Annotated in this window: 60 protein-coding genes, 1 tRNA gene and 1 pseudogene (2 of these 62 running past the window's edge); 5 read left to right on the top strand and 57 right to left on the bottom strand. The window is 46.1% G+C overall.

Translation table 11 applies throughout. The features are described from left to right. The 17 genes from VSQ62_RS27130 to VSQ62_RS27210 all read right to left on the bottom strand — a co-directional run. Window positions 1-320, bottom strand: partial view of an rRNA biogenesis protein rrp5 gene (locus VSQ62_RS27130; RefSeq protein ID WP_334638135.1) — the 5' portion only. 58 nt of this gene lie to the left of the window's left edge; the window shows 320 of its 378 coding nt (coding positions 1-320); the start codon lies at window positions 318-320; its stop codon lies beyond the left edge, outside the window. Next, window positions 295-513 (bottom strand): hypothetical protein, encoded by a 219-nt coding sequence (locus VSQ62_RS27135; RefSeq protein WP_334638136.1) that lies wholly within the window; start codon window positions 511-513, stop codon window positions 295-297. The genes VSQ62_RS27130 and VSQ62_RS27135 overlap by 26 nt, the downstream gene beginning before the upstream one ends. Window positions 514-590: 77 nt before the next feature. After that, entirely contained in the window at window positions 591-983 is a 393-nt protein-coding gene (locus tag VSQ62_RS27140) for an RNA polymerase sigma factor (RefSeq protein ID WP_334638137.1), read from the bottom strand. An 831-nt stretch (window positions 984-1,814) separates the two neighbouring features. Continuing rightward, on the bottom strand, window positions 1,815-2,816 hold the full coding sequence (locus VSQ62_RS27145) for a hypothetical protein (protein ID WP_016302844.1): 1,002 nt from the start codon (window positions 2,814-2,816) through the stop codon (window positions 1,815-1,817). 226 nt (window positions 2,817-3,042) lie between these two features. Beyond that, entirely contained in the window at window positions 3,043-3,177 is a 135-nt protein-coding gene (locus VSQ62_RS27150) for a hypothetical protein (RefSeq protein WP_277935591.1), read from the bottom strand. A gap of 92 nt (window positions 3,178-3,269) precedes the next feature. Continuing rightward, the gene (locus VSQ62_RS27155; protein ID WP_155886931.1) at window positions 3,270-3,668 is read right to left on the bottom strand and encodes an HTH domain-containing protein; all 399 of its coding nucleotides are present in this window, start codon (window positions 3,666-3,668) and stop codon (window positions 3,270-3,272) included. A gap of 301 nt (window positions 3,669-3,969) precedes the next feature. Next, entirely contained in the window at window positions 3,970-4,515 is a 546-nt protein-coding gene (locus tag VSQ62_RS27160; protein ID WP_016302847.1) for a hypothetical protein, read from the bottom strand. Between the two features lie 125 nt (window positions 4,516-4,640). Further along, on the bottom strand, window positions 4,641-5,270 hold the full coding sequence (locus VSQ62_RS27165; RefSeq protein WP_016302848.1) for a DUF6033 family protein: 630 nt from the start codon (window positions 5,268-5,270) through the stop codon (window positions 4,641-4,643). Between the two features lie 107 nt (window positions 5,271-5,377). Next, window positions 5,378-5,551 carry a hypothetical protein gene (locus VSQ62_RS27170; protein ID WP_016302849.1) on the bottom strand — a complete coding sequence of 58 codons (174 nt, stop codon included), beginning with the start codon at window positions 5,549-5,551 and terminating at the stop codon, window positions 5,378-5,380. Between the two features lie 157 nt (window positions 5,552-5,708). Beyond that, window positions 5,709-6,383 carry a hypothetical protein gene (locus VSQ62_RS27175; protein ID WP_004058656.1) on the bottom strand — a complete coding sequence of 225 codons (675 nt, stop codon included), beginning with the start codon at window positions 6,381-6,383 and terminating at the stop codon, window positions 5,709-5,711. Window positions 6,384-6,435: 52 nt separating this feature from the next. Beyond that, window positions 6,436-7,845, bottom strand: coding sequence for a sensor histidine kinase (locus VSQ62_RS27180; protein WP_334638138.1), 1,410 nt, complete (start codon window positions 7,843-7,845; stop codon window positions 6,436-6,438). Continuing rightward, the gene (locus VSQ62_RS27185; protein ID WP_334638139.1) at window positions 7,842-8,573 is read right to left on the bottom strand and encodes a LytR/AlgR family response regulator transcription factor; all 732 of its coding nucleotides are present in this window, start codon (window positions 8,571-8,573) and stop codon (window positions 7,842-7,844) included. Before VSQ62_RS27185 ends, VSQ62_RS27180 begins: the two co-directional genes overlap by 4 nt. A gap of 465 nt (window positions 8,574-9,038) precedes the next feature. Next, the gene (locus VSQ62_RS27190; protein WP_334638140.1) at window positions 9,039-9,395 is read right to left on the bottom strand and encodes a phage holin family protein; all 357 of its coding nucleotides are present in this window, start codon (window positions 9,393-9,395) and stop codon (window positions 9,039-9,041) included. 186 nt (window positions 9,396-9,581) lie between these two features. Continuing rightward, entirely contained in the window at window positions 9,582-9,782 is a 201-nt protein-coding gene (locus VSQ62_RS27195) for a zinc finger domain-containing protein (protein ID WP_120479762.1), read from the bottom strand. 13 nt (window positions 9,783-9,795) lie between these two features. Beyond that, window positions 9,796-10,818, bottom strand: coding sequence for a helix-turn-helix domain-containing protein (locus tag VSQ62_RS27200; RefSeq protein ID WP_334638141.1), 1,023 nt, complete (start codon window positions 10,816-10,818; stop codon window positions 9,796-9,798). A gap of 882 nt (window positions 10,819-11,700) precedes the next feature. Next, window positions 11,701-11,868, bottom strand: a complete 168-nt coding sequence (locus VSQ62_RS27205) for a recombinase family protein (protein WP_334638142.1) — start codon at window positions 11,866-11,868, stop codon at window positions 11,701-11,703. 96 nt (window positions 11,869-11,964) lie between these two features. After that, on the bottom strand, window positions 11,965-12,144 hold the full coding sequence (locus VSQ62_RS27210) for a hypothetical protein (RefSeq protein WP_334638143.1): 180 nt from the start codon (window positions 12,142-12,144) through the stop codon (window positions 11,965-11,967). A gap of 267 nt (window positions 12,145-12,411) precedes the next feature. Here VSQ62_RS27210 and VSQ62_RS27215 point away from each other — a divergent pair, with 267 nt between their 5' ends. Together VSQ62_RS27215 and VSQ62_RS27220 are read left to right on the top strand one after the other, a co-directional pair. Next, window positions 12,412-12,792 carry a hypothetical protein gene (locus tag VSQ62_RS27215; RefSeq protein ID WP_120397166.1) on the top strand — a complete coding sequence of 127 codons (381 nt, stop codon included), beginning with the start codon at window positions 12,412-12,414 and terminating at the stop codon, window positions 12,790-12,792. Continuing rightward, window positions 12,785-14,281, top strand: a complete 1,497-nt coding sequence (locus VSQ62_RS27220) for an IS66 family transposase (protein WP_334638144.1) — start codon at window positions 12,785-12,787, stop codon at window positions 14,279-14,281. Before VSQ62_RS27215 ends, VSQ62_RS27220 begins: the two co-directional genes overlap by 8 nt. Window positions 14,282-14,412: 131 nt before the next feature. Here the strand turns inward: VSQ62_RS27220 and VSQ62_RS27225 are convergent, their stop codons facing one another. The 18 genes from VSQ62_RS27225 to VSQ62_RS27310 form a co-directional block, all read right to left on the bottom strand. Continuing rightward, window positions 14,413-14,727: a hypothetical protein gene (locus VSQ62_RS27225; RefSeq protein WP_334638145.1), complete on the bottom strand. Its 315-nt coding sequence runs from the start codon at window positions 14,725-14,727 to the stop codon at window positions 14,413-14,415. Next, window positions 14,717-15,490: a sigma factor gene (locus VSQ62_RS27230; protein ID WP_334638146.1), complete on the bottom strand. Its 774-nt coding sequence runs from the start codon at window positions 15,488-15,490 to the stop codon at window positions 14,717-14,719. Before VSQ62_RS27230 ends, VSQ62_RS27225 begins: the two co-directional genes overlap by 11 nt. A 22-nt stretch (window positions 15,491-15,512) precedes the next feature. Further along, window positions 15,513-15,857 carry a phage head closure protein gene (locus tag VSQ62_RS27235; protein WP_334638147.1) on the bottom strand — a complete coding sequence of 115 codons (345 nt, stop codon included), beginning with the start codon at window positions 15,855-15,857 and terminating at the stop codon, window positions 15,513-15,515. 20 nt (window positions 15,858-15,877) lie between these two features. Beyond that, entirely contained in the window at window positions 15,878-17,524 is a 1,647-nt protein-coding gene (locus VSQ62_RS27240; protein ID WP_334638148.1) for a terminase large subunit, read from the bottom strand. 7 nt (window positions 17,525-17,531) lie between these two features. Continuing rightward, a complete protein-coding gene (locus VSQ62_RS27245; protein WP_334638149.1) occupies window positions 17,532-17,885 on the bottom strand; it encodes a hypothetical protein in 354 nt (117 codons plus the stop codon). 39 nt (window positions 17,886-17,924) lie between these two features. After that, window positions 17,925-18,755 carry an AAA family ATPase gene (locus tag VSQ62_RS27250; RefSeq protein ID WP_334638150.1) on the bottom strand — a complete coding sequence of 277 codons (831 nt, stop codon included), beginning with the start codon at window positions 18,753-18,755 and terminating at the stop codon, window positions 17,925-17,927. Window positions 18,756-18,762: 7 nt separating this feature from the next. Further along, entirely contained in the window at window positions 18,763-19,038 is a 276-nt protein-coding gene (locus VSQ62_RS27255; RefSeq protein ID WP_334638151.1) for a head-tail connector protein, read from the bottom strand. A gap of 14 nt (window positions 19,039-19,052) precedes the next feature. Continuing rightward, on the bottom strand, window positions 19,053-20,288 hold the full coding sequence (locus tag VSQ62_RS27260; protein WP_334638152.1) for a phage major capsid protein: 1,236 nt from the start codon (window positions 20,286-20,288) through the stop codon (window positions 19,053-19,055). 55 nt (window positions 20,289-20,343) lie between these two features. Continuing rightward, on the bottom strand, window positions 20,344-20,919 hold the full coding sequence (locus tag VSQ62_RS27265; protein ID WP_334638153.1) for an HK97 family phage prohead protease: 576 nt from the start codon (window positions 20,917-20,919) through the stop codon (window positions 20,344-20,346). Beyond that, entirely contained in the window at window positions 20,906-22,132 is a 1,227-nt protein-coding gene (locus VSQ62_RS27270; protein WP_334638154.1) for a phage portal protein, read from the bottom strand. The genes VSQ62_RS27265 and VSQ62_RS27270 overlap by 14 nt, the downstream gene beginning before the upstream one ends. Window positions 22,133-22,385: 253 nt before the next feature. Beyond that, window positions 22,386-22,457 (bottom strand) — tRNA-OTHER (locus VSQ62_RS27275). Beyond that, entirely contained in the window at window positions 22,448-23,239 is a 792-nt protein-coding gene (locus tag VSQ62_RS27280) for a rolling circle replication-associated protein (protein WP_334638155.1), read from the bottom strand. The genes VSQ62_RS27275 and VSQ62_RS27280 overlap by 10 nt, the downstream gene beginning before the upstream one ends. A gap of 155 nt (window positions 23,240-23,394) precedes the next feature. Then, window positions 23,395-23,841 carry a hypothetical protein gene (locus VSQ62_RS27285; RefSeq protein WP_334638156.1) on the bottom strand — a complete coding sequence of 149 codons (447 nt, stop codon included), beginning with the start codon at window positions 23,839-23,841 and terminating at the stop codon, window positions 23,395-23,397. A 17-nt stretch (window positions 23,842-23,858) separates the two neighbouring features. Then, window positions 23,859-24,017, bottom strand: coding sequence for a hypothetical protein (locus tag VSQ62_RS27290; RefSeq protein ID WP_334638157.1), 159 nt, complete (start codon window positions 24,015-24,017; stop codon window positions 23,859-23,861). Window positions 24,018-24,037: 20 nt separating this feature from the next. Next, entirely contained in the window at window positions 24,038-24,799 is a 762-nt protein-coding gene (locus VSQ62_RS27295; protein ID WP_334638158.1) for a helix-turn-helix domain-containing protein, read from the bottom strand. Then, on the bottom strand, window positions 24,792-25,055 hold the full coding sequence (locus tag VSQ62_RS27300; RefSeq protein ID WP_334638159.1) for a hypothetical protein: 264 nt from the start codon (window positions 25,053-25,055) through the stop codon (window positions 24,792-24,794). The genes VSQ62_RS27295 and VSQ62_RS27300 overlap by 8 nt, the downstream gene beginning before the upstream one ends. A 3-nt stretch (window positions 25,056-25,058) precedes the next feature. Continuing rightward, window positions 25,059-25,292, bottom strand: a complete 234-nt coding sequence (locus VSQ62_RS27305) for a hypothetical protein (RefSeq protein ID WP_334638160.1) — start codon at window positions 25,290-25,292, stop codon at window positions 25,059-25,061. Window positions 25,293-25,294: 2 nt separating this feature from the next. Next, window positions 25,295-25,537, bottom strand: a complete 243-nt coding sequence (locus VSQ62_RS27310; protein ID WP_334638161.1) for a helix-turn-helix domain-containing protein — start codon at window positions 25,535-25,537, stop codon at window positions 25,295-25,297. Window positions 25,538-25,695: 158 nt separating this feature from the next. Between VSQ62_RS27310 and VSQ62_RS27315 the strand changes: the two genes are divergently transcribed. From VSQ62_RS27315 to VSQ62_RS27325, 3 genes are all read left to right on the top strand, one after another. Further along, the gene (locus VSQ62_RS27315; protein ID WP_334638162.1) at window positions 25,696-26,094 is read left to right on the top strand and encodes a helix-turn-helix domain-containing protein; all 399 of its coding nucleotides are present in this window, start codon (window positions 25,696-25,698) and stop codon (window positions 26,092-26,094) included. Further along, window positions 26,094-27,647 carry a recombinase family protein gene (locus VSQ62_RS27320; RefSeq protein WP_334638163.1) on the top strand — a complete coding sequence of 518 codons (1,554 nt, stop codon included), beginning with the start codon at window positions 26,094-26,096 and terminating at the stop codon, window positions 27,645-27,647. Before VSQ62_RS27315 ends, VSQ62_RS27320 begins: the two co-directional genes overlap by 1 nt. Window positions 27,648-27,921: 274 nt before the next feature. Beyond that, window positions 27,922-29,409 carry a hypothetical protein gene (locus VSQ62_RS27325; protein ID WP_334638164.1) on the top strand — a complete coding sequence of 496 codons (1,488 nt, stop codon included), beginning with the start codon at window positions 27,922-27,924 and terminating at the stop codon, window positions 29,407-29,409. 233 nt (window positions 29,410-29,642) lie between these two features. On the opposite strand, the gene VSQ62_RS27330 is transcribed toward VSQ62_RS27325, so the two are convergent. The 22 genes and pseudogenes from VSQ62_RS27330 to VSQ62_RS27435 form a co-directional block, all read right to left on the bottom strand. Next, window positions 29,643-30,164: a DUF5720 family protein gene (locus tag VSQ62_RS27330; RefSeq protein WP_160220077.1), complete on the bottom strand. Its 522-nt coding sequence runs from the start codon at window positions 30,162-30,164 to the stop codon at window positions 29,643-29,645. Between the two features lie 528 nt (window positions 30,165-30,692). Further along, a complete protein-coding gene (locus VSQ62_RS27335; RefSeq protein ID WP_502957860.1) occupies window positions 30,693-30,956 on the bottom strand; it encodes a helix-turn-helix domain-containing protein in 264 nt (87 codons plus the stop codon). Then, window positions 30,896-31,057 (bottom strand): RNA polymerase sigma factor, encoded by a 162-nt coding sequence (locus VSQ62_RS32550; RefSeq protein WP_350339936.1) that lies wholly within the window; start codon window positions 31,055-31,057, stop codon window positions 30,896-30,898. Before VSQ62_RS32550 ends, VSQ62_RS27335 begins: the two co-directional genes overlap by 61 nt. A 48-nt stretch (window positions 31,058-31,105) precedes the next feature. Beyond that, window positions 31,106-31,330: a hypothetical protein gene (locus VSQ62_RS27340; protein ID WP_334638165.1), complete on the bottom strand. Its 225-nt coding sequence runs from the start codon at window positions 31,328-31,330 to the stop codon at window positions 31,106-31,108. Between the two features lie 79 nt (window positions 31,331-31,409). After that, window positions 31,410-32,276 carry a DUF4097 family beta strand repeat-containing protein gene (locus tag VSQ62_RS27345; RefSeq protein WP_160220079.1) on the bottom strand — a complete coding sequence of 289 codons (867 nt, stop codon included), beginning with the start codon at window positions 32,274-32,276 and terminating at the stop codon, window positions 31,410-31,412. A 103-nt stretch (window positions 32,277-32,379) separates the two neighbouring features. Beyond that, window positions 32,380-33,120: an ABC transporter ATP-binding protein gene (locus VSQ62_RS27350; protein ID WP_160220080.1), complete on the bottom strand. Its 741-nt coding sequence runs from the start codon at window positions 33,118-33,120 to the stop codon at window positions 32,380-32,382. 1 nt (window position 33,121) lies between these two features. Continuing rightward, window positions 33,122-35,020, bottom strand: a complete 1,899-nt coding sequence (locus VSQ62_RS27355) for an FtsX-like permease family protein (protein WP_004070225.1) — start codon at window positions 35,018-35,020, stop codon at window positions 33,122-33,124. 179 nt (window positions 35,021-35,199) lie between these two features. Then, complete coding sequence (locus tag VSQ62_RS27360; protein ID WP_334638166.1) at window positions 35,200-35,913, bottom strand: ATP-binding protein; 714 nt, start codon at window positions 35,911-35,913, stop codon at window positions 35,200-35,202. Between the two features lie 299 nt (window positions 35,914-36,212). Beyond that, a complete protein-coding gene (locus VSQ62_RS27365) occupies window positions 36,213-36,899 on the bottom strand; it encodes a response regulator transcription factor (RefSeq protein WP_004070228.1) in 687 nt (228 codons plus the stop codon). A gap of 174 nt (window positions 36,900-37,073) precedes the next feature. After that, a pseudogene (locus VSQ62_RS32735) lies at window positions 37,074-44,512 on the bottom strand (helicase-like domain-containing protein); the annotation flags it as partial. A gap of 99 nt (window positions 44,513-44,611) precedes the next feature. Next, window positions 44,612-46,738: a DNA topoisomerase III gene (gene topB / locus VSQ62_RS27380; protein ID WP_334638168.1), complete on the bottom strand. Its 2,127-nt coding sequence runs from the start codon at window positions 46,736-46,738 to the stop codon at window positions 44,612-44,614. Then, a complete protein-coding gene (locus VSQ62_RS27385; RefSeq protein WP_334638169.1) occupies window positions 46,738-47,484 on the bottom strand; it encodes a CD1107 family mobile element protein in 747 nt (248 codons plus the stop codon). The genes topB and VSQ62_RS27385 overlap by 1 nt, the downstream gene beginning before the upstream one ends. Window position 47,485: 1 nt before the next feature. Then, on the bottom strand, window positions 47,486-47,884 hold the full coding sequence (locus tag VSQ62_RS27390) for a DUF4315 family protein (RefSeq protein ID WP_172537935.1): 399 nt from the start codon (window positions 47,882-47,884) through the stop codon (window positions 47,486-47,488). A 31-nt stretch (window positions 47,885-47,915) separates the two neighbouring features. Next, window positions 47,916-48,431, bottom strand: a complete 516-nt coding sequence (locus VSQ62_RS27395) for a sugar-phospahte nucleotidyltransferase (RefSeq protein WP_172537934.1) — start codon at window positions 48,429-48,431, stop codon at window positions 47,916-47,918. A 557-nt stretch (window positions 48,432-48,988) separates the two neighbouring features. Beyond that, complete coding sequence (locus tag VSQ62_RS27400; protein WP_334638170.1) at window positions 48,989-51,580, bottom strand: C40 family peptidase; 2,592 nt, start codon at window positions 51,578-51,580, stop codon at window positions 48,989-48,991. A 71-nt stretch (window positions 51,581-51,651) separates the two neighbouring features. Continuing rightward, window positions 51,652-52,251, bottom strand: a complete 600-nt coding sequence (locus tag VSQ62_RS27405; RefSeq protein WP_334638171.1) for a class B sortase — start codon at window positions 52,249-52,251, stop codon at window positions 51,652-51,654. Between the two features lie 70 nt (window positions 52,252-52,321). Next, entirely contained in the window at window positions 52,322-52,567 is a 246-nt protein-coding gene (locus tag VSQ62_RS27410) for a hypothetical protein (RefSeq protein ID WP_334638172.1), read from the bottom strand. A 66-nt stretch (window positions 52,568-52,633) separates the two neighbouring features. Beyond that, the gene (locus tag VSQ62_RS27415) at window positions 52,634-53,389 is read right to left on the bottom strand and encodes a DNA-methyltransferase (RefSeq protein ID WP_172539539.1); all 756 of its coding nucleotides are present in this window, start codon (window positions 53,387-53,389) and stop codon (window positions 52,634-52,636) included. Between the two features lie 67 nt (window positions 53,390-53,456). Next, a complete protein-coding gene (locus VSQ62_RS27420; RefSeq protein ID WP_334638173.1) occupies window positions 53,457-56,216 on the bottom strand; it encodes a VirB4-like conjugal transfer ATPase, CD1110 family in 2,760 nt (919 codons plus the stop codon). Next, window positions 56,194-56,574 (bottom strand): PrgI family protein, encoded by a 381-nt coding sequence (locus tag VSQ62_RS27425; protein WP_135976558.1) that lies wholly within the window; start codon window positions 56,572-56,574, stop codon window positions 56,194-56,196. Before VSQ62_RS27425 ends, VSQ62_RS27420 begins: the two co-directional genes overlap by 23 nt. Then, window positions 56,575-57,474, bottom strand: coding sequence for a radical SAM protein (locus tag VSQ62_RS27430; protein ID WP_168354821.1), 900 nt, complete (start codon window positions 57,472-57,474; stop codon window positions 56,575-56,577). Window positions 57,475-57,494: 20 nt separating this feature from the next. Continuing rightward, window positions 57,495-57,671, bottom strand: the 3' portion of a protein-coding gene (locus VSQ62_RS27435; protein ID WP_004083199.1) for a VirB6/TrbL-like conjugal transfer protein, CD1112 family. Its footprint extends 696 nt past the window's final position; the window shows 177 of its 873 coding nt (coding positions 697-873); its start codon lies beyond the right edge, outside the window; it ends in the stop codon at window positions 57,495-57,497.

The following is a 57,671-nucleotide window of genomic DNA, read 5'->3' on the forward strand; positions in this document are numbered from 1 at the left end:
AGCTTATCTGCGCCATGCTTTGCAAGCAGTTCTCTCACTTCCTCCGTGTGTCCGGAGCGCGACTTCTCCGCCAGCACCGCGCGGACTTCCTCCAGCGTCAGCGGCTTCTCCTCCGGCTGCTTTGCCGCCTTTGCGTCCTTCTTTGCCGTGTTCTTTGCAGCCGCCTTCCCATTCTTTCCTGTTTTCTCCTGCTCCTTCGTGGCCATCAGCTCTGCATTGGCCTCCCCATTGTCTGCCACTGCATCCGCAACGGCCTGCAGGCTGTCCGCAAGGGAACGCAGATCCCCGATGACATCAAGCAGTAACTTCACTTTTCCCATGTACGTTTCCTCCTTCCATGATCTCACTGACTGCCAGCTCCCGGACGGAATCTCCCGGAACGATGATGGTCAGCCTCCGCTTCTCCCCAAGGAGGAAGCGCAGGAAACGCTCCCTCACGGAGATATGGCGGCAGCTCACGATCCCGCAGGATGCCGGCTCCTTTGAAACACTGATCCTCAATGTGTGTTCCATGCCCATGACCTCCATTTCCGAAGGGCTGTATTTTCGCCCCTCACATATAAGCCACGGGAAACGGAAAACTGAACCCCCTAATCCATAAATTTTTTTAAGGCCGCATAGATTTTCTTCATCCTGCCGGTTATGGCGCGCTCCGACACCCCATCCTCGGCGGCAATGTCCTTCTGTTTCTCACCATTCCAGTAGATGCGGCGCAGAAGCTCCCTCTGCTGCGGCTGCAGCCTGCCTATGGCCGCTGTAAGCCTCTCAAGCTCGTCCTTCCTGGCAAACTCCTCCGGCGTGTCCCGCCCCGAATCAAAATAACGGTCTTCCGGGTCAACCGCTGACAGCAGGACATGGCGGCGTGTTTCCTTCCGTTCTACCTTTTCCCCTTCATTTTTCATCTCCAGCATAAATTCGGCGAGGCTACCGTCCACTTCAATTTCCGTCACAGTCCCATCCACAAACTTGTATTCAATTTTCATTCAGATTCCCTCCAGTCTTGAAATTTGGTTAAACAGTTTCAAGACCGGAGCGGCGGCGCACGCGCCCTGTAAGGCGGCTGATGCCTGCGTTTCAGGACGCAAAAAAAGCGCACCGGCAGAGCGTCCGGTACGCCCGTAATTAAAACTAAGTGTCTTTTTGTATTCTTATTGGGAAAGAGATAGAAATGTGTCGAATAAAAAAATTCCGCAGTCCCCCTGGAGGCTGCGGTATGTACAGAAAAAATATGATGTCTGGCCGTGGGTATCGGGAGCCAGTTCCCCGCTCGTGCCATGCCCATGGTATCCCCTTTCCTGGGGACAGCATTTCGTTCCGGCTTCCCCGGCGCCTGCCGGTGCCGCCCTCCGGAACCATCCCTCGGTATGGCCTGTCCTTTCCTTGAACAGCAGAAAACACCCGGCAAAGAGCAGCCGTCCCGGCTGCTTTTATCGGGTGTCCATATCGTCTGCCTCCTCCTGGGTGGTTTTATACTGCCTGCCCTGCAGGCAGCATTTCCTTAAAATAAGCTGTGTTTTTCTGCTTTTAAAGACAAAAAGGGCGTGCTGCAATCCACATCTATTGTGAAACGCAGCACGCCCTCCAATATGTATCGCATTCCTTTTACCGTTTTTATATGTATTGCGGGATTTCCAGCACCGTCCTGCCCGGCGGCATTTCCTCAATGTCAAGGATGTGCCGCCCGCACTTCGGGTTCGGGCATCTGATCCTCTCCACTGAAACCGCCTCCCCGCACTGATATGGAACAAGGGAACCAAACATGAAGTGTTCCTGCTTGGTTCCCTTTTATCGTTTGTGCATTATTGGTTTTCTTCTTATTGCATAAATCGATAGCCATTCCTGTCGCCATTCATACTGTAATGGTTCAATTGCTCCGTATCTATGTCAAGCAGTCTTGCACTATTGAACTTGCTAAGCCATGCCTGGTAGTTTGAGGCTTCAATCCCCATTGCAAGGTATTTCCGTGCTACACTATAATCCGAACTTGGGATTTCAATTTCCCATGCCTTATCCTTATCGCCATCATAAGGGATATAAGTAATGCCATTCGGTGTCAGGAACGTCATCCCTTCCCCTTCCCGTTTCAGGTTGCCGGATATTTCAAGCAGTGCATACAGCCCTGCTGTAGAACGCTGTGAACTGACTGAATACTTGGTAAATTCATCAGCCAGCTTTTCAATAATCTCCAAGTCCTCTTTCGATGTCGCAACAACAGACATCCCCTTTGCCTCATTGCCCTGTATAGATAAATAGCGCAGTCCGGTTTTAGGGTCTCGGTTCACTGTCAGCCCGCCCTGCAACGGCACTTCTTTCAGATCAATTCCTCTTTTCCCGGCTATCTCATTCAAAAGCCCTTTAAGCTCTCCCGTCATTGGCACATTACAGGAAAACGGCTGATCCATATTGATGACAAATTCCAGTCCGGTCTTTTCATCCTTCTGTATCATCAACTGGTCTTCCCTTATGTACAGCCCTCTTCCTGTTTCCTTATCCATGATCTCATATGCTGGAACCCCGTCCACATAGCTGGCATCCTCAATCTTATACCGTTCCGTTTCGATTGGCAGATTTAGGTTCTGTGATACCGATATATCTTTCCTTGAATACACGCCCATGTCATAAACACTGGCTGCATCCCCTCCTACATAATTGTCGCGCCCAGAAACGGCATTCGTTTTCCTTCCACTTTCGGAAGTATTCGCACCAACTATATCTGCCATCCTGCTTGCAAATCCTACTCCCGAATTATTCTTTTGTCCCCTTCCCGCTTCCTGCCATGCAGGATAGTGTGAAGTTCCAATTCCACTAATGCTCATTATCTTTAATCCTCCACAATTTTAATATTGCGGCCCCTCTGTCGATCAGAGCCGCATCTGCTCCCTTGTAATAAGTCCGAGCAGTTCACTGTCTCCATGCAAATATGCCTGTTAACCTCCCCGGCCAAATTCCATACCGGCCTTCACCTCCTCTCACTGATCTGCCGGAATGCCTGCCCTGTCCGGCGCGACTTTGGCGACCTCGCTTTTCCGCAGGGCGAGGAACTTATTCCCCATATAGACGCCCTGTGCCGCATCCTGTTATCTTCTCCCGGAGGGAATCAGACAGCTTCCATTCCTTCCCGGATGACGCTTTTGGGATGCCCGCATAATGGCTTTTTGCTATTCTTGCTATACCCATGTTCAATCCTCCTGTTCGATTGGAAACCGAAGATGCCTGCCTCTGCCTTGTAGGGCTTGTAGGGCTGTGGCTTAGCGAGAATATTTCCTTTACTACACCGAATAACTCGAATCACGGATAAAGGTAGTAAACAGATGCGCTATGCACTTTTCAATCCTGTCTTTATCACTGTTGCTTTCAAAATTCAATAACTCATCAATATCCACTCCTATATAATTTGCCATTGCTTCCAGTGGTATCTTGAAGTATTGTGCAAGGTTCTCAAGCAATGCCTTGTAATATTTATCATTGTTCGGTTTTTCACAGCAAATCTGTAGCAAAAATGCCATAAGATACTTCTCTTTATCCTTATCTCTTAATCTATAATTTTCATTACTGTATAACTGCCGTAATTCTTCTTCTGGTATTTGTGTTGCTATGCTGATGGAAGCAAAATCAAATCCCCAATCCAAATATTGTTTTATCAATTCCTGCAAAGAATATAACCTCATACTGACTTTCACCTCCTCTCGCTGATCTGCCAAAATGCCCGCCCTGTCCTGTGCGACTTTGGTGACCTCGCTTTTCCGCAGATTGAGGAACTTATTCCCCATATAGACATTCTGTTATCTTCTCCCGGAGGGAATCCGACAGCTTGGATGAGCCTTTCCTGCCTTGTGGATGTCCGCCTGATGGCTTTTTGCTATTCCTGTTATATCCATTTCAATCGCCTCTCTGCTTTGACGGAACGCTGGGGATACCTGCCCCGCCTTGTCAGGCTGTGGATTATCGGGGATATACAGCCGATGGAATTTATTTCTTGTTCATGAAATCCCAATATGCCTGCATACTGTACTGGTAATATGCCGCAGCTTTTTTCTGGCTCAACAGCTTCATGTCACTGATTTGTTTCTGGAACATATCCATGAAATCCATTCTGTCATTTAACCCCATAGCCCCTGTTTCTAGCGGAAGAGAGGTAAATCCGCCTAATTTTTTAACACCCATATGCGCTTCCAAAGCACGCATTTCCACAACAGTCGCTGACTTGGGATTTACTTTGTTGATATGTATGGTTTTTTCAAATTCATCCCCATTCTCATCAACACCTTTTGCAATCACGGTCGGATTATCCTCTGTTGAACCATCCGCATATTTGATATAGAAAGACAGCCCTGTCCCGTTACCGCCAGAGTACAGCATGTCATCCGTTTTCATGTATATAGTAGTCGTATGCGGTTGTGTGCTTGCTACATTGTTCACCTGCGCCGTAAAACTTTTTCCTGCCGTATTCTGCTGTGCCTTTCTCGCTCCCTGCCATGCCGGGTATCCCGTTGCTCCTATTCCATTTACATTCATTTTTCAAATCCTCCATTATTTTTATTATTACGACCCCTCTGTCATTCAGAGCCGCATCCGCTCCCTCGTAATAAGTCCGAGCGGTTCATTACCTATCCCTTTGCCCTTTGTTCCTTTTCCGTTAATCAGAAACCAGCATCATTACTTTTCCTTTTATAACTAAAATCCGCTCCCATCAAAGAAATAAGAATATCTGCCTGCAATCCAATATTGTTTCGTTCATCCAATATCGGAATATCTAATTCCTTTACACCCGAACTGTCAGAGTACAGCACCTTACTTTTCTTTGATTTTGTTTTTTCAACATCATCCCCCCAATCAAACTCCAAATAGTAACCTCCCGTTCCATCTTCATGGATAAATACTCCATTGCCTTTTACCTCGCCTCCCGTCAATTTACTTGTCCACGGTATATCTTCAATTGACTTATACACTTTCTGTCTAAAGGAACCATCCTTTTTCATCCTTAATAAGGTTTTCTTTGAAATAATCACATTTCTCCCACCATGCATATTATATTTCTCCAGCATTGCGGTGTCATACATTTCTGCCTCTGTATCTGTTTTTTCACAACTGTAATCTACAACAACCGTATTTACATTAAACTTTTCGTCCAGAAATTTCTTCATTTCCGCAATATCTGTTTCCTCATTCACCTGCTGTAAAAGTTTTTCAAATTCATCTCCGCATTTGATGCCGTTACTTGATAAATTTACAGCATTATTGATTTGCGGCAAAATTGCTTGAATATCCATATTACCAACCTTTCTACATATGTTATCAAATTTAATCCATTGACCTCTCTGTCATTCAAAGCCGTCCATGCCCCCTTGTGGTAAGTCCGGGCATGATCTTCCTTACTTCAAGATGTCAGAATGCTTTCATCCGCTATCGGGTCATCATCATAGACCGCCGGACCGCCATCCTCAATCTGATGCACGGCATCCGGGGCGGGGGTTCCCTGTGTGGTGCATCCGCTGATTGCGGGAATCATCATTGCCGTAATAAGTAATGCCGTTATTCTGCTGACACGCATTTTTCATGTCCTCCTCCATAAATTGAAGGAACCGGCCATCTGCTGATAATACGAACCGGCCCTCAAAAAAGTTTCATTTCTCTTATCTGCTGCGGCCCCTCTGTCATTCGGAGCCGCCCATGCCCCCTTGCGGTAAGTCCGGGCATGATGCCCTTCATTAACCAAGCAGCGAATCACCGCCTGCCGCTGTCTCCGTCATGACATTTGCATCATAAGCATTGGATGCCGCCTCCATCTGCCTTTCACCAGCCCACGCCTTTGCCAGCCTGCTTCTCTCCTGCTCCGCCTTTGCAATCTTTTCATCCAAAAGTTCCTGCTGAATTTGTTTTGCCGCTTGACGCTTTTGTAAATATTCCTCCAATAATTCTTTCTGTCTCTCTTTTCTTTCATTGCTACTTTTATAAAAACTATCTTGTGAGCGAATACCAAATTCAGAATCTGCGGAAACCGGCCAAGCATCACCCCTACATTGTTCTAGCGTTTCACCAACTGTCAACATTACAGACGCATTCCTTGAACCATATGAAGCTCCTAAATCATGCTTAATCCAACTTAAAACCTGCTGCTTATATTCAGGATCGTCTTTCATTCTCTTAAAAGCAGCCTCAGTCACATTAACTGCCGCATTACTTACTGTTGCGTGCGTAGTAATCTGAGACAACTCCTGATAAAACTCTTTCTTAAACAGCTCCATTTCTTCCGCTTCCGATAGTTCCTGTGTACTGCCTGTTTTTTCCAGTGCGAATTTTTCCGTACCGTTCACATTTTTCGTATTTCTCTTTGTTTCCACATTGTTCTGATAATAATTTTGTCCTATTCCACCGATAGCCATTTTTAATCCTCCGTTTTAATCTGTTTTTGAGTTTCATTTAGTGCAAGGTCATTTACTTACCTTCCCCCACCTCCCCCTGCTGCAGCATTACCGTCACATGGAACACATCCCCTTTCACTTTTATGTTTACACCGCCGAAATACCTCTCTGCAATATCCCGCACATTTTCAAGCCCTATCCCATGCTCCGTAATGATTCCCGGCAGGATACTCTGTTTCGTTGTAGGCGGGAGTGAACTGCCTTTGCTTACAGGGACAGCGCCGTCAAAGCTATTTTCCACATACAGTATCAAAAACTGCTTTTTTCGCTTTAACGAAAGGCGTATGAATCCTTTTCCCGGTTCCAGTTTCTCACAGGCTTCTATGGCATTATCCAGAAGATTGTTCAATATAATCCCCATATCAAACACGGGAATTTCCCCGCCATACCGGAAATCTGCACCAAACCGGATTCCCGCCTTTTCCGCCCTGCGGCATTTGTCATTGATGATGACATCCGTCACTGCATTCCCCGTCACATACTTATATTCCAGTTCCTGCATGGTCTCATCCATCCTGCGGACGTATTCCTCTATCTCTCCATACTCCCCTGCTTCTGTCAGCCCTTTAATGTTCGCCATGTGGTTTTTCATCTCATGCCTTACCTTGCGGATGCTTCCATAGAAATTCTCCGCTTCCTCCAGACGCTTCTTCATGGCCTTGACCTGCTGTTCCTCCACGAAATGTTTCTGTCTCTCGGCAAGCAGGATACGGTATCTCTGCCAGAAATAGATCAGGGCAGCCTCTCCCGCAAATATGAGAACCGCTATCATGGGAATCTTCCAAAGCAGGTCTGGCTTTTCATCAAACAGCACAAAAGCATCTGTATTTATTCTTACAATAAGCAGGCCGTTGACCACGTTTGCAATCATGCTCCCGACAAAATTTAGAATGGAAAGCAGGATGATGTCCTGCCAGGCCATTACGGCTTCCCCTTTAATAAGGCTGTGAAAAATAACTGCCATTGCCACATATAGTGCTGTATAAAAGAAAACGGAAACCGCCATCCCGACTGACAGGCATTGGTACACCTGCTGCATATAGCTTTCCTGCATTGCATCAAGGCTTTTCATCATCACGCCCGTTATCTTCATGTAAATGCTGTTTGCAATCAGGAAACTCAGACAATGGAGGTTATAAAAAGCAAGCATCACAAATACTGCTTTTCCAATCTGCTTTTTATAACATATCCCTGCATAACCCATTATTACAAAGGCTGAAACGCCATACCGCACCCAAGCGGTACACGGCAGAAATCCTATCCCTATATTGGCAAGGATAAACAACACTGCCGCAATGCCATCCCTTTTTCCTTTTTTCCCTCTGAAAGCCGCCGTCCACAAAACAAGGAACATGATGGCTTGTACGGCAATCTTCCATATATCCAAGATGCTATTCACTATTTCAAACGCTGGCTGGCTCATAGGCTTTCCTCCGAAATGTAATCCATGTACGCCTGCACAAAGCCGTCATATTTATACCTTGAAAGCAGCAGCTTATCCCCGTTCGCCATCCTTACCTCCGTCTTATCGTAACCCTCCACATGGAAAAGGTTGATAAGGTATCCCCGGTGGATGCGGTAGAACTGCCCCGCAAGCTCCTCCTCCAAATCCCCGATCTTCGCATAGTATTCCATACTTCCGTCTTTCAGGTACAGGATGATATTGTGGTTCCGGCTTTCCATGTAGTAAATGTCATTAAACGGTATCGCCTTTCCCTCGCCGCCATACTGGATCACAAGTTTTTTCTTCCGCTGCTCCGCCTCGGATAAAACCTGCCCCGCCGCCCGTCCGAACACCTCTGCGAATTTCTGTTCGTCCACGGGCTTTACCAGATACTGGAAGGCCCCTACGTCAAACGCGTCATACACATATTTTTCATACCCTGTTACAAAAATGATGACGGGCTGTTTCTGCGCCTCCATGCCCCGGATATGCCTTGCCAGCCCCATGCCGTCCAGACTTGCGCCGGAGCCGCCCATCTCTATGTCCAGAAAAATAAGGTCATGCTCCTTACCGTCCGAGAGGTACTCATCGGCAGAGGCATATTCCGTGATGCCGCATTCCCCTCCCTGCTTTTTGATGAGCGAAACGAGGTAAGACCTTATATTTTTTTCATCATCACACACCGCAATTTTTATCGTTTCTGCCACCTCCAGTCCTCAACTAACTTATCGGAAAAATCAGGGCGATTTCTAACATCTACTTCGTGAATGGTTAATCTGGCTACGTGAATCGCAGATTTTTTGTTTTTGAAAAGCCAAATCAGACCTAAAGTTTTTCGCCATTCGTCCGATATGGCACAAACGCAAACCGCCGTGTAAGCATATTAACTCTGATTTTCCCGCTTTCCAACTTATTATTTTCTGAACCGCTATAAAAATATCTGTGAAATTTGAAATGTAAAGAAATGAATTGTGAAATCTTAAGATATGAAAAAAAAGGACTGCCGAAACAGCCCTTTTCTCACATTATCACTTATTCATTTAATTTTTACCGCTTTACACATATACAAACACGGAAACTCTGAGGGTAGGGTAACTTTTACATGGGGTTTTACCCCACCACATTTCGGAATGGGTTCTTTCTATAATAAGTGGATCTTTTCTGCGACTATGCTATTCTCCATCCCCTATCTGATTTAGCATCTTTACCAATATTAGAGGAAGCGGCACTCCAAGCCGATTTATATTCTTTAATATAGCAAGCCCTTCATTTGAAATGTAAAACAGAATAACTGTCGTCCGAATTGCATAACTGCTTTCAATGATTGTACCTACAATATTGGAGACAATCACCAAAATAAATATCGCTGCTTTCTTAAACATATTCTTTAGCAAAAACACATTGGAACGCTTCTCCTCCCCCACGATCACAAGAAGCATTTCTGCTATGTAATTTATTACCATAAATACAATCAGCGCAGATAGAAATTTATCAACCCCTCCCAATAATTGAATAATGTAGTCTGCCATATTCATCCCATCCTTTCTCATAATAATCTAAATATCATCTGCATGGCTTGTCCCATATCATGTTTGCACATATAAAATAGCCAGAGCAAATTATCTGGCAGGTTTTATACCCTGTCCCAATAATCTGCTCTGGCTATTAGTGGCTGTCCTATCTGACGCCCTGTTGCTCAGTCAGCAAACATTCCCTTATTCATTCACAACCATTTTGTAAACTTCTTTTTCCCGCAAAGTTGGCTCTGCGGTCATTTTATCATAATCCACCAACAAAAATGTATGACATTTGCTACACTGAATAGAGGATTTTCCTGCAGCATCTTCATACGCTAAAATCTTCCCCTTACTGCAGCAAGGGCATTTGATTACCCCTTTGGTTTTTATCCCTTCCATTCATAACACCTCCTCAATTAAATGGCAGTTCTTCGTCAATGCCATCTGGTATATTCATAAAACCATCCGATGCATTGTTCTTTTTAGGATTTAAATACCTATCAATCAAACTTTTTGCCGATTCAGATATTACAAAATCTGATTCATGCAACTTGACAGATTTAAAAAGTTCATCACATTTTCCCTTCAATTTATTACTCTTATCATCAAAAGTTGAGCAAATCAACTCTAGGTCTGGGTCATTACTATCATAGTAGTTTTGATTATAATCCTCCCTGCCTGTATAACGATACAGTTCATATCCCTTTTCACCAAATTGATCTTCAAGCGGCAAAAGATAAAGTTGGCCTATACTAGTTTCTGCGGAAAAAATGTCATCCGTAAGCCCTACTGCCTTTGTTTCATTTGCATTCCCATCTGGAGCGTACTTATACCGCTTCGTTCCGTCCAGTCCGCCTTCTTCCAATTCCCTGAAAAATATTCCTACATGATCTTCTTCCTTATTACCTTGATTGTTCCAATGAATCGTTGCTTCATCAGTCTCCTGCTTCAATTTCTTAAAAAAAGCAATTACATCACATAGAGATTGGGTAGGAATCTGAAAATCAATATTTAAAAGATCATCGACATTAACTTGAAAAATCGCCGATATTTTCCAAACAATATCCACAGATAATCTTTTCTTTGAATCCGGATTCACTGTTCTGGAAACATACCCTGCGCTCACGCCTAACAGTTCCTCAAGGTCAGAAATCCGCAGACCATACATCTTTAGCAAATAATCCAAATTACTGCCTAGAAACTTGGAATCATAGTTTGCCTGTGCATTTATAAACCCATTAATAAAGTTTTTCTGCTCCTCTAGCTTTTGTTCTATCTCCACAATTCTACTTTCTAGTTTAGGTGTTTCTTCATCATCCAATTCCAAATCCAACTGTAACGAACTGATTTTTTTTGTCAGTTCCTCGGAATTCCGTTTTGCCAAACCATAGTCTTTAAAAGATTTAATCGGATGAACTTTAATTTCCTCACTCATATTTATTCCTCCGCCTTGCTTGTTTGACTATAGATTATCACAGTCCTATTATATTGTCAATGGTACGAATAAACTTTTTATTTGAATTATTTTCTCTGTACGCTGACCATTCATTTCAATAGCCATAGTCATTTCTACACTTATCTACACAATTTACTAAACTAAATTTTTGTTGCAAATCCTTTAAACAAACAGGCAAAACTCCAAACTATCACGGAAACTCCTAACTATCACGAAAACTCCGAGCAGTTTCCGTGTTTGTATTATATCCCCCATATTTCAACAGCATTTTCTATCAAACTAATACGCCTTTCAGCCAAAACCGCCAATATCCTACTCCTTTTTACCTTTCCGCTTTATACTATCACGGAAACCCCTGACTTTTGCGTGAAAGTATACTTTTGCCTGATAGTACGATTTTATCCCCTATCGCCATCCTATCAGCGGCATCAAAAAACACAAAAATAGGGGTCCACCACCCACCGTGATGAACCCCACCAAGCCTAAAAAACCTTGATTTTAAGCCATTCTTCAATACTTTCGCCTGCGAGTACCCAAATTCCTATGGCATTATTTCTGAATTGCCGCCTGGGCGGCTGTTAATGATTGTCTGAACAATCTTCCAAAAGTGACCACGGGGGTTCACTTTTTTGACCACGGGGTTCAAACTGACCATGGGGTGTTCATTTTCTCTGACCACAGGGTTCAAATGCCCTTTGATGAGGGTTCAAAAGTGAACACCCCCTCTGCCGACCTGCCACAAATTTTCAGACCAACTAAAAAGCAAACAAAGGATTCCAGCGACAGCCAATGTGCCGGAATCCCTTGTTTTCAGCGGTTTTCCCGATATTCTGTTCATTTCCTTTGTATCAATTAAGCGGTTTACATTTCCACGTAGAATTTATAACTGTGGATTCCCATCTCTTCTGCTTTCCGTTTCAGGATCGCTTTCTGGCTCCCGATACTCATGCTCTCCCCGACGTTTCCATCGTCCATTGACAATCTCGCATAGAGTGCTGTCCATATTTCTTTATTTTCTGTATTCTGCATATTGGCCTCCTATATTCACTCAATATCCAGAGACAGAAATACGCTGACTTCATTATAGCCTTTTCTGTCTCTGGTATCAACCGTCAATTCATCTTTTCAGACAGCTTTCTTCTCTGTCCCCATACCTCCGTTCCTTAATTTTTCCTCCACGTTCTTACGGGCGACTTCTTCGCTCACTACTGTCAGTAATCCCTCCATACTTTCCGTGCCGGAATATACATGCTCTACCACATAATGAATCGGCATACCCTTTCTCTCCTTTTTCTTTCTCTGCATAGATTCCCTCCCTTACCTCAATAATAACCTCTCGGAATCTTCAGCCCTTATTTCATGGGGCTTTCAGAACCTATTTTTCAAAAATCAGTTACCATTCACAGCCATTTTAATTTCTGATGTTTCATGAATTCCCATTGTGGCTTTTTTATTGGCATAATGCACTGTTTTTGGTGGTTTTATTTATTAATAAATATAGCCACTACATATTGACTTTTTGTAGTGGTTGTAATATAATATATATAGCCACTATTGAAAGGAGAAACCGTTATGCCTACTATTGTTAAACACTTCGATAAAAAATCAGGAAAGACCCGGGTTTACGAATCTACTCCCCACTATGACCCTGTTACCAAGCAATCAAGACCGAAGAGGAAATATCTTGGTACCCTCGATCCCGAAACAAAGGAATTGATCCCATCTTCCGGTCGCAGGGGCAGAACAGCATCTTCGAAAAATGTTACCACCACGGAAGAAGATACTGCTTCTGCAAGGAACAGAGATTTTCAAAAAATCATTTCCGAGAAAGAAACAGAAATCGCCTCTTTACAGTCTGAGGTGAAAACCCTAAAAGCTACTATCAGGGCATATGAAAAAGTATGCACTTCCATCTCCAATACTTTAAGAAAGGCCCCTGTGATCTATGATTAAATATACCGGCGATCTGCGCTGTGACTTTGAAAAAGCAACGGCAGAAATCACGAAACTCAAAGACCGCATCGTGGGATACCAGGAGCAGATAGCTTCACTACGGGCTTCAGTTAAGAGCCTTAAGCAGTCCAACGATTTCCATAAAAAGAATTATCAGGAATCCCTCGCTGAAAAAGATGCCATTATCAAGGAACTGCAGAACCGTCTTGCCCATGCGGAGGCTCTCCTTAACCATGATGGCAGCAATACCGGTACCCCAACATCGCAGACACCGATAAATAAAAACAAGGTTATCCCAAACTCCCGCCGCAGTTCAGGCAGGAAGAAAGGCGGACAGCCTGGACATCCCAAAGCAGCCCTTGAAGCGCCGGAGGAATCTGAGATCACAGATACCGTTGGGCACCCATTACAGGACGATGAATGCTGTCCAAAATGCGGGCTTACAGACTGCGCCCCAACCGGCGAGTCCGAAGTTAAATTTGAATACGATGTACGCATTAAAGTCGTTAAGATCAAACACGAATTCTTTTATTACGAATGCAGCAACTGCGGCACTGTATTCCGGTCACAGATACCCCCAAACCTCAAGGAGAAGGTTCAGTATGGCAGCGGATTGCAGGCTTTTGCTTTATCACTCACAAATACCGTCAATGCCGCTATGAACAAAGCATCCATGTTTCTTGCCGGAATCACCGGCGGTGAATTAATGCCCTGTGAGGGATACATTGCGAAACTCCAGGCCCGTGCCGCAAATGGGCTCCGCCAGTTTCGCCAGGATCTGAAGCTTGTCCTGATCACAAGAAAGATCGTTTACTGGGACGACACGGTCATCTTCATTCTTGCGCAAAGAGCATGTTTCCGATTTTATGGAGACGAGTCTATTGCCTACTATACAGCGCATGCACACAAAGACATGGAAAGCCTTGATGACGACAATGTACTGAATCTCCTGACATCGGATACCAAAACCATGCACGACCATAACACCGTAAACTACAATGAAAAGTACAGCTTTGAGAATATCGAGTGTAATCAGCATCTTCAGCGTGACTGCCAGAAGAATACGGATGATACCTGCCATCAATGGTCTGATGATCTGAAAAAGCATATCAGCGCAACCATCAAGGATCGCAATGATGCCATAGCCCGGGGCGAGGGTTCTTTCAACGAAGCCTGCATAAACGAGTTTCATCATAAAATAGATGAATACCTTAAAAACGGATGGAGTGAAAATGAGTCTGATCCAAACAACTACGGGGCATCCTTTGAGCGGACTCTGCTTACCAGAATTGCCCAATACCGCAGAAACTATTTCCTGTGGGTTGAGGATTTCAGTCTGCCGACCACCAATAATCTCAGTGAACGCGGGCTTCGAGGTGTAAAATCCCACATGAAAATATCGGGACAGTTTGAATCAGAGACAGCGGCCGATAACCATGCGCTCAGCCGAAGCGCACCAAATCCGAAAACCCACGCTATATATTTGTAAATGGTCTGTTTGGTATCGTCTGCAAAAGGTAAAATAAAAAATTTGCAATAATTATGTTTTCTCCATAAGTGGGGAAATTATGAATGGGTAATACAAAAACCGCCTGCCCGGTTATGGGTAAGCGGTTTTATTTAATGCCTGCTGCCAGCGGCTTTTATTGCCATAATGCTCATACAGTAATTGGATAGCGCGTCATTTTTTAGGCGGTACAAATCTGAAAGGCATAGCCCATATTTTGCCATTAGCCGCGCCCTATGCCCTGCATACCGCTTTTCACGGTCAATAAAAAACTCCCTCAATACTTCCCGCTCCCTTTCTGAAAGCATTTGCAGTGCTGCTTCTATAACTGCTGCCTTTTGCCGTTCCTTCTGGTCGCTGCTTGCTTCCAGCTTCCTAAACTGTTTCAAGTCCTCTGCCGCCGTGTCCTTCATCTTCTCAAAGCCCATTTTCAAACCTCCCTATGTCGTCCATGATGTTTTCAAACCACCTATCCCAGTTTTCGCCCGCTATTGCCGCCTCTTCCGGGGAACTTTTAAATATATCCTGCTGCCGTGGCATATTCTTAAAATACGCCGTATGTAATGCCTGCAATGCCTTATCCTTTCTAAGCATGTGTAATGCCCTGTCCTCTGCCCTTGTAACCGCGAACTGGTCTTTGTAGCGCCTCCCGTCTGCAATCTCCGTCTTTGCCCGCCCATTGAAATATATTTCCTGTATTACATGCCTTTCCAGCTCCGGCAGCCTGCCGACTGCTGCCCTTACAATCTGCTGCATTTCCTTTTTCTCATAGTCTGCCTCTATGCTTCCGGCGTTCTCGTCTTCCAGCATGTCCAAAAGCTCTGTTTCGTGTCCGTCATTTTCCAATGTTACATTGAGCGAAGACGCAGCGGCGGGAAATATGCGCCTGTCACCTTCCCGCACGTTCCCGAACATTTCATAAACCTGTTTCTTATACTTGAAATTTATGTAGGAATTGAATTTATAGCCCTTTTCCGGGTCGTATGCCTCCACTGCTGCCAGCATTGCAAAATAACCGCACTGTATGAAGTCTTCCATATCAACAAAGGCGTTTTTTTCCATAACGCCACTGTATTTTGCTGCCAGTATGGTAACAGTGCGCCTGCACTGCCCCCAGAGTATCGGCAGCAGGCTTTTTTCCCCCGCCTTAATCCTTGCCGCCAGCTCTTCATTGTTTCTGCTTCCTTCCATGCCGTTCCTGCCCCCGTTCCTGTCACTCTTCTTTAATATCCGGTGTCTGGTCTGGGTTGGACTTGCAGTAAAGGTCAAGGTCTGTTTTGTATCCCTCGTGGTTGTCTATGCGCGTTATCTGGTAATACTTCCCGGCATACTCTACCAGCATATCCGTATCAATATCCGCGCGGTGGTTGACCGTAAATAGAACGTCTTCCGTTGCGTTCACGGTAGCTGCTGCAAAGAACTCTTTCCCGGAAAGCTGGCGGTAATACGCCCACAGCTTCCCTTCATGTATCGGCTTCCATTCCTCCACGCCGAACCCATTATCATTTACATAGCTTTCATATGACAGTATGCGTATTTTCTTGTCTTTCAGCTTCAATTTTCTTTCCCCCTGTCCTTTTACTGCGCCTCTAGGAACTCGTTATAATGCTCATACAGCCCTACATAGGCGTTAAGCAGGCTTGCCGTGCCGTCTATGCGCTGCTTTGCCGCTTGGTTCTTCACTGGCACTATGTTCCCGTTCCTGTCCTCCTGTACGCCCGTATTGGAAAGGCACCAGCGCAGTATAGGGTTGTTGTTATAGTTGATGCGTTTCGCCTGCAAGTCAGCGCCCAGAAACTGCATGGGGAGTGAAAGTGTTTTCGCGCCCTGCGCAACGCCTTTCATTTCTGTAAACCCTGTTTCCTTCATTTCCTCCACCCAGTAGGCGGCGCTCCACCTGTCATAATATACCCATGCCGGGAATATGCCGTATGTATTCGCCATTTCCACGAACCACGCCGTAACGTCCTTATAATTTATCGTGTTGCCCCTGCACAGCCGCACAAGCCCGCGCTCATGCCATTTATCATAGGGCAGCTTCTCTTCCTTTACGCGCCGCTCCATGCTGTCTTCTGGTATCCAGTACATCTGCGTGACAAAGCGCTTTTCTGTTTCCCGGTCAATCAGCAGCAGCGTTGCACATGTTAAATCCCGTGAGCTGGACAAATCCGCGCCGCCGATTGCATAACAGCCCCGGAACTGTTCTAGGCTAAAGGTTTCCTTGTTGGTTATATCCTCCAGCGACAGCCACGCCGTGCCTATCGTGTCGCGCACGTTAAAATCCTTTACCAGTATCCCCTTTAGGTCAACCGGGTTATTCTGCGCCCTTATTACTTTGTTCTGTAGGTCTTCCAGCTTCTTAATCGTTCCCAGCGCCGGGTTGGCTTTCTGCCACATTTCCGGGCGCGTCCATTCCTCCCGGCTGTCCAGCTCGTACATGATAGGCAGGAATGTTTCATCTTCAAAAATGCCGTCTGTCACATTGCAGGCATAGGAATACATATCATCAAAAATACATTCCCGGACAGTTCCCGCCGTTGTAATCATAATCAAAAGCGGCTGCTGTCTGGCGCTCTGTGACTGCTTCATTACTTCATATAGGTTTCTGTCCTTAATCCCGTGCAGCTCGTCTATAATGACGCAGTGGGAATTTAAGCCGTCAAGGCTTCCGCTGTCCTTGCTTAACGCCTCAAAGCGTGAGAACGTCGCCGGGAAATACAGGTCTGCTTTCCGTTTTTTCAGCGCCTTTCTAAGCGCCGGGCTTTGCTGCACCATGTTGTAAGCCTCATTAAATATAATCTTTGCCTGGTCGCGCTTTGTGGCTACGCTGTAGACTTCCGCGCCCGCCTCGCGGTCTGCTGCCAGCATGTATAGTGCAATCCCGGAAAGCAGCGTGCTTTTTCCATTCTTCCTGCCTATGTAGAACATGGTTTCCCGGTACTGCCGCAGCTTTGTTTCCCTGTCAACAAAGCCGAAAAGGGCAGAAATAAAAGCCTTTTGAAATAGTTCAAGCTCTACTTTCTTACCCGCCCATTCTCCTTTTGACTGCTTGCACAGTGTTTCTATAAATTCTATAGGTCTGTTCGCCCGTTTTTCATCAAATATATATTTCCTGTCTGTTTTCCCCGTCCGTTCTGCCAGCTTTTTGTATTGTTTTTTTACCCGTTCCGATACGATAACCCCGCCGCTTTCAATCGTCCGCCAGTATTCCGCGATATAGTTCACGCTGTCCTTACTCCTGCTTTTTTATGAACTCTAACAGCTCGCTTGCGCCCTTGTCGGTCGGTTCTGGTTTCGGTAACAGCTCCGTAAACTGGCGGTATATAAGGCTGTAACGCTGTATCATGGTGTTATACGTTTTTACGGCTGGGCTTTCCCGGTCAAATTCCTGCTGCCCCTGCTTGAAATGGTCTATTGCGCCGTTTTCTTCGATATGGCAGCGCAGCCCGTCCAGCGTTGTTTCCATGAAAGCAAGCTCTGTTATCAGTTTTTCTGCCACCGTTTTTCGGTCTTCCGGGACTAATTTTAAAAGCCTCTTTAGTTTGCGCAAATTCTTCAATTTTTCCGTATTTCCTGCCGCCGCCATTCTATCCCCTCCTAAATCCTGCTGCCTTTACCCCTCCCCTCATACGCGAACCCCAGAGGGGAAAGAAAAGGTTGCCTGCCCGCCGGTGTTTTCCCCTCCCTTTAATCCGCTTGGCGGGGGGATATAAACACGCTGCAAGGACTGTTTATATTTTTCGTGCCACTCTGCCGCAAGCCTTTCAAATTTCCTGCGGCTTCTGTTTCTCTGCGGGTCGTTCCTTATCCGTTGCAGGCATTCCTTTAGCGGCGTGTCTATCAATACCAGCTCCGCGCTAAGTTCCTGCGCTATCCTGCGCATTTCCAGCGCGTCTGCCGTAGCCGTCACCACAAAAGCCCGCTCCCACTTCCCGCGCCTCTGCTGTACGCACTCATAAAGCAGCCTGCGCACTTCTAACGCCGTCTGCAATACTGGTCTGAAATCCAGCCTCACGCCGCCGCCCTCGCCCATGAGCGCCGCACAAATATAATCCAAGTCAACAACTAAATCATTCTGCCCTTTGTGGCTTAATACATATGTTGTCTTGCCGCTGCCCGGACTGCCGCACACCAGAAACACATTAGGACTTTCTACTGCGTCGCCGTTCTCGTCAAAACCGATACCGTTTAATTTTGCTGGCTTCCCCCGGAAAGCCTTATCATCTTTCGCGTGTTCCTCCGCGTGGCACTTCTCGCATACCGCCTTTAGGTTTCCCCAGTCCAGCGTTATTTCCGGGTCGTTTATGTTCCACGGCGCTAAATGCCGGATATGGTGGACAATGCACGCAGCGCCCCCGCAGTCCTCGCATATGTAGTTTTTGCTGCTTAAATATGCCTTGCTTGTTTTCCTCCATTGCTGGCTGTCATAAAACACCCGTGCAAAATCCCTAGCCATATTCCCGTTACTCCTTCCTAACCGCTATAAGCGCAAGCGTCTTTAGCAGGCTGTCAATCGTCCTCTGTAGCTTTTCCGCGTCTGCGCGTTCCGCATTGTACCAGAGCATGAGTATAAACTTCCCTGCCGTATCCGCTAACGGCTGCCCTGCCTGCTGCTCTGCCGTTACGCCTGTTGTCAGCTCTATATAGTCTGGTATTGCAGACAACAGCCCCTCTATGATAGCGTCATTGTCTGCCGTATCCAGCCGCAGTATCTCCCGCGCCTGCTCTACTGTCAGCATACCCGCAGCCCCCTTTATGAAGCTGCACGCGTCAGCTTTACAAACGCCTCCGGCACAATCGGCTTGCAGTCCGCTATTGCCATTGCCCGGTAGTCAACCAGCCCTTTCTTGAAGCTGCTTTCCCTTGAAGCCTCTACCGTGATGCCCTCCGGCATGTTGTAGCCCATATAGTTAAAGTTTCCGAAAAGCGCGGTTTCGTCTGCGATATAATCATCAATGACTACAGGGAAGCCTAATATTTTCCCTATGCCCTCGTTTTTCGGGTCTGCAATGAAAACAGGTCTTCCGTTTGCGTCTACAAGCCCGTAAAACTGATTGTAGAGCGTTGCATTGTTCATAGCCCATGCCGCGCCGTTTGCATAGCCTCTTTTCAGCGCTGCAACTGTCTTTACCACGTCGGCATATTTAAGCCCCGCAGTCTTGCCGAATGTGAGGGCGTTCTTCCCGTCCTCCCATGTAATCCCGGTCATGATGCCCGTTCCCTGCCCGCTTCCAGTGCCGTTTACAAGGGCGCTTGCAATGCACTCCATAACGCTTGCATTAAGTTCCTGCGTCATATACCCTTCAAACGCTGAAACGCTCATTTTACGCGCCTTTTCACTGATAGAAAATACTTTCATAATCTCATACCCGTCAAAAGAAACGCTTGTTACTGCTGGCTCTTCCCCGTCAACTGCTGCCCCTTCCGTATGCCAGCTTGCCGCCGCTGTCGGCGTTCCGATAGGCACGGCTACTTTTGAGGGGATACTAAAAGCCCTGCACACGCTCATAAGACCGCCCATAGTCCGCGCTTTTTTGACTACCTCGTTAAGCGTCTGGGTAGGAAGCACTGCTGCCGTGCTTGCAGAATCCGTAAATGTGTCTGCCCTCTGGTCGCCCATTGCGCGGTTGTATGCCGCCTGTTCAAATTCCGTCAGCTTATGCCCCAGCAGTGACTTGAAAAACGCGCTCCTGTATTCCGGGCTGTTCAACACGTCGCCCTCCGTTGCCTCATGGCTTGCCCTGCGCTCAAAGCTCATGCCCGCGCCCGTGATAGGGTTGAACGCGCTGCGCTGGCTTCCCCCTGCTGCCTGCTGCTGTATGTTCTCTTTCGCCTGCGCAAGCCCGGAAAGCTCAATATTCAGTGTCGTTATGTCTGCCTCCGCGTCGGTTTCAATCGTTCCTTTGATTTCTGCCGCCCGGCGTTCGATTTCCTCCAATGTTGCGTTACGGTAATAATTAAATGCCTCTGCGATAGTCTTAAATTTCATTTTGGTTTCCTCCGTTTAATCCTTTTTGTGGCGGTGTCCGTTTTGGACACCTTTTCTAAATATCCTTCATCAATATTTTGTTTGCCTTTATGATTGCCGCCCGGCGCAGTCTTTCTGCCTCTGCCTGCCCGCTCATGGCAGAACGCGCCTCTACGCTTGTCTGGGGATATGCGGGGAAAGGCACAACGCTTATCTCATAGACCTTTTCTATTTTGTTTATAGTCCGTGTCCGTGTCTTCGCGTCGTAGCTGTCGCCGCCCTCCGGCACTTTAAAGGCGAATGACATTCCCGAAAGGTCGCCGCGCTTTACTGCCGTATATACGCTGTTTGCCTCCGGCGTGTCTGGTAAGTCTGCAACCATGCGCAGCCCTGCCGGGTCGTGTATGAGCTGCATTGTTTTTGGCGTGCGTGCAAGTGGCACTCTGCTTAAATCATGGTTGTAAAGCAGCCTTGCGTCTGAAAGGTCTGCACCTTCCAGCGCCCCCGCCCGTATCACCTCTATAAAAGCCCCTGCCGGGTCATTTATCTTTGTCGGCTGGTCGTAGACAATAGGTCTTCCTTCCAGCCTTAGGGCTGTTTCTGCGCCTGCTGCCGCATCTGCCCTTATCTCGCATATCCTAATTTCCTTCACTGCCTCCCGCCTCCTTTTCCAGTCCTGCTGCCCCGTCTTTCGCCATTTGGTACTTGTGCGCCTCGTCAGCAGAAACAACATTTAACGTCTGTAGCCTCTTCTCGCCGCCCTCCACGCTTGGAAGGTTCAATATTTCCAGCGCTTGGTTGACGGTCAGCAGCCCATACGGCATAAGTTCTTTTATTAAGTTTACCTTTGTGGCGTTGCTGCTGAATTGCAGCCGCCCGCTCTCAAACAATATGGAATTTCCGAAAGCCCGTTCCCGCTCATTGAATACCTTGCGCGTAAATTCAAGGCTGAACTGAACCGCCAGCGGCTCTATCGTGCTTTCATAAAATGCCGCCCACTGGTCTTCATTGTAGCTGCTGTTTACAATCGCCTCCGAAATCCCCAGATAGTCATAAATCTTTGTCTTTACCGCCTGTAGCTGCTTCTCGTCGATTGTATAGGGCTTGTTGTCCAGCGGTATATACTCCGATGCATTATCTATTACAGCTATGCCGCCGTTGTTGGATATCGTCAGATAGTCCTTTATGAAATTCTCCTGTATGTCCTTCAGCTTCTCCACGTTCGCAAGCTGCGTGCGCTTCAAGATGCCCCGGAGCTGTGCGCCGCTGTTTATCGCTGAAATGATGCCCTCATTCTGCGTATGCGCAAGCTGTAGCGCTGGCTCTAATGCCCCGTTGCTGTCGCCTAAAAGGTCGTTGCTGTTGAAGTTCCTGCGCATTTGTATCACGTCCGCATATGGCAGCACTACGCTTTTGCCGCCGGAAAAAAGGAACTCGCAGTACAGCGCCCCTGCTGCATCTGCCATAAATTCCACATGCGCCGCATTTAACGGGAACACGCCCACAAGCCGCCCCCGTTCGTCCTTCTGTAAGAACGCAAAGGCATTGTTGTATAGAAAATAATGCGTTGCCAGCTTATACAGCATGTCAAAGGCGCTCATATACGGGTTAGGCTCTATCTGTAGCAGGCGGTTTATTTTGCAGTCGCCCTCCGTGCGGTCATGGTCTGCATAGCGTATCACATGCGAACCTTTCAGCTTTGCCACGTTCCGCGCTATCGCGTCCACTGCGCCCCTGTATATGTCGTTTGCGTATGCGTCGCCGTTCCATGCGGAAAAAGAGCTGCCGCCGCCCAGTATCTCTGCGCGTTCCGTCCTCCCTTCCGGGGGCTTTGCCTTGCGGAATATCCGCGAAAAAATGTTCATTGCTTGCCTTTCCCTTCCTTTCCTGTTTTGTGTGGCTGCTCTGGCGGCGCTCTCTGCCTGTCCATGCCGCCGCCTCCTGTTCTGGCGTAATATTTACCGTGTTGGCTGCTTTTCACCTTAAAAAGCCGCAGAAAACCTGTTGACCGTCCACATACTCTCTAGCTGGTATGACCGCTGCTATTTTTATCACGGTATCCAGATACAGCTGTTAGCCTGCTGCCCTCTGGTGCAGGCTCGCCATGCCTGCTGCAAATGCGCCGTGCCGGAATCGAACCAGACACGCCCAGCAATAAGGCTGGCGCTCTAACCAGTGAGCTAACGGCGCTTTTTAGCTTTGGTCTTCCCCGCCTTTTTCCTCCCCTTCTTTGCTTTCCCTGTGTCCGCTATCTTCCTGCATTTATAGTGCTGGTATAAATTCCCCCAGCTGTCACAGCCTACTTTCCAGTCCGGCAGCAGTATATAGCCTTTCGGCGCTTCTGGTATCTTCCGCATGATGCTTTCCCTCTTGATTTCCTTTACCGTCACAATAGGGCGCTGTAAGTTTAGGCTTCCGCTCCAACTGCGCTTGTTTTTCCTTTTCCCTTCCGGCTCTCCCCCTGCCCCTTCCTTTTCCCCTTCCTGCTGCGTGTTCTTTGTTATGTATGCCGCCAAGTCCTTATAGTCGTTTGTCTTGTCCAGAATGGAAGAAGTGACGCGCCCCCGCCCCCAGAGCTTTACTAAATCCTCTAATGGTATCCCGTTCATTACTGCGTGTATGTGCCAGCGCCCCTGCTTCTCCAACGTGTACACATACTTTAATTCCGGCATACCTTTCTTTTTCACATACCGCCGCACCCTCTTGATGAAGTTGCGCCATTCCTTCCGCGCCGCCTCTTCCCCTATATCCTCCGCAAACGTGAATGTATTGAACTGGTCGCCCTGCTGCCCGTCAAAGTTTATGTATATCACCCTCCAAAGCTCATTTCCCGTCCTTATCTCATTCGCCTTTTTCTGTGCTGGCGTTGATTCCTTCTCTTTCTCCCCTCTCTGCGCACTTCCCCCTTTGGTGGAGTGGTAGCGCATGACCTCCATAATATCCCCTATGATGATTTTCTTTTCAGTGTACATATGTTTTCCTTTCCAGCCCCTCCCTGTAATGGTTCAGAAGATAACGTTATTTACAAGGTCGGAACTCCCCGCCGGAACTGCTAAAACGCTTGCAATCCTGCCGTACATATGCTATACTGAATTTGGTTTGAGTGCATATGTACGGCACGGAGCGTTTAGCGGTTTCCCGTTAGGCGCTTTTCTTTTTCCTCTTTCCCTATATCGAACTGGTGTTCTTTCATTTTCTCCCCCTCTTCATACCCCCAGCAGTACGCTTGGTAGAATGATTTTGAAAAGAAATAGTATTCCTCCGGCTTTACCCATTCCGGCAGCCTGTAAGCCCGCTTAAATTCCTTGTAGGTCATTCTGCTAAACTGCGCTGCTGCCGCCGCCAGCCCTGCACAGTGTATCTTTTCCGCAATTCTTCCAGCCATTGCATACGCTTCCTTCTCCCCGGCTGTCAGCTCCCTTTCATCATCACCGAAGCGGTAGGTTGTTACCCTCTCTTCCTGCCCTTGTTTCTGTCCTGCCAGTGCAATCATTCCTTCTTTCCGTCCTTTCCCCGTCTGAATATGTTCCGTGTCCTTCCTGCTGCCCGCAGTCGCATTTCTCGCCCCAGTCAAGGTTAGCGCCGCAGCGTTCACATTTCCTGTACATCATGGTTTTTTACTCCCTCCTGCGCGGTTTCCGGCTTTTCCGTGCTGCCTGCCCTCATTCCGATAGCAAAACAGTACAATAGACTGATTTCCTTTTCGCTCATTTTCCCTAACAATTCCTGCATCATTTCTATTTTGCTCATGGCTTCCTTTCCCTCCTGTCCTATATTGCAATCTGCTGTAACAATGCTACAATTTCCGGCTCATGCCTCCGCTCTGGCGGCAGCGTCCGCACGGCTTCCCTGCACTCTTCCCGCAGTATGACTATTTCCTCCGGCGTTTTCATTCTCGGCGCGACACTTTCTAAATATTCTTGATACGTTGTATCTGTACCCGGTATTTGTGCATCTAGGGAAACATTAAAATATGCCGTCCGTTTCTGCCTCATCTGGCTGCCTTGAATTGTCTTAAAACGATATTCCATAGCAAAGCCCGCATATTTTGAAAACTCCATGTTTCTCGTTATTCCTTCCTTTGATACCTTCTCCGCAGTTTCTACAAGCGTCAACAATGCCTCTCCTATGAGGTCTTCCATATCCATAACATTATTCCGGCATTTTTCTATTCTCCATGTATTCTTTTTGGCTATATATACTGCAAGGTATCTCACACTTTCTATAGCCTCGTCCCGCTCTTCGCGGCTGCTGAAAATATGTTCCTTTTCTCTTTCCCTTTTTTCTGCATGGTCTTTCTTTGCCCTCGCATAGTCTGGGAATACTGTTTCCGGCTCTACTTCCAGCACTGCTGCCAGCCTTTCTACTGTTTCCGCTTTTATACTCCCGTGCCGTCCGTCACACTTTAAATTCCAGATTGTTGATTCCCCTACGCCCGCCTGCCGTGCAAGCTCTTTTACGGTTATCCTTCTTTCTTTGCGTAGTTCTGTTATGTAATTAGGGTTGATATTCAATACAAAAGTTTCAGCCATTCTGCGCCCGCATATTCGCGCCCGCCTTTGCCTTTCTTTCCGCTCTTTTGTACTGTCTGTATATATCCGCAAGCCCCCTGCCTATGTCCTCACACGCTGCCTCTTCCCCGGCTGTCAGCCCGCTTTCCGGCTTTATTTCCTTTGACTGTATGATGCGGTACAGAGGCACGTTTTCCGCTACTGTGCCGTCCGGCGCACGCAATCCCATAACCGCCACTTGTTGAAGGGCTTCCCCCTCTGCTAAAAATCTTTTCATTGTCTATGCCTCCTGTTCGAGTGCTGATAACAACAGTTCAACCGGGTCATGCTTATTTAATTCTGTAATCAACATATCTTTCTGCTGTGCTGTCATATCTGGCGTATTTCCTATAATTTCTGCCACTTTCGCAAACAGCAGCATATATGCTTGGTTCTGGCTCATTCCTTCAAGGGGTGTGCCATTAAAAGCAGGCTCTTTCTGGTTAAATTTATTAAGTGCGTTTTGATAATCCATTCTTATACCTCCATTGTTTGTTGCCTATTTGGTGACTTTTGGGCTAAAAAAATATGAAAAAGTTCTAGCTCTGAAACTCCTAACGTTTTAGCCATTGTGTCAATCTCTTCCAAATTGGGTTGCCGTACACCGTTTGACAGTTTATTTACTTTTTGTCTTTCCCAGCCCATTTTACGGGCAAATTCCGCTTCGCTATCAAATTTTGAGTATATCAAACCGCGAAACGCCTTTACTTTTTCCTTCACTTTGTTAGCACCTCCTTTGTTGCCTGTTTGGTGACAACATAACAATATCATCAGATTTTCTGTTTGTCAACCGTTTGGTGATTATTTTTTTATTTTGTCTTTACTTTGGTTACAAAATATGCTTTAATAGATACATCAAAATATTAGAAGGTGGCTCTATGAACAATGAATTTAGTAAACGCCTAAAGCAAATAAGAGAATCTCGTAATATGTCCCAAGATGAATTTGCAAACTTGCTGGGAACTTCTAAGCAAGTTATTAGCAGATACGAAACCGCCCAACGTACGCCAAAAATAACAACTGTCTATGAATATGCAGAAAAACTGGGTGTTTCACTAGAGCAACTTACAGGATATGAAGCGTATTCGCTAGAGCCAGCAATAGAAATAAAAAATGAAGTATTTAACCTTATTGGTAGGTGGACACCATATCAAGCAAGGAAGAGACTCCCTCTTTTGAAAATATGTCAAGATTTATCTGAGGACGAGCTTATAGAGGCTGTCAATTATATTAAGTATCTTCAATCAAAAAGAACTAATACAAAGGGGGAAAAGTAATGCAGCAGACACTAAACGCCGTAATATACGCCCGCTATTCCTCACACAACCAGACAGAGCAAAGCATAGAAGGGCAACTGCGGGATTGCTACGCCTTTGCAGAACGTCAAGGGCTGCAAGTGGTAGGGGAATATATAGACCGCGCCATAACAGGGCGTACAGATGAACGCCCTGACTTCCAGCGCATGATTGCAGATGCAAAAAAGCAGCAGTTCCAGCGCGTGATTGTCTGGAAGTTTGACCGCTTTTCCCGTGACCGATACGACAGCGCCATATATAAGCACAAATTAAAACAGTGCGGCGTTAAAGTGCTTTCTGCTATGGAGAATGTCGGTGAGGGTGAAGTAGGCATAATCCTTGAAGCGCTGCTGGAAGCCAGCGCAGAACAATACAGCCTTGACCTCTCTAAAAAGGTTTTGCGCGGGCAGCGTGAAAGCAGAATGAAAGGCGTGTTTTTGGGCGGCTATTTGCCTCTTGGTTATAAGCTGGAAAATAAACGGCTTGTAGAAGATGAAAACACCGCACCTATAGCCCGCTATATCTTTGAGGAATACGCTAAAGGCGTTCCCAAAAAGAAAATTGTAGACGCTCTGAACGCACGCGGCTTAAGAAACAGTAAAGGGCTTCCTTTTGCCCTTTCAACCGTCCATTCTGTCTTGAAAAACAAAAAGTATATTGGAATTTATGAACATGGCGGGGAAGAAGTTGCGGGCGGCTGTGATGCCCTCATAGATGAAAGGACGTTCTACAAAGTACAAGAGCTAATGGACAAGCGGAAAGTTGCGCCTGCTGCCTCAAAAGCTACTGTAGAGTATCTCTTACAGGGGAAATTATACTGCGGGCATTGCGGCACTAACATGATTGCAGAAGCCGGACACGGAAAGAACGGAAAAACATACCACTATTACACTTGCAGGAAACGCAGAAGAGAGCATACTTGCGATAAAAAGAACGAAAAGAAAGGTTATATTGAATGGTATGTTGTAGAGCAAACTGTAGAATATGTCCTAACGCCGGAGCGCATAGAGTATATTGCCGCCCAGCTGGTAGCCCAGTATAAAAAAGACTGCGGGCTTGACCGCATACAGGCATACGAAAAGCAGCTTAACAGGATAGACGCAGAAATAAGCCGCCTTGTTGATACTCTGGCTGTATGCCCTGCTGCCGCCCGCCAGCCTATATTTGACAAAATGGAACAACTGGACACGGAAAAGGCGGCGGCAGAGCTTGACCTTGCCAAACTCCGCATATCGGCAAAGGTACAGCTTACAGAAGAGCAAATTGTAGAATGGTTAAAGCAGTTCTGCAATGGTGATGCGCTTGACATAGATTTCCAGAAAAGAATTATTGACACATTCATAAATTCTGTTTACCTGTATGATGATAAGGTTGTGATTTATTATAACATCAAAGGCGGTAAGCAAGTAAGCTATATTGATATGCTGGACAGTACCGAAGAACCGCCATTTTCAGAAGATGCGCAAGCGTCTTCTGGGTGTTCGGTTTTGAATTGCCTCGCCCAACCGAACATACATCGAAACCTGCCGTCGTAATGGCATCAATGAAATCGAAGCGTTGCAACGATTATGCGAAGGGAATCCTTATACGGTTGCCGAAATCTTCTCGGTCTAATCTTCCTAAAAACACATCAGAACATTGAAAGCGGTGTTGCAGCTCCGCTTTATTTGTCGATCCATCAAACCGACTGTGAATAGTAACAAAAATCACCCACTTTTTTCTCAAAACCACTTGACAAACCAATCAAAAAATGCGGCGCTTCGCGCCCTTGATCAAAAAGTACATTTTTTTGATTGGAGGCGATTTTTGATGTTACCTGATAACTCTGGCGGTCATGCCGCCTTTCAGGATACTTTCGTATCCCAGTTCCATAAATTTTACCCGGACCCCTTTGTGCTTCCCAAAAGCACTTGGGATTATATCGTGCAGTTCTGGTATCTTGATCTTTCCAAGACGGATTCTATCATGCAGGAATGTTACTCTGTTTTTGGTCCGGAACCAAGGCTCCCTTCCTGCATGCTGCGCTCCTATCTGCTTGCTTTGAAACTGAAAGTTACTTCCATCACTGTCTGGTGCCGCATGCTTAAGGAAACTCCGCTTTATGCCATCCTCAGCGGTTTCTCTTTCGGGAATACCCCTGGTGTCGGTACTTTTTATGATTTCTTTTCCCGCATCTGGCAGCATGACTCCAACAACCTTTCCCCGAAAGACCGGTTCCCTAAGATAAAGAAAACTCCCAAAGGCAAAAAGAAAGGCGATAAGACTCCCTGCGACTCTTCCAGCATGGCCTCCAAGCTTCTTCCCCTGCTGGAACGCTGGCAGTTAAAACCGCAAAATCCCTTCTTCCTTATTTTCCGGCTTTATCAGCAGCAGTTCCTGGACCAATCCATCCACAGGGGGCTGATTAATCCCCGGCATCTGGCTCTTGTCGGTGACGGCACCCCTGTCCGTACTGCCGCACAGCAGCGGAAAAAGCGCATTTGCCATTGTAAGGAGAAAGGCCGTTCTTCTTGTGACTGTAAACGCCATTATTCCCAGCCCGACTGTAACTGGGGATGGGACTCCCACCGGGAATGTTATTTCTTCGGCTACCACCTCTACATGTATGTGGCTTCCGATTCCTTCAGCGACCTCCCTGTGTTTCCGCTTTTAGAACGGGCCTCCCGGCATGACATGCTTTCCTTCCTGCATTCCTTTTTCACCATGAAAGCGTATCTTCCGGAATTACAGATTGAAAAGCTCCTTCTGGATTCTGCACACGACGCTTACCCTGTTTATGAATACTGCAGGCTGGAACATATCACACCGTTTATCGACCTCAATCCCGGACATACCGGGCATTTTACCTATAAGGACGATTTTACAATCGATGACGATGGTGTCCCTGTCTGTAAGTTGGGCTTACGTATGCATAAAGACGGATATGAAGCTGCCAAACACCGGGCAAAATATCGCTGTCCAAAATCAAACCGGAAACGTGGCTGCTTCTGTGAACACCCTTGTTCACCGGCGAAATATGGTAGAACCGTACACATCTTTACTGATGACAATCCAAGGTTATTTAACATACCGCCAAGGGACTCTAAAGCGTGGGAAACGGAATATGATAGAAGAACTTCCGTGGAGCGCTCCAACAAGCGCGAGAAAGAGGACTATAAATTAGAAGACGGCAGGTACCGCTCTACGAAGATGTGGTACTGCCGCCTCTACGGCATCATGATGCTCCAACACCTTGATGCCTGGGAAATGCCCTCCGTCAAGGCATTTCAAAAATCATTCTTAGGTTTAGACGCCTAATAATGATATATTAAGCGATTCCATAAGATTTTTCAAGGCATAGTATCCGCTATGTCCAATGTTTATGTCCTTTTTTCTCTAATTTCTTTTCCTGCACCATATTCAGTTGTCAATCTTCGGTTGGAATCTCATTCATTGAGATTCCGAGAAGTTATCAATATTTTTTTCAGGTTTTCAATTCCCCTGCTGCGTTTTTCCACATTTTTTTAGTTCTTATTTTTATCATGGGACTGTTATCTGTCATATTCCATTTTCTTATCCGGGTGCAGTTTCCCGGAAACTACCGCCGCATGGCTGCGAATTTTGATTTCCCCACGCTTTTCACTTTCTATGGCATTGCGGTATCTCCCGTCTGAGAGGAAGAAGCGATATCTCTCCCCTTTAAATCCTACGGGGCTGTCATTATTCAGCACATCAAGGACGATCATATGTCTTGTGTCCGGCTGGAACCGTTCCCGCCCTGACAGGTCATGCCCCTGTAAGACCGGCTGTTTCAACCGTTCCTTTGCTTCATTCAGTCTCCGCAGGACGGAATTTCTGCCCTGTCCTATGAAATGTGCCTTATTGTCCGCTATAAACCGGCTGCATTCCGGTTCTGGAAGTTTTTCCAGTTTGTCTGCGGCATTCCTTATGATAATCCGTGTCATGTCGTCCCCGGCTGCTGACTGCCCGTCCCTCATGGCTTTCACTGTGTCCTCTTTTGTTGTCGCTTCATATTTGTAAACCATCTCCAATTCACTCTTTGTAAACCTCATGAATCCCTCCTTGCTTTTTTTCATAATGCCTGATCAGGGGAAGCTGTTTTTTGCTTCCTACTATATAAGCCGATTGGAGAACGCTAATGGGAAAGGAAATGGGATTATTTTTGGAAGTTTTTTTATTTTCCGTGATGTAAGACAATCACGCTGCGACTATTTTTAATAGGAGCCAATCTGCATATTTGGAAAATATGCATGAACTGAGGGCATGGGGAAACAGAATCCCCATCAAGGTTGCCGGGTAAGCAAACCCCACAAAGTGGGTTTTGAGTTACTCTGGCGAAACTTGCTCTTGGCTATACACTTCCCACTACCAGGGTGTGTCACGGACTTTCACCGATTAGATTGCGCCCATACTGGGCGCACATAAAAAACGGCAAACCCTTTCCTACATGGATTCGCCGTTTTAAGCCTGCCATTGCGCAAACATTCTCCTATGATTCTGTTTTTAAATTCAAAAAGCAGTGAATCTTGTAGACTTACTGCTTTCTTACATTTATGCAAAACAACGTTTTATTGTTAGATCTATTCTTTATCAAAACGGAATTTCAATATACCGTCTATTAACCGTTCCCTTACATGGTTTTCTACATCTGTATTCACATAACCATCCATTTTTGAAAAATATCGGATATATCCACCATAATGTTCTAATACTGTTTCGATTGCTCCCGGATCACCATTGGCAGCTTTTACAATCGTTCCATACGAAATAAGATTCTTTCCCTTCATTCCTGTTTCACCATTTCTCTTTTTAGCTGCTTCATTACCGTCTGCATCCTGCTCCAAACGCTACTATGTGCCTGACCATAATACCCTGCAATTTCCTGGTAAGTATAATGTTTAAAAAAATATAAGAATACAATTTCTTGTTTCTCCCTTTCCAACAAAGATAATGCCTTGGAAAGCCGCTCATTTTCTAAAATTACAGTATGTCCTCAAAGCGACAGCGGATGTCTGGCTTCTATTCCATTCTCAAATCCCCCACAACTATATGCTGGTATCACTCCTGATTCTACTAAATACTCAAAAGATATTTCCTGCTTCCATCTTTTAGAAACTTTGCTCTTAGCTTCTGCTGACGCATGGCGAATGATGATCTTACATAAGGCATTAAACTCATGCTCAATGCGTTCTTGATATTGTTCAGTGATATTTTCCACAACACATTCCTTCACTTCATCAAAATAATGCCGTCTAAATCTGATAAGGATATATTCACAAAACTGTTGCTGTCCGCTTCTAGTCTATCATGATATCCCCACATTTCGACACAATCGTCAGGCAATCATCTGAACCTTTTACCTTTCTCTCAAAATATGCTTTCTCATCATTTTCCGATAACTTTCCTCCCAGTTTCTCGGACACTTCTATATCCATCTCTGAATTGGCATAAATTGAAAGCATATCCTGGGATGATGGATTCAGTTCCAAAGAAAAATCCCCATTCTCCGTTTGCATTTGGATATTTTGAGATAATTTCACATTCTCTGCCACAATATCTCCATTAACTAATATAATATTTCCGCCCTCTATTGTCATATCAAAGAAATCTAAATCTCCCTCATCCATATGAATGTCTGCTGGTTTTACATTGAGTCCATGGAGTTCCATATCGCCTTCCCCCATATTTGTCATCAACTTAATTTCCGCATCAAAAGGAACATATAATGTTACAACACTGGTGTAGTCAGTTTTTTTCGTTTTCAAGTTATTGCTAATACCATCAACAAATACTCCGTTATAATAAGTTGCCGGCTTAGCATTTTTCTCTTTCAGGATAAGAACTCCATCCTGTATATTGACTGTCAATGGGGGTTCGTCGTTTTTGCCACTGATATTGTATTCAAGATAAAAACCGTTATCTTCTGATAAACGAACGATAAAATCTACATGGGTTAAATCTGCTCTCACTTCTTCTCCATCATAATCCAACGGTAATTTCTCTTGTTTATATATCTCTGCATCCATTTCAGAAATGAGCCTAGCATCTTCTAAAATCTCCCTTGGTGCCTGATTAGCAGTGCCTTTTATAGTACACCCAGATATCAAAACAATTGTCAGATAAAAAGCCATTCCTGCCAATAATCTCTTTGATGTTCTCTTCATTACAATCCCCTTCCTTTCACCTTTTCCACTCAATTACCGATTTATATCATCAAAGTAATGTTATCTCAATCTGATACAGATATATTCATATTATTTTTTGAAATTATGTTTTTTGAGCATCCTGAATTGCTCCGAGATATTCTTCCCTGCTCCTTGCTCCCCGATATATCTCATAAGATATTTTTCCATTTTCCAAAAACAAGATACGGTTACAATAGCTTGCAGAAAATGAATCATGTGTAACCATCAAAATAGTTGTCTTAAATTTCTTATTGATTTCTAAAAGCAATTCCATTAAATTTTCTGAATTCTGTGGATCAAGGGCACCTGTCGGTTCATCAGCTAAAATCAATTTAGGATTATTTACGAGCGCTCTGGCACAGGAACATCTCTGCTGCTGTCCGCCGGATACTTGATATGGATATTTGTTTCCAGCTTCCTTGATTCCCAATATATTTATGATTTCTTCCGTTCGTTTTATGATGTCGTTACTTTTTTGTTCATTAAGGATCAGCGGCATATAAATATTTTCCTGCAATGTCATAGTATCTAAGAGATTGAAGTTCTGGAAAATGAAACCTAAATTTTCCTTCCTGAATTCACTTCTAACGTCCTCGCTCATTTTTGTAATATCTTTTCCCTCAAAATATATGTGCCCTGCCGTAGCTGTGTCAATGGTGGCAAGCACATTCAACAAAGATGTTTTACCAGAACCGGATTCCCCCATAATCCCAATAAATTCCCCTTTTGATATTTCAAAGCTGACTCTGTCTACCGCTTTTGTAATGATTCCTGAACTCCCATAATATTTCTCAACATCTTCCACCTTGATATATGCTTCCATCCTATATGTTTCCTTCCTTTCGATGATGAATATTTCTCCTAAAAAATATATCCGTAAGTATAAAGTAAATCATGTACAGCATTAAAATCCATAAGAACGACAAGAACACATATTTTACCCATACCGCACGAAGTCCCGTAGCCAGAATAAAACCTTTGCTTGCATGGTTCGCAATCAGACATCCGGGAATAAGCGCCATACAAAGCGGAATCAGATAATTAACTGCCAACTGTTCATGTATCACCGTATCAATTTTTGTTTGATTCATTCCCAGTTTTTCTAAAAGCAGGTAACGGCGTCTGTTTGATTCCGAAGTGCTGATCAGATGGGATGCAAGGAAAGAAATTGCCACGCATAAAAACACGATACTTACATAGGCAAACGCAAATATAAATGGCACAAGCGTTGCTTTCAATTCTGTTTCCACCTGCTTTTTCAGCAAAATCGGACTGACATATAAAATACTGTGGTTACTGCCCCAATAAAGCCCGTCATTTCCACTGGACGCATCATCTAATTTATCAAACACTGTTCCTGCAGCCTGTTTCTTTATAGATGCCGCAAATACAGAGTAATATGGTGTCATATGATTTGCCGCATCATCCGGGATTACCAAAACATAGTCAGCTCCATTATGTCCATTCTGTTCAAAATCTACAGTACTGATTTCTTTGCAGTGCAATTCTTTTGTATCACATAGCAGCGTCCTGCTTCGGATTTCATTAGTAAGTTCAGGTTCTAACCTTCTTTTAATCTGTAAAATATACTCATCTGCCCGGAGTTCAACAGGCTTCTGGCCAAGCATTTTCCGAAGTATGTTATAATCGCTCACTTTCATATAAGTATCATATGCATAGTAGACATCATATCCCTCTTCATCAGCGTCTAGCTTTTCTGCATCAAATGCACCTTCTTCACTGATAAATCGATCTCCAAAATACATCAGATGTGTATAAAGCCATTCATTCATCATACTGACGCCATTTTGATATATCACATATTCATGGGATTCCTGTATTCCAGTTTCACTTTCTAATATATCTTTTTCACGCTGGAATTCAGGTTTGGGGGCTTGATGATATATCATGACATCAAACGGATATTCCGAATCAATCTGGTGGTTCTGATAATCGGTATACATCATGGCAACTGTGCTTCCTGAAATAGAAACAACTAAAAGGGACATAACAAATATGATTATTTTCCGCATAGAATATAGTTCAGATTCTATTGCCCTGCATAAAAATAGCCGGTTTCCTTTCAAAAGCCATTTTTTAGTTCTTTTCCTTTGCTTCTTCTTTCCAGATATTTTTTCATCGGCTTCATTTATCCTCTCCATTTCATTTAACTGACGGATATTCATTTTGGAAAATTGTTTTCTCACCTTAAGCAATGCGGCTAAATAACAAAATAAATATAAAGTTGCTGTCAAACACACCGTTACAAGCTGAAAATCCATTTTAAGCACATATTCCGTCCGGAACATATGGAAAAAAATTACCATCAAAAACTGTTTCAGCAATTCCCCTGCCAGGATTCCAGGTATATATGCCATTCCAGCCATAAATACCGTTTCTTTTCGGAAAATCTGAAATACCTCTGTTCCTTTCATGCCAAACAGCATATACAGCCCGAATTCCCTGCTGCGGATTTTCAGCGATTGCCGCATCATATATTGGATCAGCCACGCCGTAATCATAACAATCAGTACAGATGCTATTCCTAAAAACACCGCCAGAACCGATGCCGTTTCGCAGGCTCTCCTGACATCTTCTGAAAAAAACAGAGAATTAAACGCAAACATTAGCGCTGCAATCAATATCATTGTAAAAAAATATACTGGCTCTCTTATAATCGCAGTCTTTACATTTCTCCTGGCCAACTGATTTTTGCTTAACATTTTTATCCTTCCTTTATGTCTCTTCCTGATGCAGTCAGTATAACACTGCTCCCTACAGATTACCTATTGATTTTCATTACCTGAATCTTACAATTTTGTCATATATCCGGAAATATGCTGTTCTCCATTTGAAAAGGCAAACTCCCCACATCCATTTGTGATGAATTTGCCTTTTAGAATCAGACGTTTTGTTTTGCCGGAAGCGATAGATAAACAGAAGTATATTCTTTGAACAAAGATTCTGCCCATACTTCCATATCCAGCTTTTGACATAATTTTTTTACCAGATATAAGCCTATTCCCGTAGAACGCTCGTTTTCCCTTCCATTGCTCCCGGTAAACCCCTTCTCAAAAATCCTCGGTAATTCCTCTTCCTTTATCCCTGTCCCATTATCCCATATTTTCAGTATAACTTTTTTGTTCTTTTTTTCAGATGACAGGATAATCTTTGCACCCTCCTTGCGCCGGTATTTTACGGAGTTTAAAAGGATCTGGCTTATAAGAAAGATAAGCCACTTTTCGTCCCCATAAATATAAATATCATCCTCACATTCAAATTCTATTCCGACACAGCTATTCATAATTATAGTACGGTTTCTGTTAATTGCCCTAACTAAGATACGGTGTAAATTCAGCTTCTGAATCAAATAATCTTTATATACCTGTTCTGAACGAGCATAATATAGCGCACGTTCTACGTCATTTTCAATTTTTCCCAATTCTATGTTCAACCCCTTTTTCAAGACGGGATTATTTCCAGCCCTGTTTTCTATCATAAGCTGCATTGAGGTAATCGGCGCTTTTACTTCATGTATCCATTCTTCAATATATTCCTCATACTCCCTTTCTTCATCCTCTATCTTATGAATCTGCTCTATGGCTGAACTTCCCACCAGCCTTAATAATTCCTGATATAATTTGTCCTCGGCACGATAAGAAACGGGCAGAAGCTCAGCGATCAGCCAGGGATGCTCCATACCTTCTACCCGCTCCCGGATTGTTTTGAAATATTCTTTTCTTCTGTACCACTCTATCAGATTCTTTATGAATAGTATGCTGATAATTGTTAAATCAATCAAAAAAATAGAAGCAAAAGTATTACCTACGATATATAAAAATTCAGATAAAATAAATAAAACTACCAGTGTCCCTAATAACCTTGTTACTCTATCCTTACAGTAATCTTTCAGTTTCATACCGTCCCCTCTCTTGCTTTTAACTGATAGCCCATTCCCCTTTTTGTCTGTATCAGATCCTGTACTCCGATATCTTCTAACTTCTGGCGGATTCTTCTGATGTTGACACTCAATGTATTATCATCTACAAAGCTTTCATTATCCCACAAATTATTCATTAAATCTTCTCTTGATATTATTTCATCTTTATGCATAAAAAAATAGGACAGTATATGCATTTCATTTTTGGAAAGTTCAACTTCCTTTTTTTCACACCGCACTGTACCATTAAGCAGATTCAGCTCTATTCCTCCAAAGACAAGCACTTTATTCTGTGATTTTCCAGAAACTCTCCGCAATATTGCGGCTATGTGTGCCAGTAATACTGCAGGACGGTAAGGTTTCTCTATAAAATCGTCGCCACCCGTCATCATACATTCTAATTCTGCGGAAGAGGAACTTTGTGAAGTAATAAAAATAATAGGGACATCCGATATCATCCGTATTTTAGAACACAGAGTAATTCCATCGGCTCCCGGCAGAGCAACATCAAGAAGAAGCAAATCCGGCTGCAGTTTCTGCACATATTCTGGAATGTTAGCAAAATCCTCCGCAACATCTGCACGATATCCGGCATTTTCCAACAATAACTTAAGTTCTCTTTGAACAGATAGATCATCATCTATGATTACAATATAATACATGAAGCATCTCTCCTGACCTTTCATATCTGCTTACCAATTTTTCATTCTTGCGTTTTATTATAGCAAACTGAGTTTTTTATGCAATACTTTCCAAATATGTTAAAAGAGCAATCCATTCATTTATGGTTGCTCTTTTTAGCGTATTTCTCCCTGGATTTGTTTATGTACCTCTAATTCTGGTGCTATCTCTATACTTGTGACAGTCTCGCCAAAAGCTGCCGCCCAGGAATCAAAATGCCCCAGACCCATCCTCTGTATGGTGTCATACTGCAGATAGCGCATGATCGTATATAGCTCTACCATGCTATTCGATACGGGAGTCCCGGTTGCAAAAGTGACGCCCTTCCCTCCGGTAATCTCGTCCAGGTACTGGCACTTCATGAACATATCGGAGCTTTTCTGTGCGTCCGTCTGGGAAATCCCGGCAACATTGCGCATCTTTGTGTATAAAAACATATTTTTATAGTTGTGGCTCTCATCTACGAACAGCCGATCCACGCCTAACTGCTCGAACGTCACAACATCATCCTTCCGGCTCTGGTCATTCAGCTTTGCAAGCCTTGTTTCCAGTGTTTTCCTCGTCTTTTCCATCTGTTTAATGGTGTAGCGTGTGCCATCTTCCGCCGCAAGCTCTTCAATGGCTGACGTGATGTCGTTCATCTGCCGCTCTATGGCTGCAATCTGCCGTTCCCTGGAAAGGGGAATGCGCTCAAACTGGCTGTGCCCGATAATGATGGCGTCATAATCCCCGGTTGCGATACGGGAGCAGAACTTCTTCCGGTTGGCAGGCTCAAAATCCTTCTTCGTTGCGACTAAGACATTTGCGCCTGGATACAGGCGCAGGAAATCGCTGCCCCACTGTTCGGTCAGATGGTTCGGCACGACATAGAGGTTCTTCTGTGCCAGCCCAAGCCTCCGGCTCTCCATCCCGGCCGCAATCATCTGGAAGGTCTTGCCGGCCCCCACACAATGCGCAAGCAGCGTGTTGTTTCCATATAATATATGCGCCACCGCATTTTTCTGGTGTGGCATCAGGGTAATTTCTGGCGTCATGCCTGCAAACTGGATATGGCTCCCATCATATTCACGGGGACGGATGCTGTTAAATAAATCGTTATATTTCCTGCACAAATCCTCCCTGCGGTCAATGTCCCGGAAGATCCACTCCTTGAAGGCTTCCTTTATCATCTCCTGCTTTTGTTGTGCGATCATGGTTTCTTTTTTGTTCAGGACACGCTTTTCCTTGCCGTCCTCCACAACCGTATCAAAGATTTTTGTGTCTTTGAGATTCAGCGCATCTTCTAACAGACGGTAGCCGCTTGCCCTTGGTGTCCCGTAAGTGGCTGTGACAAGGGAATTTCCACGGGAATCCGCACCTTTCCCGGAAATGTTCCACTGGCCGTTGACTTTCGCATACTTCACGTCAATCTGGTTCCCCAATAAATGGCCCGGCGTATGGAACAGCTCCCCCATGAACTCTGTGATATAAGCCGGGTCTACCCAGGTTGCCCCAAGACGCACCTCAATCTCCGATGCCTCCAGGTCTTTCGGCTGCACACGCTCCAATGCCTGCACATTGATCCCGTATTCCGGATTATTTTCTGCAAATTGTTTTGCGACCGTAAGTTTCTCCCGGACATTGCCGGATAAATACTCATCCGAAGATTCCCACTGGTCTGTCAAAGGATTTTTAAAGATCACCCCCGCCAGTTCCTCCGTAACTTCGGATTCTGCCCTGCCGGATAACTCTGCCATAAACGGCACGTCCACCTTTGCCCGCTCCCCGATGGAAACGGCCAGGGCTTCACTGGCGGTATCCACGCTTGTCACCGGCACAGCCTTTCGGATGGTACGTTTCGTAAAAATATCCGCCTTCCGTTTCAGCTTCCCTTCCTCGTCCACCAATTCCAACGACGATAACAGGCAATAGCTGCTGTCCTGGGAAAATGCCCTCCGGTTGGCATTGCTGCTGATCAGTCCATACTGTGCGGTAAAACGGTCATACTGCGTGTTCAATTCCTTCTGCAGCACGGCAACTTCCGCATCGCTGCCGTCCTCCATCTGGCACTGCAGAAGTGTCTGCGTCAAATTCCGCAGTTCAATCATCCCCAGCACACGCTCTGTTGTTAAAGCGGGAAGCTCCATCAAATTCATAACGGAATTTTCCCGGTAATACACTTTCCCATCCACATTTGCAAAACTGAAATTCTTGATGGAAGGGTCTGCCGGGATGGATGATGCCGTTTCCTCTAGTTCTGAATCTTCCAGCTCCATTTCCGTAATCGTCCCCTGGATGTGCTTCACCGCTTCTTTCAGCTGCTCCGAAAGGACTGCTCCCTCTATCGGCTTCACCGTGGTTTCCTGCTTGCCATACTGTGTACTTTCCGTGGTAAACTCCCCAAGCACCATCTCAGGGTGGTTTGCAAAATAGGAATTGACCGTATGGCCTTCTGGCGTTGTGCCAAGTTCCACCCAATCCGGCTGCTCCAAAGACGCCCGGTCACGCTTCTGAAAAAACAGAATATCCGCAACAACGCCCGTCCCGGCATTTCTTTGGAACGCATTATTGGGGAGACGGATCGCCCCAATCAGGTCTGCACGGTTGGCGATGTACTGGCGCACGGATGCGCTTTGCTTATCCATCGTGCCGCTTGACGTCACCACCGCCACCACACCGCCTGGCGCACCAGGTCTAAGGATTTTGCGATGAAATAATCATGTATCATAAAGTTATGGCGGTCATACCTGCGGTCTGCCACCTTATAAGCGCCGAACGGCACATTGCCGATTACGCAGTCAAAGAAGCTGTCCGGGTATGCAGCGGTTTCAAACCCCTGCACGGAGATATTATTTTTCTGGTAAAGCTGTTTCGCTATCTTCCCGGAAATGCTGTCAAGCTCCACGCCGTACATATTCAGCCCGTCCATAGGCTCCGGCACTAATCCCATAAAATTTCCGATTCCGCAGGACGGCTCCAGCACATTCCCCCGCTGTAACCCCATGTTTCCCAGGGCTTCATACATCGCTTTAATTACCGTAGGGGAAGTATAGAACGCATTTAAGGTAGATGCCCTTGCCTCCCGGTATTCCTCCGGCGTCAGCGCCGCTTTCAGTTCCGCATATTCTGCCGCCCACGCTTCATTCTTATCGTCAAACGCCGCCGGGATGCCGCCCCATCCGACGAAATGTGATAAGGTTTCCTGTTCCTCCGGCGTGGCAAGGCGGTTTTCATACTCCAATGCTTTCAGGATGAGGATTGCGTCCATGTTGGCACGGAACTTCTGCTTTGGGCCTCCTGCGCCCAGGTCATCGTCGGTGATATGAAAATTTATCTTCTCCCGGCGTTCCAGCCCCGGTGACGGTTCTCCTGTCCCGTTATCCCTTCTGGACTGCCCGGAAGCCTGCCGGGTACTGCCGTTTCCGATCCCTCCAGCTCCCTCTATCCCATCTGCGGCAACAGGCTCTAAGGGGAGCCTGCGGTCTTTGCGGATATGGTTGATTTCCTCCGGATTCATCACGTGGCTTGTCAATGGATTGATCTCATTCCCAAATGCAGCCTGTTCATTGGCTGCCATCCGCTCCATCACGTCAGCAATCAGCTGCATCTGCTCCGGAGGGAACTCCGGGTTCAGCATAGGCACAAGGTTCAAACCTTTTTCAGCAGCTTCATAGATAACATCCACCTGCTCCGGTGAAAAATCATCCAGATATACGTCTGCTTCCTCCATTGCAAGGAACAGCCTGTTTTCAATCAGACCGTATTCCTCAGTGTCCGGTTCCTCCTGCAATTCTTCCAGATTAGGAGCCGCTGCGCCCGTCTGAGGCAGCTCCGCTTCTTCTTCCTGCGTCTCCCGCTGTATAAAAGGGATAAATTCCCCCACATACTCAAACAGCTCATGCTCCCCTGGGAGATAGTTCTTCCCCGTTTCCATGCACCGGAAAACATCTGCGGTTTTGTCTGTGCTTGCTTCATAAAAGCTGCTGTGCGAATACGGATGCTGCCCATCTTCATAATCAGATATGCCAAGTTCGTTATGCGATCTGGTATTCAGGATAATGTCCTGTGCGTTGAAGTTTTCCTGCAGTTTCCCAACAGCTTCAAAATGGAATCCCCCATACTCAAATATGCCGGGTTCTCTTTGCATAAGATCCGGTTCTGCGGATTTTGCGGAATCTGCGGTTTCTGCTTCTGCCGCCGTTTCCGCTTCCCGCATATTTTCCTTTGCTCCTTCTGGAAATGCCGCAATCTCCTGTAACTCTGCATCCACCGCCATGCCTTTTGCCCACTCCGGCGCATCCGGGTCATTTTCATGCAAGGCAATGGCGTCCCGGCTGTCCACAAGGTAATCCTGGTACGTCCTCTGGAAAATATCTTCCGCCATCCAGTCCCGGAAGTTATCCCAGTTCCCATAGGCTTCTGCCATAACGGGGGCGTTTTCCCTGTTGCGCACCATTAAATTGTCCAATTCTTCCTGGACAATATCATACGCCATATCTTCATCTACGTCCCTGGAACGGATGACATCATAGGCTGCGCTGCTTTTAATGGCGGCAAGGGCAGTATACAGACATTCTTTGTAAATAGCCCGGCTGTCCCTCCCTAATGCATTTCCGCCAATCAGCAGATGCCGGTTCAGTTCCGGGCAGACATCTAATCTCCCATCATACGAATCAAGAAAGATTATACTTTCTTGATGGTCTGGATGTTCCATATCCTTTACCGATATGTGCTGATTCTTAATTTCTGTAATACGGTGTAACTTATCCGTATCCAGATATATAAAGTTCCCTGCTGCGTAAGTGTACTTCCCGGTTTCGCCGGAGCCGCTGCTATCTTCTATCGGTTCCGCACTTTTAATTTCTGATTCTTCGTTTTTTTGCGGTTCTTTTGTTTCTTCCTGCTTTCCTGGCGTCTTTTCTGGGGCCATGAAATCAAAGAGGGATAACTGTCCTCCATTTTCAATCTGTACTTCTTCTCTTTTCCTTTCCGGGAAAATCGTATATGTCCCTTCCACATATCCGTGAAGATCAGTAAGGATTTGTACCTTTTTCTCATAATCTTCAAAATCTAATGGCAATTCCGCTATTGCTTCATCCATATGCCGCAATAAGCCTTCCTGCCCTTCTGGATTGTTCAGAAGACTCACCACATCGTCCCGGTGGGTAAACATATCCGGATTTCCCGCCCAGGGACGTATCATATGGTCTGGAAGATGGTGATAGAAATTGACAACACGCCCCGCCATCCTTTCCCGTTCATAAACAGGCATACGGGAATAATCGGACGGTTTCAGGTAATTGCCGTTTTCAATCAAAGCCACTACCCGTTTTGCCACTTTCGGCCATCTCAATAAGATTTCCACATCCGGCTCACTATAAGAGCCTCTCGCCAGCTTCAACCCCTTCCCGCTGTAATCCGCATGGGAATTGTCAGCGCCGGACAGCGCATGGCTCCGTCCACCTATCCCATAGCTTTCCTTAATAAAATCCGTTTTTTCCTTATCAGTCTTATCCTGTATAAAAAATGCGTAAGTGGAAAGCCGCCCGTCCGAATATGCGCCCCCTCCCTGCAGAAAAGCGTCAAGCTCATCCTCTGTGATGAAAACCGGGTGTTCTTCCCATGCAAACCCTTCTCTTGCCTGGTAAGGTACAGCCTCCTTTGCAAACTTCTGGAACTGTGCAAGAATCCGTGTAGGATTATATAATTGGAATCGCATAATCCCATGATTTTCTTCATACGCCTCTGCAAGGCCTTCCAGGCGTTCTATCAGGTCAGAGAGATATTCCGGCTGTGCGATCAGCTCTGACAGCCGTTCCACTTTATCAGGGAATCCGCCATAGAATACCTCCACATCTTCAAATACAAGCTCCGCAACGCCCTCTGCCATATCCTGATACATATAGGCAAGTGCGTTGGCGTGTTCCTTCAAAGCGTTATCCCTTGCGGCATCCAATACCACCTGCGGCGCATACTCCCCCTGTTTTAAAAGCTGGTGGATACGTCCGCACACATCTTCCCAGGATAAAAATACCTTATCCAGAATCCGGTCTGTCACCGTATGTCCTACGGCAATCTGCATCCCCAGCTCATCATACCAGACAGAATATTCCTTGCCGTCTATGATAAGCCCGATGCCGCCTTTGCCATACTCCCTCCGGACAAATTCCGTATATTCCTCCGGCATCTGGTCTATCATAAAATTATAGATGATCCGGAGCTGGCTCCCATTCCGGTTGCCGCCGCTGCGCAGGACTTCATCTATCACCTCTGGAGAAATCGCAACCTCCCCGGCATAGAGTGCCTGCATCCGTCCCTCAATCTCCCTCTTCTGCTGTTCCACAGTCGGAAAATCGGGCAAAGATAAAGCAGAGGCTTCTTTCTCCTCTGCTTCACTCAAATCCTGTTCTGTTGTTTCCTCATTTAGCTGTATACCAATTCCTTCAAGATGCTCTCTTCCGCCATTGCCGTCAGTCCATTCATGTGCGCCGCCCACGCCATCTGGTCTTTCTCCTTGTCCGGGGCCGGGTATTTCAGAAGCAGCCCTTTCATCAGGACTTCCATCCTCTCCGTCGCTGCCTGCTCGATCTCCATCAAGTGCCTGTCCAGTTTCCCCGACAGCATCATGCTCTGATACCATCCCTTCCGGTTCTCTTTCAGGTATGTCCGGCGCAGCATCCCGTACTTCCCGATTGCCGCCTCTGGTTTCTCTATGGTCAGGTTCGGGAACAGGTAATCCCCTTTGCGGTGGTAAGTCAGTTCCATGCTCATTTCCTCCTTCTTTGTTTTTGCTTTCACGATTTAAAGCATTAAATTCATTATAGCCGATTCCATTCTCTTTTGCAACCGTTTTCTGGGATTTTTCTATGAGAATCTTACGCACTGTCCGTCCAATGTCCACAAGGACAGGCTCCACAAGCTGGCTTGTGGCATTTCCCAGGAAGGTAAGCGCAGGCAGCGCATTGTAATCGGTGATTGCCGAAAAATCTTCTTCCTCCAGATACTCCATCGGGTCAAGGCCGCAGCGGACAGCCAGCGTATAAAAAGCGCTGTTCATCAAAAGCCGCCGGAACTCCACACGGATCGTGTCCTCGTCCAGCCCCTCTAAAAATGTCCCCTCTGTTTCATACAGAAGGCCGTCCATCACTTCCTCTAAGTTTTCTTCCGTCAACTGGCGGGAAATTTCGGATAAGGCAGACGGCAGGTCTGCGCTGTCTGTCTCTGACAGTCCGTAAGCGTCCGCCAGATGGTCAAGGATATCCTTTTTCTGTGCATCCTCAATCTTCCACAGGTTTGGCGTCCTGCCGCCACGCACCATATGCGTGTCGGAAATATCGAATACATACCGCAGCCTCCGTGTCGGCCCGGTATCGTCAATCAGTGCAATCCCCTTTGCCCCACGGTTCACCCACCGGTTCATCTTCCCATTCCACAGCTCCAGCGACGCACAGGCAGTCGCATCCGGGCGCTGTGCATGGATCAAAAGCGTATCTGGGAAGGAATAACGGTACAGCTTCGCCGCCGTGTCCAGATATCCCATCCAGTCCCGTGGGGAACTGGTGACAGACTTTGCCTCATACTCCGCAAGCCCACGGATTTCATTTAACATTGCCATATAAACCCTCCATATAAAATACCGCCCCTGTGCCTGAAAGTTTTTTATCCAACAATACTTTTCCAGACACAAAAGCGGCATGTACCTTTATTCTTCTTTTTATTTTTGTTTTCCACTGCCTTTGCCGGATTTCCCGCTTCCCTTTTTCTTCGGAAATTCCAGGCTGAAATTCGCACGTCCATCCTCTGCCGTCATCAACAGGTCTGCCGCAAAGGTTCTCCCTGTTTTCTGTGAATAGAGATCCTTCACATGGGTACGCCCCTTCTCCAGCAGCTCTGCCGCCATCTTCTTATCCACCAGTTTTTTCATACCGGATAGATAGCGGTTCTCCTTCCACAAGGAGAAAGCACATTCCCGGTTACTGCAGTAAAAGTTCTTCTTTCCCTCATACACAGGATTCCCGCATACCGGGCAGATTCCAACACTTTCCCTCTGATGGAAACGGCCCTGTTCTTCCCCGGATATGGCGCTGCAGCCTGCAATCATCGTATCAATCAAATCTGTAATCTCCCGCAAAAACTCCCAGCTGTCCATCTGCCCTTTCTCCATCAGGAGCAGTTTATTTTCCCATTCCGCAGTCATAGATGCAGACTTTAGGTAATCCGGCAGCGCCGCAATCAGTTCCTTCCCGTCTGCAGTCGGGAGGATCTGCTTCCCGTTCCGCTTTGCATAGCCGGAGGAAACCAGCTTTTCCAGAATGGATGCCCTGGTTGCAGGCGTGCCAAGTCCCTTTTTCTCTGTATCTTCATCAAAATCCTGATTCCCGGCCCGTTCCATCGCTAAAAGCAGTGTGTCCTCGCTGTACGGCTTCGGAGCTGATGTGAAATGCCTGCTCTTCTCTGCACGGACTTCTGCAATCTCCATCCCTTCCCGCAAGCTTCCCGGAATGGAGAATGCGTCATCTGTTTTGCCTTTATCCGCTGGCTTTCCTTTTTGCACAGCATTACGGAAGGCTTCTTCAATGCCTTTAAACCCTGGCTGGACTGTTGCCTTCCCTTTTGCGGAGAATTCATGCCCCTCACACAATGCTGTGACTGTTGTTTCCTCATAAATGCATTCTTCGGATACTGCCTGTGCCAGACGCTGCCCGATCAGACGGAAGATATTCCGCTGCCGTTCTGATAATTCTTCAAAATCCTGCCCTAGCGCCTCTTTTGTCGGTAACAGTGCATGGTGGTCGGAAACTTTATCATTATTGATAATGCGCCCTATATTCTCCCCGATAGATTCTCCCTGTAAGAAAGGCAGTAACTCAGGTAACAGCTCTAACAATTTTAAAGCTGTCTGCTCCATATCTGCTGTAATGTACTGGCTGTCCGTCCGGGGATAGGTGACTAACTTTGCTTCATACAGTTCCTGCAGCTCCCTTAATGTTTCCTGCGCCGTATATCCAAAGAAACGGTTTGCCTCCCTCTGCAGCGTGGTAAGGTCATAGAGTTTCGGCGGCTGGTTCTTCTTCTGGATTTTCTCCACTTTGCGGATAACTGCGGATTTCCCATTGCATTTTTCAGCCAGGGCAATGCTTTCCGCTTCATCCTTAATAGATTCTGATATGACACGAATCCCATCCCCCTCAACCGCCACCTTGTAATAGGCTTCCTTCACAAACCCGTCAATGGCATCCTGCCGCTCCACCAGCATTGCCAGCGTGGGTGTCTGGACACGCCCCACCGTCAATCGCTTATAATATTTTGTGGTAAATGCCCTGGTTGCGTTCATTCCGATCAGCCAGTCCGCTTTTGCCCTGCATATGGAGGCTTCGCAAAGGTTCTTGTATTCCTCCCCATCTTTCAGATTGGCAAACCCTTCCCGGATTGCGCTGTCCTCCATAGAACTGATCCACAGCCGCCTGACCGGGATTTTGCTACCCGACAGGTCATAGACACGCTTGAAGATCAGTTCCCCTTCCCGGCCTGCGTCACAGGCATTCACCACATAATCCAGATCACTCCGGTTCAGCAGCTTTTTTAAGACTGCAAACTGCTTTTTCTTATCTTTTGCAACGGCCAATTCCCACTGCCCTGGCACAATGGGCAGGTCTGCAAACTCCCATTTCCCATATCTGGAATCATAATAATCAGGGGAAGCATACTCGGCCAGATGCCCCAGGCACCAGCTTACAATACAGTCTTCCCCTGACAGATAGCCGTCCTCCCGTTCCGTAACGGAAAGAATCCTGGCCAGGCTCTGTGATACGCTCGGTTTTTCGGCAATGACCAAAAACATTATTCATCATCCTCCTCTTCTTCCTCAGAATCGTCCTGCTCCTCATTGATATATGCACCGCCGTAAAATTCCAAATCCTCATTGTCTTCTTCATCCTCGTCCTGCCTTGGTTTCACCACTTTAAAATAATAATATCCGCCGATGCCGCTAGCCAAAAGTACAATCACCGCAAGCAGGGCGCCCGTATTCGTGCCGCCTTCCTTTTCTTCCGGCTCTGTCTCCATTTCTGGTTCTTCCGGTACAGACGGCTTTTCTGTTTCCGGGATGATTACGGAAGGCTGCTCCTGCTTTGGGTCTTCCTTTGTTTCCCCAATAAATTCTGCCAGGTCATTTTCATCAATCATGGACAGCATATAGACATTCTCCGTATTGTTGGAGCGGTCTAACACCATGAAAAAGGTATTGCCGTTCTTAGTCTGCACAGTTAAAAACTGCTTGCTTTCATCGTCTGCCATATCGTCCACCAACTGCCCGTTCCCAGGCACAGAAAACGGCGTCCCCTGCACCCTGCTCTGTGATTCTTCCTCTTCTGGTTCTTCTGTGTCTGACGGTTCCTCTGCAATCGGCGCATCCTCCGGATCTCCGTTTTCCACGCTGCTATTTCCTGTCGCTGTCCCAACATTTGTGGTGTCGGCTTCCGTCTGCCCTGCACTGTCCGTATAGGCAAATGCAGGCATGGCCGCAGAGAACATCATCCCCACGACCATCGTAATTACCATCAGATATTTTTTAATTTTCGCTTTCATTCTAAAAATCCTCCCTTTCCATTGCCATACCCTCCGACAATCCCTGTCCTGCAGAGAATCCCCCTGCTGTGTTTTCCGCTGTTTCTGCCTGATTTTCTGTTGTTTTCTCCATGCTTTCCGTCAGTTCTGCCCGGTTTTCCGGCTTTATGATTTCAGCACTGCCGGAATCCTCCGCCATTTCCGGCTCCTCTGAAAGTACGACCGTCCCATTCTGTATGCCCTCCAGGACAGACAATAACTCCCGGCTGTTAAGCCGCATGGAACGGACGCTTTTTATAATCTCCGCATCCTCTAACATTTCCTTTTGGATGTTCAGCTCCCCTAAATGCTCCTGCCATGCGGCAATCTTTTCCTCCGTTTTCTGGATTTCATCCAGGACACGGTGCAGCTTTTTATTCATATCCACCACCTCATTTCTTCTATTGCCTAATTCACTGTTTTACCAGGTATTCAAATTCCAATTGTCTTTCACAAACACCGCTGCAGAGATAACCACTCTGGAACGGCACACCCTGGAGGGAATCCTTGCCCTCCGTCATATAGTTCACCCTTGGGCTGAGCCAGAGCATTTCCACCTTATGTTCTTTGAACATTTGAAAGCGTTCCCGGCTGTCAAATATCCCCTGAAAATTAATCAGCATGGCGAACGGCCTGCCGATTTCATACAGCCGCTTCAACACTTCATTTTTTAAGCTGTAAGGCGGGTTGCTGACGATATAATCACATTCCGGAACATCGGACTGGAAGAAATCCTGCCCTGTCCGAATATGCCCATAAACCACCTGGAACCTATGCCGGACAAGCACTCTGACAAACTCACTGTCTTTTGTGTCAAACGGGCACCACACCCTGGAACCGGATTTCAGCCGTTTCACGATTGGATAAACCGCATATGCCGGCGTGAAATATTCATCGTTTTTATTAAACTGGTATTGTATTTGCGCCATATCATCCTCCCAACTGTCCTTTCATAATATAGGCTTACATTTACAAGCGCCTTTGTGATAAAATAGTTTGACAATAGAAAAGCCTGAAATGCTCTGCACTCCAAGCTGGTCAGTGTGATGATTCCACGTTCTGATTTATGACATTGCCACCTATGGTATTTATCCTGATATTGTCAGGTTTTTTTATGATTTTTGCTTTGTGGTTGTCATACTTTATTCTCATATTGTCAAACTTAATTATTATCAGACACCAACTTGTCTTTTTGCAAAACAGTTTGATAATAATAAGCTCCATAATTACAATTAAGTTTGATAATTTACTCCAAAACTTAATATCACGAAGCCATGTTGCAGAAAAGCAAAGAAGCATAATAAGAACCATGCTCCTTTAAGTGCCACGAAATCTCCGTTTTTATCAACTTTAATTGTCATTTTATTTAAGTTTTATCAATCATAATTGTCAATTTCTTTGTGAAGCCGTTTTTATCAAACAAAGTTGTAAATTATCAATCTTTATTGCAAAATTATCAAACTTAATTGCAACTCAACACAACTCTCTAAGGCAGCCTTCCAAATCCGAGTAGATGTTGCTGCCAGTATGCAGAACTTATGTTTGTATATTGGATTGGGTCACCGCAGTGGATCATCATATTGTTGCCCACATAAATCCCCACATGGCTTGCTCCAGATGTCGGGTAGGTGTTCTGGAAGAATATCAGATCACCCGGCTTTGCCTGTGAAGATGGTACATGGGCGCAGCACCCACGCAATCCTTCCGCCGTCTGCCTCCCTACGTTCCATCCATTCCCGCAGTTATTGATGACCCAACTGACAAACCCGGAACAGTCAAACCCGGTACTTGGCGAAGCTCCGCCCCAAACATAAGGACGGCCTAAATATTTTTCCGCCTCATGGATCATCCTTGCAAACTTTTCATCCGACAATGCCTCGGACGGGATTTCATACCCATATCCATCCGCACCGCCGCCACCGGGCAGGCTCCCCACGTCAAATAAGTAATTCCGGTTGCCGTAAGTCCCGTTGTAAAGGTCATACCGCTTTTCCTCATTTTCATCCATACGGCTCCGCAGGACGGCATCCAGATTGTGGTTCGTAAGCGTCACTTCCAGGCGGTTGATTACTTCCGTCGTGGTCACTTCCACTTCCTGATTGCCGTTATCGTCCGCAATAAACGCTTCCCAGGTCTGATGCCCATGTGCGGACGCAGCGGAATGGCTGTTATAATAAACATCAAACTGCACCCCATACCGGGCAAACGCCCCTGTGTCCTCCACCACATACTCCACGCCGTTCATCACGACCTTCGTACCCATCGGCACAAAGGGATTGGCGGCATCCACCGCTATCGTATGGTTTGCCGTTGGATATACGCCGCTGGCCGTCGGCCCTCCTGACCATACACCGCAGCAGATGGAACAGTTACAATACCCACTCGTCACCACCTGTCCCAGGGATTCCCCGACACGCACGGTTTTTGTCTCCGTCACCGTATCGTTGACTTCGTCCACATACAGGCTATATTGTTCCCGGAAAATATCTTCCACCTCGTCTTTTACCTGTTCATAAGTAAACTCCCCGTATTTCGCAGTGAAATAGGAAATCAGATGGTAGGGATTGTGGGAAATTTCGTCTACCTGATACCAGTATTCGTCATATCCCGGATGTGTGGATTCCATGTTGTTAATCTGTCTGTTTAAGCCAGCTTCCAATGCCGCATACGCATTTTCCGTAGCATAAATATCTTCATCCGTGCTTGGGTAAGTAGAGCCGATAATACTGGACGATGCTCCTTCAATCATTGCGCTGCAGCTTGACAAGCCCGCAGAAAGCATCAAAAAAAGCAGCCCTATGACTGCCGCTGCCCCAAATATCCCTTTATTATTTTTTAAGACGGATGCCGCCTTGCTTTTTATTTTGTCAAATACGGATTGCGTGGCTTTTGCCGCCTCCGCTGTTGTTTTCTCACCCCTCTTTGCCGCCTGGTAGGATTTTTTAATCCGCTGTTTCTGCCAGAATTTTTTCTGGATTGTTTTCTCTGTCTGCTCCGTTCCTGCTAACTGCTTTCCCACGGATTCTGCTGTTTCCCGTGAAGCTTCATACTGCAGACGGCTTTTCACCCCTTCCCCTTCCGGGGATTCCCTCCAACGGGAGAGTTTCCGCTGCATCATCCGGCGGGAGGTACGCATGGCATTCCGCAAAGAATGTTCCGCCATGACCTCTGCCCGGTGTGCTCCCTCTGCCGCAGAATTATCCTGCTCCGCTTCATGCACCTTCCCGTGGGTATAAGCTGACATGGAATGTGACGCCGCAGATGCAGCTTTTCTACCGATCCCCATACCTGCACCATGCACCATGCCGCTTTCATCGTCACCGAAGGAAAGCCGGGATTCCTGCTTTTTCTGTTCCTTATGTATCTGCCCACGCTTCTGCTTTTTCTTAATATTCTCACGGACAGACTCTAAGGTTTTCCCTGCATCTTCCGGCGTCTCCCTGTAATGGGCATCCTTTTTCCGAGAATCCTTACTGCCAGCTTCGCCGCCTGCCTGCTGTCCATCCCCTTTACGGAACTGCGCCTGCACCAGCTTTTTCTTCCGGCTGTGGTTTGTCTCTGCCACAGCTTCCACATAGTTCCTTCCGCTGGACGGATGCCCCCGGATACTCTCCATGCGTGAGGAATATCCCGACAATCCCCTGACTGATTCTGTCTCCGGGATTTCCGGTTCTGCATCCCCATCGCTATCCGGCTCCTGCACGAAATATATATGGTTTTCTGCTAAAGGCTGTACAGCTAATCCTGATAATGAATCGCCTGCCGGTTCAGACACAGGATTCTTTGTATGTGCTTCATACAGCCGCCGCTTTCTTGCGGACTGCCTTTGCCGCCTGCTTGCCTTTGAGGGATTTTCCGCACTGGAAGAAAAACTATCCTTCTGCCCCCGTCCAATGGAATACGCTTTTTCCCTTTGGAAATTGACAGAATCTGCCGCCTGCCCCGGCAGTGTCAGATTATCCAATTCCCTCTGGCTTATCCGGACAGAATCTTTCTTCTGCAGATTTTCCTCAACCAAACCGTCACGGCTCATTTTATTGACTGTCTTATCTCTTGCTTTAAACTCTTGTTCCCGCATATCGCTGTTCCTTTCACCATCCAAGTTTGCGACACGGTGTCGCAAAGTATCAGGATCTACCAATCTGTTTCTTACTGGCTGATTTTTTTCGCCATTACCACAACCCTTCCATTCACTTGGGAATACTCACAGGTGGATAAGGTCAGCAGCTTGTCTCCGAAAACCGCCGAAATCCCTGTATCGTAAAGCGCACGTTCTTTGACTGCTTTGATGTATTCTCGGTACTCTGCCGCATCTTCCGCCTTTGTGAACATATAATAAGGAAAATCATTTCCCGTATATACTGGTGTACAGAATACTGCGAAAACCTGATACGTTTCACTGCCATGCAATGTGTCATAGGAAATCAATGGATGTTCCAGATAAAATGCGCTGTCCTTATACTGATCCAAAGCTGCAAACATTTTCCCGCTGTTCATGTGATGTCCATAGATAATCAGGTTGTCACTTGTCTTTGGATTGCACAAATCTGAAAGGAACAGACAGCCATTTGCAGAATACTCCCCATAAAAATCCCGATGAAGATAGTAGCTTTCCTCTGATGGATGGTACATGACCGGGTAATCAATGGCTGTCTCTTCTATTTTAATCCAGCCGATACAGTCTGGGTTTTCCCTGTGCAGTGCAAGCAGACCCAGATGAACTGAAAAAGAAGCCGAATCGTCATCCATATCTCGGTTCTTTCTGATGTTTGGGTAAATCCGTTATTCTCGTTTTGCTTAACTAAGCCAATTTGGTGGCTTATAGCAAATCAAAAAATACGTGAATACCCAAAGTACAGAAAGAACCCATATCTCCCTCACCCCCTGTTTCCTTTTGTATTTTTTCCGCCTCCCTGTTTTTAGAATCTTCATAAATCTCTTTCAACTGCTCCTGCAGCACATCATCCTTCCGCTCCAGCAAAAGCATATCTGCAAGGAAATATCCGTTGACACTTAGCAGGATCATGGAAAAGAGTAGTATTACCCCTGCAATCCAACGCTTCATGCTGCGTCTTTTTGTTTTTGGGCAAATTTGTTTTTTTACACGAATAACCTACACCCCTTTCTCCAATTATTTTGCTTCACTCTGCCGTGTTCCCTGGCCAATCCTTGGCAGGATAATTTCATTTATATACTGCTGATCCATTTCCGTAGCCAGCCAATTACGACCATTTTTTATGCAGGCTTCTATTTCTGTTCCGCTACCAGCGAAAGGGATATAGACAATGTCGTTTTTTCTACTATGGCCGACCACTATCCGTTCTGCCGTCTCATACTTCTTCTGCGTGCGATGCCTTGTATGTTCCCGCTTTGTCATGGTTCTTGGAATATCCCAGAAATCCCTCATCTGCTTACCATTGTTCAATTTTTTCAAATCATCATGATTAAACACCCACCCTTTTTCCGATCTGCAATACCAAAGGATATATTCTGTTGACAGTGCATAGCTCCTCCGTGTAACATTCGGCGGCGCATCACGCTTAACCCATGCCACCAAGCCTTTATAATACATACCTGTTTCTTCCAGACATTTTTGCACATTAAAGATACTCCTGTAATTCCCCCACACAAGGATACTTCCATTTTCCACAAGTATCCTTTTCACCTGGTTAAGCCATCTCCTTGTAAAAATGAGATACTCTTCCTCGCTGTTAAAAATATCCCATTTTTCATCCATCCCTCTAATTACGCCATGCGAATACCCCAAAAATGCTTTCTGTTTTGAAATACCATAGGGTGGATCGGCTATGACCAGGTTTACACAGCCATCCGGCAGAGACTGCATATATTGACTGCAGTCTATATTGTATATTTGGTTTAAATCCATGTCCCTCCTTCTATATTTCCTACCTGATCTAAATCACTATGAATTTTTAAATTATAAAACTTATTTATCAAACAACCCCTGTTGTTTCCCGGCTTTTCTCCATCTCAGAAGGTTTCGTTGTCATCAGAGCATAGAGGCGCAACGAACGGTCAAACTTATCTTTAAAAGGGATAATGGTACTTCCATAGAAAATCAATCCCTCGCCTTCCCCGCTGTTTGTCACATAAGATAACTGATGCGGAGAAATGTTGAGCTGCTTCGCCAATATCTGCCTGTCACCTGCCGCCTGGTTCAGCATATAGATGAAGTCCGAGTTTTCAAAAATGTTCTCGATTTCCCGGCTTGACAGCAGGTCTTTTATGTTCTGCGTAATGCCTGTCGGGATGCCGCCCCATTTACGGAAACGCTTCCAGATCTCCACCGAATAAGCCGCTGTCTGCTCCTCTTTTAAGAGCAGATGGAACTCGTCAATATAGTATCTGGTAGATTTCCGTGCAGCCCGGTTGACAGTGACACGGTTCCACACCTGATCCTGGACAATGAGCATCCCAAGTTTTTTCAACTGTTTTCCCAAATCCTTAATGTCAAAGCAGATGATCCGGTTCTCCAATTCAACGTTTGTCCTATGGTTGAATACTTTCAGGGAACCATTCACATAGATTTCAAGCGCTGTTGCAATCCGCTGTGCCTGCACTTCCTTCTGTTCCCGGAGACACTGGTATAAATCCCCAAGTACCGGCATATTCTCCGGCACGGGATGTTCAAAATATTTCTGGTACACGATTGGCAGACAGCGGTCAATCACCGATTTTTCCTCCGCTTCTATACCGTTCCTTGCCCCCATGATCAGCTCACACAAGGATAAGATAAAATCACTCTTTACGCCTAGTGGGTTATCATCATCCGAATAGTCCATATTGATGTCCATCGGATTAATATAGTCCCGGCTTGTGGCTGAAATATGGATCACCTGCCCGCCTAACGCATGGACAAGTGGATAATACTCGCCCTCTGGATCTCCAATAATGATGTCATCCTGTGTGGCAAAAAAAGCATTGGTAATCTCCCGCTTCGCTGAAAAAGATTTTCCAGATCCGGGCGTACCAAGTATCAATCCATTCGGGTTTTTCAGTTTCTTCCGGTCTACCATGATCATGTTGTTGCTCAGCGCATTTAAGCCGTAATACAACGATTCCCCCGCCATAAATAATTCCTGCGTGGTGAACGGGACAAAAATTGCCGTGGATGTGGTAGTAAGCGCACGTTTGATAGGGATTAGATTCAATCCCAATGGGACGCTGCTCATCAACCCCTGCTCCTGCATATAATCTAATCGGCGTAATGAGCAATTGTATTTCTGTGCAATACCCGCCGTCTGGAATACGGCGTTGTCCAGATCCTGTTTTGTCTTTGCCGTGTTTAAGAACAGCACCGTTACAAGGAACATCCGCTCATTCCTGGACTGCAGATCTTCCAACAGCCGCTTCGCTTCCCCTCCGTAGGTATTAAGGTCAGAGGGGATGATGTCCATATCGTACCCTGATCGTACTGCCTTCTTCTGCTCCTCGATTTTCATCCGGTTAATGTCCGTCACCTTGCTTTTCACCAGCTTGATTGCCTTCATCTGGTCTAAGGACTGGATATGCAGATTCACCATCAGGTTCCTGTCCATATCCAGGAACTCCGCAAGCATCTTGTCCGTCAGCTCCGGGGCAAGTATCTGTAAGTAGGATGCCGCCCCAAGGGTATCCCCCATCTGGAAGTCCTTCCCATTCTTAAATACGAAACTGGTGGGCGCAATGAAATCCTTCGTCCCCATCCCGGTACGCAGCACACTATCATAAGAAAACTTAAACGGTGTCTTTTCATCCGGGTTAAAGGTTTCATACAGCACCTGCAGGCGTTCCTCTCCATTTAAGGGATAAGCAGATACGCCAAGCACCTTAAAGTTGTTCAGGATATCCGCTTCAATCCGTTCCAGCTTCGGCTTTGCCTCCCGGATGTTGTCAGCTTCAATCCCGAATGTGATGTATTTGGTACGCACAAGCCCATTATTACCTTTCGCAAGTTGGTTTTTCAGCATCTGTGCATACTCCATCCGCACATCGTCAAAATCATCATTCTGCGGCTTGATCTGGATAATGGATTCAAACTCCTTCATGTTGCTGTGATGGTTCACAAAAGATAACTGGAAATGTATGGTATTGTCAAAATAATTAAGGAAATCGCACCAATTTTCAAAAATGGCATTTTTATCCTCATTCTGTGCCAACTGATAATTAATATCATAGAACCGGATGGTCTTGGAATAATATTTATCCTGCACCCGGCAGATCCCGTCCTTTGCCATCTCCCGGTAGGGAATGGACTGCTGTGCGGAAACCTGTTTCTCCTTTGTTTTTTTCTCTTTTGCTGTATCCCGGCCTTTGTGTACTGCGGCATTTCTTGTACCATATTTTTGTACTGCCGATGCCGAATGTGCTTTTTTCTTTGAAACACCTTTCTTTTTCTCCGCTTTCTGCCTTGCTGCCTCCCTCTTTGCCGCTTTTTCTGCTTCACGGGCAGCTTTCAATTTTGCTTTCCGGTCTGCTTCCTCCTGGATCTTCCTTAACTTCTCTGCCTCCTTTGCAGCCTTTTCCATTGCTTTTTTCTCACGGCGGGTGAGCTTCCTGTTTATTCCCATGCTGCCGCCCGTCCCGGAATAAGCGGGATTGTCCTCAAAATCTATATAATCATCCTCCGGCCCATCCAGCCAGTCATCCAGGTGGATCGCACCCTCCTTGCCCGTCACCCTTCCTGGCTGTCTATTTGCTCTTTTTCTTCCCATGCTTTCCTCCCCCTTTCTTCTGTTTCGGCACGGTCTTTCTTTCCTCCATCTCATAGATATTTTTTATCTCATATCGGCGGACTGCCGGCTTTTTCAATTTCACATTGATGATATTGAAGAGAACTTTCTCAAGCGGCATCCCGTCTTTCTCATACATGGCGAACAAAAAAGCCGGGAGCATCAGAAGCACCATTCCCGTTGCCGCATTACTTGTCCCAATATAATTTTTCGTGAGGAAATAAAAAGGCAGCCCTACAGCCGCCGCAGCCACAAGGCAGACAAGCTGCCTCTTTGTAAGGTTTAAGACCACCTTATTCTTAATCTTCGTCAAATCTTTCGGCACACTGACAAATGCCATCTAAACAGCCTCCTTCCTGCCTGCGGCATAATCCGCAAAATCCTTTACTGTATAAAATATCCGCTTGTTGTTCACCCAGCGCTGAAGCTGACGGGTAATTTTCGGCGCACTTGGACGGTCATAAACCATCACATATGGCGAAAATCCCATATCACGCAAGGTTTCCACACGGTATAAATCCTGCTCATGGCTGCTCCCATAATTCGTAAGCACGTAGACCTGCCGCTTCCGTTTATCCTTCACTGCCGTCAGTTCCAAAAATCTCTGGAAATATCCTGTCAGATCCTCGTCCGGGTTATCCCATGCAAAATGCACCATCTTTGTGCGTACTTGATTCAGCAGGGAAACATTGTCCGGGTTTATCAGGCGGATGTCCAGCCCCTGGGAGAAATCCACCCAGGCACGGCTTTCTGCAAGCTGCTGTATCAGCTTTTCATGTTCCGGGCAGGCCAGGAGGTTCGCATCCATCAGTTTTATCTCTTTCTGCCCATCCCAAAATTCAGAAAGATCAGCGACCTGTACGCTCCTTCTCCCTTCCTTGCCGCTGACAATACAAAATCCGCAGTTCCGGGGGCATCCACGGCTTAAAAAGCCATACGCCGTATCGGGAAACTGCGGATATAAACTGTAATCCGGATAACTATGTTCAACGTCATCCGGCAAGTTTTCTTTCAATCCATAGCCTGTGCCGCCACTGATTACTTCCTCAGCATTTTCGACCATAAATGTATCTTTGGAATACGTGTCTGTAAATACCCTGCTTTTATAAACCATGCCATACCAGCCTCCCGGCTCCCACCATTCCACAGAATCTCCCTGCGCCTTATGGTAAGCCGATAACTTCATCAGACACAGGTTCGGCCAGTTATGGGAATCCACGTCTATCAGTCCAATCTTCAAAAAATCCTCCTTCCTGCTGTCTAATGCGCATTGAACACTGCCTTGCTTAACCCGCTTGTTTTCATCAGGCTGAAACAGAGGATTACGGTATATGCCGCCACCCCGAACAGCGCCGAGTGCATGTTGTCTGAAATCTGAATGGTTGACACCAGCACCGCATAAATGCCGACGCACACCATCATAAAGAACCCCTGGAA

The organism is Sporofaciens sp. JLR.KK001, assembly GCF_036941055.1.
Taxonomy (GTDB): domain Bacteria; phylum Bacillota; class Clostridia; order Lachnospirales; family Lachnospiraceae; genus Sporofaciens.

Coding starts and splice junctions, on each gene's coding strand:
- VSQ62_RS27135 (WP_334638136.1), bottom strand. CDS start 513: ATGGAACACACATTGAGGATCAGTGTTTCAAAGGAGCCGGCATCCTGC.
- VSQ62_RS27140 (WP_334638137.1), bottom strand. CDS start 983: ATGAAAATTGAATACAAGTTTGTGGATGGGACTGTGACGGAAATTGAA.
- VSQ62_RS27145 (WP_016302844.1), bottom strand. CDS start 2,816: ATGAGCATTAGTGGAATTGGAACTTCACACTATCCTGCATGGCAGGAA.
- VSQ62_RS27150 (WP_277935591.1), bottom strand. CDS start 3,177: ATGGGTATAGCAAGAATAGCAAAAAGCCATTATGCGGGCATCCCAAAA.
- VSQ62_RS27155 (WP_155886931.1), bottom strand. CDS start 3,668: ATGAGGTTATATTCTTTGCAGGAATTGATAAAACAATATTTGGATTGG.
- VSQ62_RS27160 (WP_016302847.1), bottom strand. CDS start 4,515: ATGAATGTAAATGGAATAGGAGCAACGGGATACCCGGCATGGCAGGGA.
- VSQ62_RS27165 (WP_016302848.1), bottom strand. CDS start 5,270: ATGGATATTCAAGCAATTTTGCCGCAAATCAATAATGCTGTAAATTTA.
- VSQ62_RS27170 (WP_016302849.1), bottom strand. CDS start 5,551: ATGCGTGTCAGCAGAATAACGGCATTACTTATTACGGCAATGATGATT.
- VSQ62_RS27175 (WP_004058656.1), bottom strand. CDS start 6,383: ATGGCTATCGGTGGAATAGGACAAAATTATTATCAGAACAATGTGGAA.
- VSQ62_RS27180 (WP_334638138.1), bottom strand. CDS start 7,845: ATGAGCCAGCCAGCGTTTGAAATAGTGAATAGCATCTTGGATATATGG.
- VSQ62_RS27190 (WP_334638140.1), bottom strand. CDS start 9,395: ATGGCAGACTACATTATTCAATTATTGGGAGGGGTTGATAAATTTCTA.
- VSQ62_RS27195 (WP_120479762.1), bottom strand. CDS start 9,782: ATGGAAGGGATAAAAACCAAAGGGGTAATCAAATGCCCTTGCTGCAGT.
- VSQ62_RS27200 (WP_334638141.1), bottom strand. CDS start 10,818: ATGAGTGAGGAAATTAAAGTTCATCCGATTAAATCTTTTAAAGACTAT.
- VSQ62_RS27205 (WP_334638142.1), bottom strand. CDS start 11,868: ATGCAGAATACAGAAAATAAAGAAATATGGACAGCACTCTATGCGAGA.
- VSQ62_RS27210 (WP_334638143.1), bottom strand. CDS start 12,144: ATGCAGAGAAAGAAAAAGGAGAGAAAGGGTATGCCGATTCATTATGTG.
- VSQ62_RS27215 (WP_120397166.1), top strand. CDS start 12,412: ATGCCTACTATTGTTAAACACTTCGATAAAAAATCAGGAAAGACCCGG.
- VSQ62_RS27220 (WP_334638144.1), top strand. CDS start 12,785: ATGATTAAATATACCGGCGATCTGCGCTGTGACTTTGAAAAAGCAACG.
- VSQ62_RS27225 (WP_334638145.1), bottom strand. CDS start 14,727: ATGGGCTTTGAGAAGATGAAGGACACGGCGGCAGAGGACTTGAAACAG.
- VSQ62_RS27230 (WP_334638146.1), bottom strand. CDS start 15,490: ATGGAAGGAAGCAGAAACAATGAAGAGCTGGCGGCAAGGATTAAGGCG.
- VSQ62_RS27245 (WP_334638149.1), bottom strand. CDS start 17,885: ATGGCGGCGGCAGGAAATACGGAAAAATTGAAGAATTTGCGCAAACTA.
- VSQ62_RS27250 (WP_334638150.1), bottom strand. CDS start 18,755: ATGGCTAGGGATTTTGCACGGGTGTTTTATGACAGCCAGCAATGGAGG.
- VSQ62_RS27255 (WP_334638151.1), bottom strand. CDS start 19,038: ATGCTGACAGTAGAGCAGGCGCGGGAGATACTGCGGCTGGATACGGCA.
- VSQ62_RS27260 (WP_334638152.1), bottom strand. CDS start 20,288: ATGAAATTTAAGACTATCGCAGAGGCATTTAATTATTACCGTAACGCA.
- VSQ62_RS27270 (WP_334638154.1), bottom strand. CDS start 22,132: ATGAACATTTTTTCGCGGATATTCCGCAAGGCAAAGCCCCCGGAAGGG.
- VSQ62_RS27280 (WP_334638155.1), bottom strand. CDS start 23,239: ATGTACACTGAAAAGAAAATCATCATAGGGGATATTATGGAGGTCATG.
- VSQ62_RS27290 (WP_334638157.1), bottom strand. CDS start 24,017: ATGAGCAAAATAGAAATGATGCAGGAATTGTTAGGGAAAATGAGCGAA.
- VSQ62_RS27295 (WP_334638158.1), bottom strand. CDS start 24,799: ATGGCTGAAACTTTTGTATTGAATATCAACCCTAATTACATAACAGAA.
- VSQ62_RS27300 (WP_334638159.1), bottom strand. CDS start 25,055: ATGAAAAGATTTTTAGCAGAGGGGGAAGCCCTTCAACAAGTGGCGGTT.
- VSQ62_RS27305 (WP_334638160.1), bottom strand. CDS start 25,292: ATGGATTATCAAAACGCACTTAATAAATTTAACCAGAAAGAGCCTGCT.
- VSQ62_RS27315 (WP_334638162.1), top strand. CDS start 25,696: ATGAACAATGAATTTAGTAAACGCCTAAAGCAAATAAGAGAATCTCGT.
- VSQ62_RS27320 (WP_334638163.1), top strand. CDS start 26,094: ATGCAGCAGACACTAAACGCCGTAATATACGCCCGCTATTCCTCACAC.
- VSQ62_RS27325 (WP_334638164.1), top strand. CDS start 27,922: ATGTTACCTGATAACTCTGGCGGTCATGCCGCCTTTCAGGATACTTTC.
- VSQ62_RS27330 (WP_160220077.1), bottom strand. CDS start 30,164: ATGAGGTTTACAAAGAGTGAATTGGAGATGGTTTACAAATATGAAGCG.
- VSQ62_RS27345 (WP_160220079.1), bottom strand. CDS start 32,276: ATGAAGAGAACATCAAAGAGATTATTGGCAGGAATGGCTTTTTATCTG.
- VSQ62_RS27350 (WP_160220080.1), bottom strand. CDS start 33,120: ATGGAAGCATATATCAAGGTGGAAGATGTTGAGAAATATTATGGGAGT.
- VSQ62_RS27355 (WP_004070225.1), bottom strand. CDS start 35,020: ATGTTAAGCAAAAATCAGTTGGCCAGGAGAAATGTAAAGACTGCGATT.
- VSQ62_RS27365 (WP_004070228.1), bottom strand. CDS start 36,899: ATGTATTATATTGTAATCATAGATGATGATCTATCTGTTCAAAGAGAA.
- topB (WP_334638168.1), bottom strand. CDS start 46,738: ATGTTTTTGGTCATTGCCGAAAAACCGAGCGTATCACAGAGCCTGGCC.
- VSQ62_RS27385 (WP_334638169.1), bottom strand. CDS start 47,484: ATGAAAGCGAAAATTAAAAAATATCTGATGGTAATTACGATGGTCGTG.
- VSQ62_RS27390 (WP_172537935.1), bottom strand. CDS start 47,884: ATGAATAAAAAGCTGCACCGTGTCCTGGATGAAATCCAGAAAACGGAG.
- VSQ62_RS27395 (WP_172537934.1), bottom strand. CDS start 48,431: ATGGCGCAAATACAATACCAGTTTAATAAAAACGATGAATATTTCACG.
- VSQ62_RS27400 (WP_334638170.1), bottom strand. CDS start 51,580: ATGCGGGAACAAGAGTTTAAAGCAAGAGATAAGACAGTCAATAAAATG.
- VSQ62_RS27405 (WP_334638171.1), bottom strand. CDS start 52,251: ATGGATGACGATTCGGCTTCTTTTTCAGTTCATCTGGGTCTGCTTGCA.
- VSQ62_RS27410 (WP_334638172.1), bottom strand. CDS start 52,567: ATGAAGCGTTGGATTGCAGGGGTAATACTACTCTTTTCCATGATCCTG.
- VSQ62_RS27415 (WP_172539539.1), bottom strand. CDS start 53,389: ATGGATTTAAACCAAATATACAATATAGACTGCAGTCAATATATGCAG.
- VSQ62_RS27420 (WP_334638173.1), bottom strand. CDS start 56,216: ATGGGAAGAAAAAGAGCAAATAGACAGCCAGGAAGGGTGACGGGCAAG.
- VSQ62_RS27425 (WP_135976558.1), bottom strand. CDS start 56,574: ATGGCATTTGTCAGTGTGCCGAAAGATTTGACGAAGATTAAGAATAAG.